We start from the raw sequence: 57,671 nt of genomic DNA, 5'->3' as shown, positions 1-57,671 counted from the left end.
CTGGACTGGGCAAAACCTGTCAAGCCATTGCTACTGTCGTTGCTAAGGATCTTTTCCCATGCCTGATTATATGTCCTTCTTCTTTAAAAATTAACTGGCAAAGAGAGTGGCATATGTGGACGAATAAAAAAGCTTTGATCCTGGATGATAGAATCCGTCATACATGGGATCAGTACTATCATGCTGGCATGGCAGATGTCTTCATTGTGAATTTTGAAAGTCTCAAAAAATTCTTTGTATCCAAAATAGATAAACTGGAAAAAGGGAAAGCACTTCGTATAAACAATATTCATTTCAATAAGAAAAAGGATCTGATTCAATCTCTGGTGGTTGATGAAGCTCATCGTGTGAAGGAAATAAAAACCCAACAAACAAAATTTGTTAAAGGGTTAGCTGTAGGCAAAGAATTGAAATTATTGTTGACTGGAACTCCAATAGTTAATAAGCCGAAGGACCTGATATCATTATTAGGCATATTGGATCAACTTCCAAAATTCGGAGGATATCAGGGATTTATCAAACGCTATTGTGATGGACCAAATCAGGCCAGTAATCTGAGGGAACTTGGTTATAAAATGAAGTTAAACTGCTTCTATCAACGCGCAAAGAAAGAGGTGCTTAATGATCTCCCTGATAAAACCAGACAGGTAGTACTTTGTGATATAACCAATAGTCAGGAGTACGCTGATGCTGAGGCTAATCTCCTGAATTATCTGGTCAGATACAAAGATGCTGATGATGATAAACTTCAGCGCGCCATCCGAGGTGAAATAATGGTGAAAATTGGAATTCTTAAGAATATCTCGGCAAGAGGCAAGCTGAAAGATGTTTTTGATTATGTAGATGATCTAATGGAAACAGGTGAAAAGTTAATCCTTTTTGCACATCTGAAGGAAGTCGTAGCAGCTGTGAAAGAAAAATATCCTGACTGTGTCTCTATTACAGGTAGTGATAATGCTGATGCCAGACAGAAAGCTGTTGATAATTTTCAGAATAATCCGGATGTCAAATTAATAATATGTTCACTTCAGGCTGCAGGAGTAGGTCTGACACTGACAGCTTCTAGTACTGTTGGTTTTATTGAATTTCCCTGGACAGCAGCGTTGTGCGATCAGGCTGAAGACCGGGCGCATCGTATCGGGCAAAAGGACAACGTGAACTGCATCTATTTTCAAGGAAAGAATACCATAGACGAAAAGATCTATGCCATCATCCAGGCTAAACGAAATATTTCTTCTGCAGTAACCGGATCTGATGATCAGATCGAGGAAAGTATTGTGGAGAACATCATGAACCTATTTAACCAGCCCGTACATGAAACAGATTGAAATAAACATCGGAAAGCAAAAAACGAAAAAGAAAAAGGCCTCTCTGGAGTATCGGACATTAGTGGCGGAAGCAGAACTCAAGAAACTCAATAAGGAGAGGGAACGACTGATAACTAACAACAAACGCTATTACCTGCATCGTAGAGCTAAGCATTTCGGACTGCTTGTATTTGCTTCCCGAAGACTGGTACTTATCACGGGTGATCTGACCGGCCAGCAGCAGTATTACTGTTCAAAGCTATTAGCGTTCGGTTACAATATTCAGGAGGCTATTTCCTGATCAGGATTAAAAAACTAAAAACAAATATTATGGCAAAGAGAAAACAACCAGAAGAAATTACACAAACAATGGAGGAGCATATTCCCGAATTCCGGAACGTGCCGTTATATGAAATCGTAGAGGATCCCAATCAACCTCGTAAAACCTTCATAGAAGATGATTTAAGCGAGCTGGCAGATTCAATAAAACAGCAGGGAGTCTTGCAGCCAATATTGTTACGCCCTCACAATAATGGTTATATGATTGTGTGTGGAGAACGTAGATATCGTGCTTCACAACTTGCAGGACTCAATACAATACCTGCGACCATTCGCACCATGACAGATCAGGAAGCTTTGGAGATTCAGATCACGGAAAACCTGCAACGCAAAGATGTAGATCCTTTGGAAGAAGCAGAGTCTTTCCTGGTGATGATCGAAAAAATGGGATATACTATTCCTGATGTAGCCGTCAGGATTGGTAAAGATGAAAAGTTTGTATCCCGCAGATTGAAACTTAACGGGTTAATTCCGGAGTTGAAGCAGTGGATGAGACAGCATATTCTTCCATTAGGTCATGGCGAAAGATTGGCCATATTGGATCAAAGCATTCAAAGCGAATGGTATAATCCAAGAAAGGCATATCCTGATCCTGTCCCGACATTGGCACATCTGAAACAATGGATATCAAGTAATGTCGAGAAGAAACTAAGCAATGCAATATTTGACTTGCATGATAGCCATCTTATTGCCAATGCTCCGGCATGTATTAAATGTAACCACAACAGCTCCGTTTACAGTCTGTTTTCAGAGGAGGAATCAATTTGTTCTAACAGATCTTGCTTTAATGAAAAGACAAGTGCACAAAGTACCATTAATTTAAATAGGGCTTTAGAAGATTCGGAAATCCTGCTGGTTAACGGAGAATGGGGTGATGGAGATGTCGTGAAAAAGATCAAAAAAGATGGTCATTCCGTTATCTCCAGAAATGATTTTACTATAATCAATAAACCTAATCCTCCCCGTAAGCATGAAGTAGATCGAGATGATTATGAGGACGAAGAAGATTATCAGGAAGCCCTGACAGAGGCTGAAGAAGATTATAAACATGAGATGGAGGATTATCAGGAGGATTCTGCGAAATATGTTGATGATCTTAAAAATTCACTTAAAGCATATGATGTTGTCTCGGGGAAAAACTTACATATAAAAATGTATAAATCGGCTTCAACAGACAAAAAAAACGGAGGAGTTGATGCTAAAATTTATGATCTGAAGCAGAAAAAAAGAAGGGGGCTAGAGCTGGATCAGGAAAAGATTATGAAAAAAGTTGTCGAACATATGATTGCTAATATTCCGGAAGGATTGCTATCGAAAGAGGAAATGGATATCATTTATCTGGATTATATCGATCGTATTGGATACGGCAAAAAGTTTGATGATGTCAAAAAGATGTTTGGTTTTACGAAAATGTATATACCAAGTGATGAGATGTTAGAATCATTATTAAAATCGGATCCAAAGGATTTAGGTCAGTTTGTTAGAATTTCATTGCTTGATACATACAAATCATCTTTTCAACATAGTACAAAGAGTAAAACTATTCTTACCTATCTCGCAAAATCCTGGTGTCCGGATGTACTGAAACAGGCTGAATTGGAACAGGAAGAAGTCAAGATCAAAAGAGAAGCCCGTATAGATGTACAGATTAAGGAATTGGAAAAGGAGGTAAAGTAAGATGAATTGGTCTGCATCTGACATAGAGAAGCTAAAGGATCTTTATCCTGAGTATAGCAACCGTGATATTGCGAGAATGACGGGCTGGAATTACACAGCTATTCTTTTCAAGGCTCAAAAAATGAAGTTGAAGAAACTTCCACATGTAAGATCTCATGCTATAGGCAAGATTGAGGTAACACCGGAAATGGAAAACTTTCTTCGTAAGAACTACTCAACGATGACCAATCCGGAATTAGCCAAAGCATTAGGACTAAGACTAACCAAAACAAGGGAGTTTTTGTATGCCCTGGGTCTACAAAGGATGCAGCTTGAATATTGGACTAATGAACAGATTCAGTTTCTCAAGGAAAATTACAAAACGATGGGAGATTCTGAAATAGCTGAAGTATTTAATGCCCGTTGGGAGAAGAAAAAAGGATGGAGCAAGAAGCATATCGAGAAGAAGCGCAAATACCTCCAGCTTTTCAGAACTAAAGAAGATCGAAAACTAATATTAGAGAAGGCTAAAATCAATGGCTTTTATAGCAGAGCTAATAAGAAAATGTGGCAAGTCAGGGGTGTAAATCCGGATGGAACAATCTTATTCTGGAAACATAGTTCCGGTAGAACTCTTCCAGTTATTAAAGTTAATGGATCCTTTGTTCATTACGGAAGATATAGATATCAACAGTTGCATGGAGAAATACCAAAAGGAATGAATGTGATTTATGCTGATGGAGATAGCACTAATTTAACTGATGAAAATTTAAAAATTGTCAGCAATTCAGAACTCGCTTTAATTAATAACCCATCACAGAAACTCACTGACAACTTTGTGGCTGGTATTCTTACCCATGGCCAACCGGATCTAAGACAGGAGATAAAAAAGCATCCGGACCTCATTGAATTAAAAAGACAGCAGCTGCTCTTACAACGAACAATTAACAAAACTAACAATGACAAAAATGCAGATAGAAAATAAGCTATTTCTCATGGTGGGAAAGACTTATATGTATATGAACAAAAATATGAAGGTCCTGAGATATGAAATCTCAGATGAAGAGACCAGAATCATTACGGATGCCAGAGATATCAGATTCTCTAATGATAATGCCAGACTTAAGCTGGATGAGTTCCTGGAAGTAGAAGATGAACCTGCAATGCCGGTTGTATATGAAGATCACTTACCTGGGCAGGTACAGAATGTCGTTCTTCCTGATCTGCTTATTAACAAGCAAGACTCTGACCTCATTCAGCTGGCAAAGCGGAATATTGAACTAATTATGCAGGATGAGGGCGATGAGATAAGAATCAAAAAAGCTGCTGCAGTCAATGACCAGCTGAAGAGCATTATTGATATCTGTAAGATAGAAGTAGAAGGAATGAAAGTAGCTGCTTATGTTCACAAAGTACATAATTAAAGTCGGAGGTAGATATGTTTGATGAAGGACAACGACTGATGCTTATTCCTTTCCGGAACACTAAGAAAGTACTGCAGAACCACCACCATAAAGCTGCATTAAATGAAATTTTTATCGAGAATGTAACATATGTCAGAGAATGCTTTGGGAATGCCTTGATAATAGATTGCAGTGGAAGAAAAAGACTTTGTAGTATGGATGATCTTAAAGCAAGATAAATGGCAAGAATAAGAACCATAAAACCTGAATTCTGGCAAGATGAAAAAATTGCAGAGTTACCTTTTCAGGCGAGACTCCTCTTTATAGGAATCTGGACTCTCGCAGATGACGGTGGTGTTCTCCGTGGTTCTGAAAAATTTATCAAGTCTCAGCTGTTCCCATATGATGATGCACTTAGAGCCAATGAAGTTCGTAAATGGATAGATGCCTTAGTGAATGCCCGGATGCTGATACCTCTTGAATACAAAGGAGAGAGCTATCTATATATCCGCACATTCCGTAGCCATCAAAAGATTAACAGACCTTCTGAAGCCAGGCACATCGACGAGGAAATGCTAATAAAAATGCTTGATAATACAGATTCATCCGATGCTCACGGAGTACTCAGTGAGTATTCACCACAGGAAAAGGAAAGGGAAGGGAAAGGGAATAAGGAAAAGGAAGGGGATACGCGTGGGCGTGAGGTGAAGGTAAAAATTGAATTTCCTTTTGATTCGGAAAACTTCAGGGAAGAATGGGAAAACTGGAAAAAGTATAAATCTGTAGAACACCGATTCACCTACAAAACAGAAAAATCAGAAAGTGCTGCATTGAAACAGTTGAAAGATCTGTCTTCAGGTGATGAATCCACAGCAATAGCAATTATTAAAAAATCAATTTCAAACGGATGGAAAGGTCTGTTCGCTTTAAAACGTGAAGATTATGCAAACATTAAAACAAACCTTAAGCCAGCAGGGGTCGAACCTCGAAGGGAAATCGATTCCTATGGAAACTTATGATCACATAGAGCTCACTGAAGCAGAAAAGTCTGAAGCACTTCGATTAGCACGTAAAGTGAAGGATCAGCGGATCAGGAGCGAGGCCTACATTGAAAAAGTTAAAAGGGATCCCGTATATCCTGTTTTATCCTATCAGGATCTGTCCGGATATCTGAAAAGATATTACAAAGAATCCGGAAAAGAGCTGGTAATTGACCAGGACAATGAGATAGTAATTGAACAGCTGCTTCTATACTTTTCCGGATCCGAAAGATTCGAAACAGAATATGGCATGTCTCTGAAAAAAGGAATAATGCTAATCGGACCTGTCGGCTGCGGTAAAACCACCCTGATGAAAGCCCTATCATACAATTCGTTTAATCCTTTTGTGGTTCGAAGATGTGAAGATCTTACTGGAGAATACCAGAAGTACGGTCATGATGTGATTGTAGCCAATATACAACCCGTCATAGACTATCCACAGCGAAATTTCGGACACGATCTGATCGGTAGCTGCTTTGATGACCTGGGAACCGAAGATATTTCCAAAAACTTTGGTAACAGTGCTAATGTTATGGCCAGCATTATACATGGTCGCTACGATGATTCTAAGTTGAAAGGTAAAACGCACTTTACGGCTAATCTGACAACAGAAGATATTGAAGCCTTCTATGGCTCACGGGTAAGATCTCGTCTGAGAGAAATGTGCAACGTAATCCCATTCTCACCAAAATCTAAAGACAGGAGGATATAATGAAAGCTAAGCAACACAAATGGACAGCTGAGGAATTACAGTTTATCAGAGATCATCTGCAGCGGATGTCTTTGGTCGATCTTGGGAAGCATTTTGATGTGAGTTATAATTCAATCAGGAATAAAATTCGGGATATGGGCCTTAAATACCCAAAACAGACAGCGAAGCTAAAAGTAAATAAAAGAGACCGGGAGATCGGCTTACGGCCAACCAAGTACGATGTCCGGATAAACATGAATAATTTCAAACCGGATAGACCTGTCAAAGATTCCACTGCAGGTAAGATCCCTTTAGTGATCAACAGCAAACTAACAGTTTTCATTAATCCTGATCAGGATCCGGAGAAGATAAGAGCTAAGTATTCCGGCAGAAAGTAAGCATGAAAAAGAGATTATCCATAAAAGAAATCAAAGGATTAGGACTGACAGAGGTGGCACCCAATGTGTTCCGGAAAGTGAAAAGTAATAAAAAGTGTACCGAAGTTTCCCGAAAGCGAGATGAAATTTCTAAAAAGCGGAATAAAGTTGAACGTCATCAGGATAAAAAGGACCTGTTCATCTTATCAGTCCTACAAGAGCTGCATCTGAATGTTACTACGGAGTATATTTTTCATCCGGAAAGATTATGGCGTTTCGATTATGCGATCATCAGTTGTAAGATTGCCATAGAGGTTGAAGGAGGTGTCTGGACGCAGGGACGTCACACCCGGGGCAAAGGATTTATCGCTGATATGGAAAAATACAATGAAGCCGTTGCTTTAGGCTGGCGTCTTATACGTGTCACACCCCAGCAGCTGAATAAAAGATATACACTAAATCAGATAAAGAAAATAATAAACAATTGAATTATGCAATACAGTCCAAAATTAAAGAAAGCGATGCAGGAGATCCGGGATATCCTGTCGCGTGAAGATATTGCCGGTTTTGTGGTAATCCATGAACCAGGCTTCTCAGAGTACCTCTTAAAAATAGATCCTACGTATTCAACCGCTAAAATTAGAGACGGTAAAATAGAGCTAAAGGCTAAACTGGAGCATTTTGAAAATTCGATAGAGCGAAACAGAAAAGTGGCTGATACCATTAATATGTTTCACTGTATAAACAGATGTATGGGACAGACAATGATTCCTCTGTTAGATCTGGAGGAAGATTTAAACAAGAAGTTCAATCCAAATCATTTTGGTGGAAGTCACACAGATAATAGTACTCAAAATAACTAAAGTTATGGCAAAGAAAATAATTTATGAAGACACTGATATTTCGACCAGAATAGAAATCGAGCTAAACAGTGCTAATGAAGTTATGATAAGTTGTTTCGAAGGAAATAATAGAAATACTTTCTTTTTTCAAAAACACAGTGAGTTGTGCGATTTCATCAGAGAGCTCGAGGTACTGGCAGTTAAAATGAAGGAAAATAGTAAGTGATTTATTTTTTTAATAATCAATTCTCATATAAAATTTAATATAACGATTTAGTGAAAAGTTTTGATCATTGATTATAATTACGGTAATCCGTAAATTTATTAATAGTTTAAATGTAATATTGTCCAAGGTTTCTATAAAAACTTATTATAAACATGAAGGTCATCGGAAAAATATTTTACTTTCTAAATATTTTACTTAATTTAAGTATGATATATTTTGGATCAAAGTCCGTGTTTAGAAACTTTAAAATTTCTATTAGCAATGATCATTCTATTAGTAATTACTTAAGCGAGATAAGCGATTTCGTTGTTTTTGTCAACGTTATTATGTTTCTAATAATGTATTGTGTCATTTTAGTGGAACTAATAATTAGGAGTGATGCATTTAAAAATAAAGAATTATCTCAAATTTCTAAGAAGATCATGATTGGATTTTTATCACTTATGATTATATCGGTGATTATTTTTATAATATTGAAATTATTATCCTACATACTTTAATTTTTTGTGGAATTATCTCTTAATATCTCAATGTGTTTACGATGTAATTTTTATAATCTGTCATTATATGTCTTGCCAAAAATAGATTGTAAATTTTAAATGGTTGATTTATAGGTTGTAATTGAGTTTGATAGTAGGTTTTCTACGACAGAATATTTAGGGGTTGATTATTAAAGCTCTTAGCTATGATTGCAAGTGATTACAAGAATATGTATTTTTGAGAAAACCATTATATTAACATGAATGACCTTTTAAAATCAATTAATATTAGGATTAATAATCCTTTTATAATTTCCTTTTGTATATCATGGCTTGTGTGTAATTGGCCTATTGTAATTGGTCTATTATTTTTTAATTCTAAAACAATAAATAGCTTTGGATATAGCAGTTACGAGTCATTAATTAGTGAAAATTCAAATCATTGGAATAATTATTACATTCCGGCACTACTTGCTGTTATCTTCCCTTTGGCAAAATGGGCTTTTAATTCATTTCAGGCATTTGTTGACACATTAGAAGAAAAGTCTGTAAAAGGTATTACTAAGAAAGGCTATGTTCCTATGTCTAAATATTTAAGCTTAACCGATCAATATGAATCAGATGTCTTAAAGATTGCTTCACTAATGGAAAAAGAAAGTGAGTTGACAACCGAAAATAATAAGCTTAAAATTGATCAAATTGAGAAAGAAAAGCTGAATGTAAAACTAAATACTGATTTTCTTTCTTTACAGCAATGGAATGAGAATAGAAGTAAAGGGAGTGAAAAAACGATATTCGATGGAGAGTGGAATTTATTGTTAGAAGACGATATTAAGAATGAAAAAATTGATAGAAAAATCAACATTCTAAATGGAAATATTTATTTTGATAATTCTAAATTAAGTATTATTCAATTATTAAATTATTTTATGAATTTTTCTGATTTAAGAGTCACTTTAAATTTTCTATTTATAACGGAAGTCTTCGGAAGCTACAGAAGATTGCAAATTACAAATTTGAGATGGATGGACGATTCTTATAGAATTTTAGAAACTATTGATAAAAATTCAAATGCTGATATTCCTTATTTTAAATTAACAAGACTTGATTAGGTTGTAAAGTAATTCCCCTTTCTGATAAACCATAATCAAAATAAAATTTTACAATGAACGATCTATTAAAATCAATCAATCTTCGATTGAATAATCCTTTTATTTTATCTTTTTGTATTTCCTGGATTTTCTGGAACTGGCCAATTGTCGTTGGTTTAATCTGGTATAATTCTTCATCGATTGAGAAGTTGGGTTATGAGAACTACACTATGCTTATCAAAGAAAATGCAAATCCTTGGCGAAATTATATTTGGCCAACGGTATTTGCTCTTGCTTATCCTTTTGTCAAATGGTTTTTTAGTTGGGTTCAAACATGGGTTGGTATAAAGGAGGAAAAAACCATAAAGATTGTTTCAGGCAAGGGCTATGTGCCCACCTCTAGATATTTACGAGTAGTTGAGCAATATGAGGCAGATGTTTTGAAACTCTCGAAGATAATTGAAGATGAAGGGATATTAGTCGCAGAGAATATACAACTTAAGACTCAGATTACAGAGAAAGATGCAGAGCTTTCAAAATCTAATGGAGTGATAAAAGGTGCTGATGATAAATTGATTAATATGGAAGAAAAAACAAAAATTAAAATGTTTGATGGAAATTGGGAAATTAAATATAGAGATGAATCTCTAAATTTTGTTTTTGCTCATCAATATCACATACGTGATGGTGAAGGATATAATTATGAAAATTATAACAAATCAGGGGTTTTCAAAACTGAAATAAACATCGCAAGTTATATTATGAACCCTTTCGAAAATAAATTTTCTATAGCCCTCAGATTGAATGGTGGAAGAATATTAATATATCCAAATTGTTATTGGAATGAAGATTACACTCAGTTCGAAGGAGGTAACAGACTACAAGAACAATTAGCGAATGTAATTATGACCAAAATAAACTAATTTTGAATAGATAGCCTTTATTTCGTACTATTTGCACTATGCAGATAGACGAAATAAATATCCAAAGCAAGGTGTTACGCTTGGGGTCTATCCACTGGGACACCTTAAAGTCGATCCGTACTCCCGGATTGAAAGCAATATCTGAAGACGCTTTTATACGTTTAAAAAATTCCATTGTTGAAAATGGATTTGTACAACCTCTCTATATCTGGCAGGATGGTCTTAACCATTACTGTCTGGATGGAGAGTCACGGATTGAAGCGCTGCGGTCCCTAAAGCAAGATGGATCTACGGTTCCTGAAGAACTTCCTGCATTATTTATTCAGTGTAAAGACATACAAGAGGCTGCAAGACTTACTTTAATTTATTCTGCGATCTATTCCAGGCTACAGCAAAAAGGACTATTTGACTTTATTACAGAGTTTGACCTCAACTTTAAAGAACTTAGAGAGACAATAGTGCTGCCGGATTTCTCAGAAGATCGCTTCATTCAAACCTACGATATAGAAGGCATTCTCGATGCTGAAGAAGAGGAGGTCTTTGTTGATGAAGAAAGTGTAATCGTTAGTTCCGGAGATGTTTTTCAATTAGGTGAACACAAGGTGGTGTGTGGAAGCTTTACTGACCCAAATGCTATTGAAGAACTATTTGATCATGGAGCTGTTAAAGGTCGCATATTGTCAACGGATCCGCCATACAATCTTCCAACAAACTTCTTCTCCGGTATACACCATAAAAACTTCGCAATGGGAGCCGGAGAAATGTCCGACGATGAATTTGCCGCTTTCCTTCAGCTGATCATGCAGACCGCTAAGGATAATACAGTAGAGGGAGCTATCCATTTCATCTTTATGGACTTTCGGCACAGCTGGCATATGTGCGAAGCTGCCCGTCGTGTTTACGGCTCACCAGTACCTAAGCAAGTCTGCGTGTGGAATAAAGATCTCATGGCCAATGGTTCCTTCTATCGTGCAAAACATGAACTATGTTTTGCATTTCATTCAGGTCCTGATTCCTATTATTGGGAGAAGGATATGCTCGATCATAAAGGTTTTTATAAAGACAATCATAAGATGGTGTATATCTTCAAATCCGGAGATAAAGCAAAACATCTGTCTCACCTTGAACTCAAAGACCGGATCCGTACTAATGTCTGGAACTATCCGTCTGCTACAAGTATTAAAAATCCTGACAGAAAAGAACTCGAGAATCATCCTACACCTAAACCGGTAATTATGGTTGCTGATTCCATTTTGGATACAACCAGACCTGGAGAGGTGGTTATTGACTTTTTCTTAGGTTCCGGTTCCACCTTAATAGCTTCAGAATCTTCAGGAAGAAAATGTTATGGTATAGAGATAGATCCTGCATATGTTCAATCCATTATAATTCGATATATCAGGTATTGCCAAAAGCGTGGAATTGTTGCTACATTTAAACATCTAAATGGGAATCTGACAATCAACGACTTTAATTATGAGCAACAAGGACAATTTATCAACTCAGGAAAAGCTGCAGATCATGAACGATGTCAAAGAATTAATATTAAACTATCTTTTAGAGCAAATAGACATTAATACTAATGCGCTGAAGGCCTATGAAGTTGACACATTGGATAAGTATGATCCGGAGATTAAAAAAATGCGTGAAACCGAAGCAATAAAGCTGCGGGATCGTATATATGAACTAAACAGACATATCGCAGTCATCAAAAGAATGTAATGAGTGAAAAGACGGAGAAGTCATCAAAGTTTGAAATAGAAAGACGTATCAGAAATGTACAGGAGTGGATACTCGATGATCATACTTATTCTGATATCATGCGTTCTATTGTCAACAAGTGGGGTGTATCCGATCGCCAGGCACAGCGTTATATCAAGTCAGCATACGAAGAGTTCAAAGAAAAGAATGAATTGTCAATGGATATTAAGAAGGCTTTCTACATGAAGAGAAAGATGAAGATTATCCGCGACATGGATCCTAAAGTAAAGACTACTGCTTCCGGAGCCAGAGCGATAAATAAAATACTGGATTCAATGGCCGAACTTGATGGAATTAAAATTAATCGTATACAGTTGACCGGCAAGGATGGGGAGCCATTGCTTTCAGAAGCCAATATACTACCGGCAGTTATTGTTTTACCAGACGACCAAAGAAATTCAAATGATAAAGATTCCGAAGGCACATCAGATCATTAAACCTCAACCTGGATTTCAGACAAAGTTTCTTTCATCTCCTGCAGATATTGTTATAGGAGGAGGTTCTGCTGGTGGAGGTAAGACTTATGCAGAGCTGTTAGAGGGCACGAGACATTTGGTAAATCCTAAATTTTCAGCAATGATGTTTCGGAGGACGATTCCACAGATTAAGAATCCTGGGGGATTATGGGACACATCGGCCGAAGTTTACCCCTTGATTGGAGGAAAACCGAATTCAAATGAAAGTACATGGTATTTCAAAACCGGATCCAAGGTCAAGTTTTCGCACATACAACATGAAAGAAATATATACGACCATCAAGGGGCACAGTATCCATTGATTATCTATGATGAGCTTACACATTTTACTTGGAAAATGTTCAACTATCTTCTTTCCCGTAACCGTTCCGCATGTGGTGTTCGTCCCTACATCCGTGCTACATGTAATCCGGACCCTGATAGTTGGGTTGCAGAATTTATCGAATGGTGGATTGATCAGGAAACAGGATATCCTATTTCGGAACGGTCAGGAGCTATTCGATATATGATCAACATGGGAGAAAATCTAATATGGGGAAATAGTAAAACTGAAGTGATATCAAAAGTAACAGATGACTTGTGGAGCATGATACCGAAAGAAATAAACAGGTTTGATTTAGTAAAGTCGGTCACTTTCATTCCCGGATCTGTCTACGAGAATAAAGCATTACTTATGAAAGATCCGGGTTATTTGGCAAATCTAATGGCTCAGGATGCAGATGAGAGAGCAAAGCTGCTTGACGGCAATTGGAAAATCCGAACCGATGGAACAGCCTTGTTCAACTATGATGCAATCAGATCTGTTTTTACAAACTTTGTTACCGATACGAAGTTCCGCTGCATTACCTGTGATGCAGCCCGGCATGGTCGCGATTTCACTGTAATTTTTGTCTGGGAAGGCTGGAAGGTTGTACGTATCATTGTCATGATGTCAACAGATGAACAGGATATTGTCAATGGTATAGAATCCCAACGAAAGCAATTCGGAATCCCGAAACATAAAGTTCTGATTGATCAGGATGGAGTAGGAGGTGGGGCTGTTGGTGTCGGTGGGTACAAAGGTTTTCAGGGTGGTACAGCTGCTTTAATAGATCCACAGACAGGAATTAAAGAATTTTATCAGAATCTCAAGACACAATGCTATTACCGGGCAGCAGAGTTGGTGAATGTTGGTTTAGTGCAGGTTGTCGCCACGAACGAAACAGTAATCATCGTGGATCGCAGCGGAAGAGAATACCGCTCTATGAAATTTAAGCACAAAGGAAAGGAAGTTACTATCCTCCAATATATTGAACAGGATCTTCGCTCTGTAAAGAAAAAGGACAAAGATTCAGAGGGTAAGAAGCGAATTAATGATAAGGCCGAACAAAAGGCAATCCTCTTTGGAAGATCTCCGGACTTTGGAGATAACTTCTGTATGCGTGCCTGGTTCGATCTTAACTCTATCTCTGATGACTTTGGTGTTAGTCGACGGAATTAACGTTAATGTACTTCTTTACCATATCTACAAATTCTTCATCTATAGTTTGTACCTCTCGGTAAAAAGAGAGTCTCTCTACTTTTTGATAATTATCTACTAACATATTTAATTCTTCCTCTATAATTCTAAATGAAAGCATTTCTGAAATAATGACCTTTTGATCAATTCCTTTTTGTAAAAAATCTCTGACAATTTCAAATTCACGATCTCGGTGTTCCTTTTTGATATAAAATACCGCAAGTTTAGATTGTACTTTTCCTTGATAATTTAAAGCTGCAGAATTAAGTTCTCGAGCCTTTGATATGATAGATTCATCTTTAATCAATAACCTAACTTTAGACAAATGATTTGATAATTCTTTAAACATCTTCATCTCATTTATTACATTGTTAATTTGGTAGATAGGTAACTTATTAAGGTCCCATAGATCAATATCGAAAATTTTAAATATTGACGTGTTGACTATTGCATGATATTCAATTAAAGTTTTCTTTTCTAATTCGAAATTTGATAGCCGTATTGACTTAAAATAGTCTATATCAATCTTGAATTTTTCAAAATCTCTATTAAAAGTTGATTCAACAGATTTAACAATAGTAGTTAATTCTCCTATATCTTCTTTTTGCGCTTGATTTTCAGATTTTTTATTAACATATGATGTCAATGAAATATGAAGTAATTTGCCGATGCTTGCAGTTATAGCAGCCTGAGAGAATATAATGTAAAACCAATTAGAATTATCCATTATTACCAAAGATTAATTTTCCAATTTCTACAACGAGTGAAGCAATTCCCGCAAAGTTATTTACCATACCTAATAGTGCCTGAAAAGCAAACTTTGGCTTTTCTTTACGCACTAAAGACCTTTTAATCTCATCAATACATTCAATCATATCGGCTTTACTTTTTTCAGGAACTTTAGGACTTGCTTGAATCAATTTAGTAAGTTCTTCAATTTTACTGTTAACATTCTCAATATTTGAAATATTTACATTAACCCCAGATGAAGCGTTGACAACGGATATTCCGGAGCTATTGGTTACTGTTGTATGATAATTATTAGTTGTAATTAAAGATTCATTCCGTTTATAAGAATCTCCTTCAACAAAGTCTATTCCGTAAGAAGTTATTCTTGCGAATCCATATCCACCCAAAAAGAATTTTGCCTCAATAAAGGAATCATCTCTTAAACGCTTAAATAATCTTGTTAATTCTTCTGAAGTTAAACTTAATTTTGCACTTCCTGCAATCTCCGAAAAATCATAGTATTGATTATTATAAGGAAACTCATAAAGTACCTTTAGAAGTGTATCCAATTTTTCTGATTGATTCATAAAATAGTTTTTTTGCAAAATACTAAAAAAACTATTTACTTTGAATAGTTGCCAGGGGACGGCATGACAGATTTAAAACTAAAAATTAAAAGTTATGCTATTCAAATGTCCCCTTCCAGCTGCCTTGACAGCTATTCCGGCAACAAACTGCCCTGTAAAATTTGATCAGATCCAAAAAATAGCTTTCGGTCGTAAAACATCTGTAGAACGTTTTGCAGACGATGCAGCTATTGCTCTTCAGGCCTCATGGACAGCGCTATTGACTGCTACCGATGAAAAGAAGATTGTTGTATCCCCATTCTTTACGGGATTTACTATCCCGGTAGGAGAACCCATCAAAACCGGTGGTAACGATAATACAACATTGAACGGTGTGGCTGAACTTCAGGGTGGATCCTCAGTAGTTGTTCCTTTCATCATCAAAAACGTATCGGCAGAAACTGCTAAAGGTCTGCGAGCATTATGTGCAGAGACACAGGTGCAGCCAGGCGAAACTAATCTTGAAGGATACTTCTTTGCCACCAATGACAACATTATCTATGATGGCCGGGATGGCAATGTGCAAGGGTTTGAAATCTTCAACTTGTTTGTACCTGATGTGGCCACTGAGGGATTCAATGCCAACAATACCTACAACTGTTCTTTTGAACTTCGTTTTGGCTGGTCCGAATACTTCAAGATGGTAAAAGCATCATTCAATCCACGTACACTTTAATCCGATATCATGGAAAGACTAACAAAAGTAACGTTGGTCTGCAAAGATCTGGGCGAGCGTCTGTTTACAATTGATCACGCCCAGTCCTTACTGGACCTCGAGAATAGAAAAGGATGGAAGAATTGGGAATTATTACCTAACAAAGGATTCGAACTGCAAGATGGCGTTATCAAGCGAGCAAATAAAGCAACTAATAAAAGCTCCGGCAAACGGACTCAAACTTCATAAAGCGATCTTTCATGAGAAGCGTCTCAGCTTTCATGCTACAATAGCCGATAAAAAGGAAGATGCTAATGGATATTATCCTGTTTTTATAAATTGGGTAAAATCCATCATTACAGCCAGTGATAAGTTTGATCAGTTTCAAAAGCTATTTACCTTTCCTTTAGCTACCAATGACCTTATAGATGAGATAGCAGATGAGTATATCAAAGTATTTGATGCACAAAACAGCTTGTACGATTACACATTCACAGATGCCAAATACAAAGAGCTCTTTGACGATTATTTAATTCTCAAGAATGACGAACACTTCTGGAAAAGAGATGTATTTGGAGCCATCCTCTCTTCCATCAATAGTATAGTTATTGTAGATCTTCCTCAGCAGCAGAGTGGAGATTATCCGGAACCATATTACTATCTTCTACCCATTGAACAGGTTATCGATCTTGATTATGATCCAATTAATAATCGACTCAATTATATCATTTTCAATTCAAAAGGAAATGTTGCAGCTTTTGACGACCAGTTTTACCGGATATTTTATAAAGACGGGCAAGGAAACCTAACGCTTGTCACTGAAAACCCTCATGATCTAGGCTATTGCCCGGCAAACTATATGTGGCGGGACAATATTGACACAAACAACCCATATAGCAAGCAAAGTCCGATATCATCGCAATTATCCCGATTAGATTGGTTCCTGCTTTATTCTACCATGAAGAAAAGCCTGGATTTGTATGCGTCCTATCCTATCTACTGGGCATTTGAAGGCCGATGCAACTATAAGAATGAACAAGGAAGCGAATGTGAAGGAGGATTCACTCACTATACAGACGATGAAGGTATTGTCAAAACTAAAGTCTGTCCATCCTGTGAAGCCAAAAAACTTATTGGTCCCGGATCCCTGATTAATGTGCCGGTGCAACGTCATCCGAACGATCCAGACCTAAGAGATCCTATTGGAGTAGTGACGGTAGACTCCGAATCATTAAAATACAATGTGGATGAGCTGGATCGGCTGGAGAATTTTATCAAACAAAAAAGTACAGGGAAGATAGACTCCAAACTGCTGAATAAGGAAGCAATGAACGAAGATCAGATCAGATCGCAGTTTGAGAGCCAGACCAACATATTAAGATATCTTGCATCTAATCTTGACGCAATTCGCACCTGGACAATGAATACAGTCGGACGCTTAATGTTTGGAGAAGTATTCGTGGCCAGCTCCATTAATCACGGCACAGAATTTTATCTCCAGTCACTGGATGAACTTACTAAGGAGTACCAGTCCGCTAAATCAGCAGGACTTCCATTATATATCCTTTCATCCAAAAGAAAGATGCTAACCGAGCTACAGGCAAAGAACAATCCCTCAGAAAAAGATAATATGGAAGTTCTGCGTTATCTGGAGCCGTATCCGGATCTGACAGTAAATGAATGCAAGAATTTGGGAATTGCTGAAGCGGACCCCGAAGGATATGCCATTAAACTTAACTTCTCCTATCTCATAGACCAATTTGAACTGGAGTATGGAAGTATTGTAGAATTTGGATATGCACTTCCTTTAAAAATCAAAATCGCACGGATAAACGAAAAATTAAAAGAATATGTCAAAGAAAAATCAATCTTCGTCAACTCCCCAGCTGGGAGAGGAGAACAAAAACCAGGAACAACAGCAGCAGGTAAATAATTCAATACCGGATCTGGATTCAAATACTGATCAGGAAAAAGGTACAAGATCCGAAGATCCAGCAGCTGAAGCTAATGTTAATACATCCTCTAATATTCCTGATGATCATTCAAACGAAACAAATCAGGAAGATAGTAAACCTGATGATCAACAAGATCAATCTTCGTCAACTCCCCAGCAGGGAGAGGAGAACAAAAACCAGGAACAACAGCTGCAGGTAATAACGGAAGACGGCAAATATTATGGAAACAAAGATCAGGACAAAGAGTATCCCTTAGATTACAATCCTGAAGGAAGTATTGTCGTCTGTTTTGCAGATGTAGAGACATCCGGAGGAGTTGTATCCGAAGTGAAGCATTCGGCTAAGATACAAATCTTTGATCCGAGCATCTTTGAACATCTGAAAAAGACAGATGCGTTCAAAGGTAAGAGCGTACTGGTGCTCCATGATTAATTTGGCGGACTCAAATAATTTCCCGATTAATTGAATATCATCAATTGACGAAATATAAATATGGCACTAACATTCGACGAGATTAAAGCAGCTCTTGCTGATGAAGGCATCAAGACACAGTTAGTGAATTCTGTACTGACAGATGCACAAAAGGCATTGGAAAACTCCGGAATGGTCATCCGAACAAAAGAACAGGATGAGGCATACCTCAATGCTAAAGTCGAACCTTTGGTCGAAGTGAAGATCAAAGACCAGATTAAAGCCTTGCATGAAAAGTATGATCAGGACCTGTTCGAACTGACCGGAGACCGGAAAAAACCTGAAGAGAAGACTTATGACTTTTTAAAAAGAAAGGTGACTGAAATCAAAGAGGCTGCTAAAGGAGGAAATCCCGTTGATAAAGACCAGTTGAAACAGCTTCAGGAAATGCTTGAAAATGAGAAGAAGAGCAAACAGACCGAGCTCAGTCAGGTGCATGAAACATACTTCAGGAAAGAAGTCGCATTGAATCTTTCTGCTGCAGTAGCTGGTTTCACTATAGCAGTGCCATCTCAATTGACTGACGAACAAAAAACAGATTTCGCAAATAAACAGAAGGAGATGATCGTACAGAATTTCCAGTCTGTTTATACTGCAAAAAAAGACAATGACGGGAATGTTGTCTTCTACAAAGGCGAGGAGCTGCAGGTAAGTACCAAAGACGGGAAACCGCTTTCAGCAGCAGACCTGATCGCCGAAAACTACAAAACCTACTTTGCGGCCAATGGGCGTAAACAGAGCGGAGCAGGTACCGCAGGGGGCAATGAACTTTCCGCAGGCAGTACCAAAGAAGATGTTATCGCCAATCTGAAAGCAAAAGGTATCTCAGAGACATCCAAAGAATTCATGGATCAATACGAAGAAGCCTTAAAAAAGTATGGTATTGTTAAATAAGCCGTTAGGAGAATACGGTAGGAACAATTAATAGAATAAAAATTTTAGACTATCAACAATGTTAGATTTAAATCCTACCAAACAATTAGACGCGATTATTGATGTCAAGAATCGCAAATTCAGAGATTGGGAAACAAGACTTTCCCGTTATGGAGCATTAGCAGCATTCATAGATAATGCAGATCTACTGTTGCCAAAATCATTTGTAGAGAAATCCAGAACCTCACCAGTCCGGCCACAGAAGATTCCTGTGCTGGATAAGATGGCCGTTGATATCATTACCAAAAGAGGTTGTGATATCCCAGGTACAAATGGTGTTTCAAAACTGGTTCCATTATCCTGGGTACACAAAGGTTTTCCTATTGTTATTGCACCTGCAGTCAATGCCGGTAATATGATATCAGCAGAAGAAGACTATGCACATCAGTTGCTCAATGGATTGATTGCTGTATTTGCAGCATTGGATACAGATGCCTTCAATGCTTTAGAGACCAAGAAAGCAACTTCACTGGCTGCTACCGATCTGGCCACTATAGCCGGAGGAGCATATCAGACAACTTTCGATGATATTTATTTTAATATGGAATCCGTTCTGAAGATGAATGACTTGTATGGACCATTTATCGATGTGGCCAATACCGAATCCGAAGCGACTTACAATAAATACTGGAAATCATACGGAGCCGGTAACCAGCAGGATAAAATGGGAGCATCAAAGAAATATCTGCAGTATACATCCAACAGAGTTATTCCGGGAGCCACGAATCGGGAAGTGCATTACTTTGCAGCTGAAGGCTCAATCGGAGTGTTCAACTGGAATCACTGGGAGGCTCAGAATAATGCTGATTTTGGCAATGGTACTACAGTTACTATTAAAGAAGATCCTATTCTGGGACTTAAATGGGCGGTTACCACCAAAACAGAATGTCGTGATTTATCTGCTACTCACGGAGAAGGTTTTGAAGCCACCTGGGTTAAATCGGAGAAATGGGAGGCAGACTTTAGTTTTGTTGCTGCTTACAGCTCAGACAACAAGTCCCCGATTATAAAAACAGTTATTCCAAAGCCAACTACACCTTAGTACTGGTTGTTCATAATTTATATTGGTTTTCCCGGTCGGTTCATACCGGTCGGGTTTTTTGCTAAAGATAATCGAATACAATATATGATAGATCAGAAACGTCTAAGAAATTGCTTCAATGGACAGATCGGCATAAGAAGAGCCCTGGATCTGAATTTACCCGTTCCGGATCAGGTGTATCTGAACCCCCATTCCGGTTTTTTTCTTAACTCTGTGCATTCGCTCATGTCCATAGAGAATATATGGTCAGTGATCAGTGAAGCCGGAATCATTGAACGATCTGAAGGAGTAACAGATAATGTAGTACTGAATAATTATCTGAGCGAACGAATGTCTGATGCCCTTGTAAGACTCTCCAATTCGATCTATACAAATAAACAGCTGAACAATAATGCCAAAACGATCTTTCCGGATACTAAACTATATGACTCTCCTGGATCTGTTCACGACACAATAGAAAAATACAACAGATTTGTAGGGTTCAGATTGAAAGGAAAGACTCAGGACATCTCATTACTGTTAAAGAAGCTGGGAACACAATTTGAAAGCGAGAATCTGGATTTAAAGATCTACCTGTATCAACAGGATCTGTCGCAACCGCTGAAAGTATGGACTATCAGTTCATTCAAGAAGTATCAGCTCCAGTGGCATGATATAAGTGAAAGTGAGCTGACCATGATAGCTAGTGAATCGACCTACTATCTGGGATACTACGAATCAGATCTGAATGGACGAGCCATTAATAAAGCTGTTAGCTTTATAAAGCCACCGTGCAGCTGTGCACCTGTTGAATACAGTTTGTGGAAGAAATGGAACAGATATCTCTATGTTCAGGCCTTCTACATAGACTCGGTTAACCTAAATGAAGACCGGACAATCTGGGATATTGATAATGAAAATTTAGTTGATAGATACAGCTGGGGACTCAATCTTGTAACTGCAGCTACATGCGATCTTACAGCTGTGTTTTGCGCAAATAAACTACTATTGATAGATGCTTTAGCTACGCAAGCCGCTGTGCTGATGATTGAAGAAATGGCACATACCAGTCGGGATAATCAACAGAGTAAAACCTTAAGTCAGAAAGCATTCTATGCTTTGGACAACAAAGAAAATAAAGCTACAGGCCTGTATAAATCCCTTGAGAAGAAAATTGAAGTAGTAAATCTTGATCTCGGATTACTAAACTCGGAATGTCTGCCATGTCAGTCTGCAGGAATTACATTTGGAACTATATATTGATATATTATGAGTTTTGAAGCATTGGACAATTTAGTTAGCAGAGTAAGATCAGGAACTTCAGATGGTTCGCTTGATGATTATGTGTCATCTTCACTTAAGGCTAATCGCAACACTATATCAGATTACAACAGAGAGCAGCTGGAGAGTGGTATGGATTCAGAACTACGGGATCTGGGAATTTATAAAGATTTCAATTATAAAAACAGATGGCGTCCTGTGGATCTGAAACTAACAGGAGATTTTCATAATTCTATCAAACCAAAGTTTGGCAGCAAAGACTTTGAAATCACCTCTAATGATCAAAAGGCAGATATGCTGCAGGATAAATATGGAGACGATATACTTGGATTGACTTTAGAAGATATTCATGAATTGGGAGAAGATATTACAGGACAGGTTCAGAACGGCATCAGAAGCAAAATACTATGAGCTATAATAACCCTAATATAACAACCTCCAATCTTCCTGGAATAGATGCAGCAATTTATTCTCTGCAGACAGCTTTGGCTACTAAGTTCGCGTGGATGAAAGTCTTTCACAGGGCTTATCCATTCCGCGAAAAAAACATGGAAACCGGGCGTAAATCTGAAATTCCAAAAGTATGGATAGGAGGAAATGAGTACATGAACATCCTGCCAAATGATTTTCTTAAAGGGCAGGCATTCTTTGTTTTGACTGGAGAAGAAGATGTGAAAGTTTTTAATCCATCAACCGATATGGATATCGAAGTATCCGTTTCACTGATCATTTGGGTCAATACCTCTCAGATACCTGGGCATGTTCAAGGACCTTCCATTGCCAATCTGAAAGCAGATGTACTGGAATTAATAGGATCTGCCGATAACGTATTGAAGATAACATCCTTTACTGATCAGGATGCGGAAGAAATCTTTGATGGATTTACCATAGATGATATCGATACACAGTACCTGATGTTGCCGTATGCAGGATTAAGAGTTAATATGGTTTTAAAATACAACTATTCGATATGTTAGAATTTACCATACTCCTGGCTCTGATTATCTGCACATTCATGTTCTGTCTCCATAAATGGGGCTGGATTTCTTGGTATGAGCTTTACAAACCTAAATGGCTGTCCTGGTGCCGACCTTGCTACTTTTGTTTTGCTTTCCGGATAGCTTTTATAATCTGTAGTATTATGGTATATCTGCAGCATGACTATTGGTTTCTTGTTGTGCCTTTTGCGAGTGCACCGGTATCATTTCTTACATTCAAACTGATTATATCATGACAACTATTGAATTGCCTTCAGGAACAAAGTTAAAGCTGTATGCTACTATAAAAGAGATGCCAGTTAGCCTGTTCAATCTTATGCAGGGTTATCTTATGCAGGATTCAGGTATAGGTAGCACAATGGAAGATGTGGATAAACATTTTCAGCAGCTGGATGCATTGTTGTCAGCAGGAAAACTGGAAGAAGCTGTGACAGAGCGTGAGAATCTGCATTACAACCTGTATGCAATGTTTGAAGGAATATCATTTCAATCTTTAGCTTTCGGTTGTTTCATCTATAGCATTGATAAAGAAGTGATAGATGATTATTCGGAAGATAATATAAAGCTGTTATTAGATGATTTATCAGGCAAAGGCCTGACTATCGGAATGGTTGAGGAACAGCTTGATCAGTTAAAAAAAAAATTGATGTTGAATTAGAATCTTACTTCCCGAAATGGTTTGCCGGGAGTGATTTTAATTATATCGCCAATATGCTGAAGCTGTTAGAGCTTAAGATAACAATGGAACTGGATGGAGAAGATCACTTACTGGAGGAGATAGAGCGGTTGAATCAATATTTTTTAAACTTTCTAAAGCCGAAAGTATTTTCTCCCGGTCAGGAAAATGCTGTAATCGAACATGAACTGCATTTTGAAGAAATTAAATCTGGAATGGAAGAATCCGGAATAGATACGCGCAGGCTTACTGTATTTGAATTTTACGCGCGAATCCAACATTTTGAAAAACGTAATGCTGAACTGAAAAATGGAAGTAAATAGTAACAATTTTTTGCGCTGGAACAGTGATCCTTCATTCAAGGATCACTCATACCTGCCATGTCCGTATCCGAATGAACAGAGTAATCTGCCTTATATGCCGGTATTGGTTCCGGGAGAGATTACTTCTTTTTACATCAATGTAAAAGGAGGAATCAATTATTCCGGAGGATTTACATTGAATATTATTCGTCCGGACAGAACGATTGCTTTGTCGGACATCGGAGTATTAAACCGGGATAATCTTGGATCAGGTCGCTATAATCTATATTGTGATATGAGCGGGCCGGCAGTACCTCCGGGGATTTATTACCTGCAGATAAAGGATATTGCCAATACAGTCACTTTACGGTCCAATATGGTTAGGGTGATTCATTCCGGATTCCAGGATAAAACGACTATAGTCAGATATAGAAATAATGGCAAGAATCTTTTTCATATCAACTGGCTGGGCATGCCAGATTTCTACCAGCAGTATAGACTTCATATCTTTCGCATCGATCAGCAACCAGATTATAATATTGAGCAGTACCGCTCTTCAACTAGCGGAAAATTACGTAACCTGAATGGTTCAATGGATAGATATGTAAAGTTTCAATCTTACTACTTCGATAAAGAGGCTCATGAAGCTTGTGAGGCAATGCTATTCCACTCAGAAATATGGATCAATGATAAGTTATATAGCTATAAAACAGGTTATGCTTCAGAACCATTGTTAGCCACCAAAAAGAGCAAAGGAGAGTTTGAACTATGGGATGAGAATTTCTCAAGCTTAAATAACTGTTAAATCAATTTATACTATTGTAAAATGGTAATTCTTTGGCATCTTCAATTTCTTTTATTGTTGGAACTTTCACTTCATATATAATTTCAGTCACCCCTTTATGAGTTTTGGTGACTAAAGCAACGGGGTTAGTTATTTGCCAAGATGTTTTAGGGTAGCTTGCCTGAATCACAATAGTCAAACCATTTAGTGATGGTTGATAAGCGTCACCATTATGTTTTGCATATAGATAAATTGTTTGTCCGATTTTAGATTTGTAAGTGTAATCAAACTTATTTGGGGCAGTAAATTTTTTGTCTACAATATTCCCTTTTTCATCTTTATGTTTTATTTGGAAATTTCCATCTAAAGTCGATACATATAAAAATACATCTACTTCGGTATCATTTGGAACAGGAGAATCTTTTTTACATCCTGAGAGTAATATAGGAATTACAACGATAATCAGGAAAAATAGGATCTTTTTCATAATACATTGGCTTTTCTCAAAAATAACAATAAATATCTGATATTTTGCTTAAATTAAACCATTAAGTTTCATTTTTTTCTTCATATATTAGTATATGACACTTTTGGTTTTAATAGGCCTCTCTTTTATTTTCTTCCTGGTGTTAGGTATCTGGTCATTAATTGGCCTTTCTAATGTGGGCAAGGAGAAAACAAATTATTATGACGGTCCCGAAATGACCGCCGACCAAAAGCAAAATCATATGGAATGGGTTGAAGAGCATATTCGCGAATTTCCTAATGGTACCTATGCCCATAACTACCCCAAAATACAATCTAAAATTCTTAATGATCGTAAAGCTGGTGAATTAGCGCTGATATATCGTGATACGGACAGGCAGTATCGCCTGGGGCTTATTTCAAAAGAGCAATATGAAGATGTAATTGACGCAATTTCTAAAGAGCTAGATATATCTCATTTGGATATCCAACAATAACACCATAATTTTGAACATACCATTCTAACGAGGATCAGGAGACGGTCGGTTAGATAGTTTTTGTATAACTATTTAAACACGTCTTTTCATGTCCAAAGGTCCTATTAAGTATTCAGATTTTTTCGATAATGATGTAAAAGCAGGTTTAGCAGAGCTCAATCAGCTTTTTACTTCAATCAAGGCATCCGCATCCTCCATGCGAAATGTTTTTGTGCGTGATTTGAACAAAGCAGCTGCAGAAGTAGTTAAGTTGCAAAAGCAGCTGGAAGAGATGCGCACTAAGCTCAAGCAGACAGATGCCACCACTCAGGGAGCTGCCAAATCTACAGTAAATCTTGCACGGGAAACCGAAAACCTGATTAATAAACACCGGGAATCAAAAACGACAGTCAACGATCTGAATATGATCATTGATGTCCATACTATGGGCCTTAAAGAATGTCGGGATACGATTAAGTCCCTGGAACGGGAATATTCAGAGCTTAATACAGATCTTAAGGAAAATAAAGACCGTCAGGCAGCTTTGTTGGAAAAGATAAAGCAGGTTTCCACGCAATTTAACAGATTAAACGGTGATTTAAGAAATGCAAAGAAATCAGTTGACTATGTAGATGGATCTTACACGCATCTTTCGAAAGAAACAGAATTACTAAAGAAGCAGCTTCAAAATCTTCCAGACGCTTTTGACCGCATTACAGGTGCCATCAATAAAAATAATAAAGAAGCAGTAGATCTGCAAAAGCAAATCAAAGCAAATACCGATGCCCTTAAAGAAATGGATGCCCAAATGAGCATGCATTATCGGAATGTTGGGAATTATTCTTCAGCTCTTTCCAGTCTTGAAGGCGCTGGTGGAAAAATATTAGGTATAGCAGGATCCATACTTGGCTTTTCTTCACTTGAAGATGTAGTAAGAAAGCTTTTTGAAACCACTTTACAATTAGACAATCTGGATACTGTAATGAAATATACCTCGGTAACTTCTAATGAGTTTAAGAGGAATATGGATTTTCTGATCAGAACTTCAGATGATCTGGGCCTGGAATTCTTAACTACGTCTAATGCCTTCAGAATATGGACTGGTGCAGCTAAAGAATCAAATTTAACAAGTACTCAAACACGTTGGATATTCGAATCAGTTGCAAAAGCTGCCTCAACTATGCGTATGTCAGCCGATGATACACAAGGTGTCTTCCTTGCATTATCTCAGATCCTGAGTAAAGGAAAAGTACAGGCCGAGGAATTAAGAGGGCAGTTAGGCGAACGTCTTCCAGGAGCTTTCGCAATGGCAGCAAAAGCAATGGGTGTAACCGAGCAAGAGTTAAACAAAATGCTCGAAAAAGGGGAGGTTGTGGCTTCAGACTTTCTTCCAAAATTTGCAAAACAACTTAATGAAACATTTGGTGAATCTACTTCCGGGAAAGTGGTAAGTCTTCAGGGATCTGTAAACAGATTTGATAATTCCCTTACTAAAATAACATCTAATGCGCAGCTTAAGGAATTTTTAATTGATACAGTTGATGGCGTAACCAGTCTGACGGATGCTTTCGGTGACCTGATAGATACAAAACCAGCTGAAGAGCTTGAAAAGGAGAAAATATCGTTTATGGCATTACGATATGAACTTGAGAGTTCAAATACAACAGTTGAAAGAAGAATAGCCATAATTACCGAGTTAAAGAATACTTACCCTGCATACCTTGCACAAATTAATGCCGAAAAAGTTTCTAATCAGGAGCTCTTACCAATTTTGGATAAAATTAATGAAGCCTATGTAACCAGATTAGCCTATCAACAGAGAGCTGACAGATCAAAAGATATTATGCAAAAGGGGGCCGATTTGGATAATGAACAGTTTGATGAATTCAAAAAAACAAGAGAGAATATAGCTAAGATACAGAATGAATTGGATAAAAAAGGGATTAAAATAACCATAAAAGGAAAGGATGAATTAGAACAGGCAAATTATGTAGTTAAGGATCTGTTTAAAGATTTATCTAAGATCAATTCGGAAATGATAAAATCTACTGGTAAAGGATTTTTTAAAGATGTAGATATGAGTTTTATCAGACGAATGACAGGTCAGGTAAATCGTAACAGACAAAATCTGGAAAACTATTCCGTAGAAATAAAAAAGACGCTTGAAGACCTTTCCATCGCAAACAAAGATCTGAATGAATATGCTTCTAAAAAGAAAATGTTCGATGGTAGCAATAATGATGCTGTCACACAGCAGTATAACCGGACAAATACTTTAGAAACCATTGCAAAGTCTAAAATATCAACTAAAGATAAAAAAGGATATATCACCCGGTTGGAGGCAGCAGGTTATAGTGATGAAGAGCAGTATCAGGTGCTGCAGGAAATTATGCAGAAAGAGCGGGCATCTGCTACTGTGATCAGTGATGAAAAAGGCAAAACAGCTAAACAATTGGCCGCTGAAGCTAAAAAGAGATTTGATGAAGCACTCAAGTTAATAGCCGAACAGGAACAGCTTGAACTGCTAACGCTTCAGAATGCATATGCTCAAAGATCAGAATACAATAATACGATCATAGATTCAGAAGATAAATTCGAGTCCGAACGGTTAAAGATTCGAAGGAAATCGCTTGAGGAACGGCAAAAACTACTGGATACCAGTGAGGATAAATCCCGTATAGCAGAATCCAAACAAATCACTCAACAATTAAAAGCATTAGAAATTGAATATGCAGCATGGAAACTCAAATTTGAAGAGCAGCAACTTCAGAGCAGATACGAAATAGAACTGGCTAGCCTGGATCAGATTTATTACTCCGGTCAGATCTTGGAAACGGAGTATCAGAAGAAGCGTACTGATATTTTGATTGCTGAATTGGAAAGACGGGCTTTACTGGAGAAAGATGCTGTCAAGAAGGCTCAATTACAGACGCAAATAGCACAAACCAGAAAAGAGGGAGCAGAGAAGTATACTTCAGTAAGAGGTGAGGTCGTCTTAAAAACCGATGCTGACAAAGATTTTTCTTTAAAACAGACCGCTATTGAAAAGCGATTTGAGTTGATGCAGGCCCGTCTGAATACTAGGGAAATAAAAGGTGAGGATATTGCAGTTCAAAGGCTCATTCTCGAAGCACAAAAACTACAGGAACTCAGAACCATATACACAGATTATGGAAAAGATGTAACAGATCTTAATCAACAGGTTGCACTCAACATTATTGCTTCAGACAACGAAAAAACAAAACGACAGTTAGAGAACATCGAACGCGTCAAATCTACCATGATGCAATCTGTGGAAGTGATTGCAGACTATCTGGGTGAAGGCTGGGGTAATCTCTTTACAACACTTACAGAGCAAATGTTTGACTTTGTTAAAAAAGGGAAGATCCAATTCAAAGATCTTGGAGAGGCTGTTCAGTTTTATGGTGAAATGGCAAATAGTGTAGGAAATATTCTTTTTCAATCTCAGGTTGATCAATCTCAAAAGAGAATAGAAACTCTGGAGGCGGAAAAGGCCCGTGTGATTGAAATAGAAACAGCAGGTATTGAAAATGAAAAAGAACGAGCAGCTGTAAAGGCGAGAATAGAAGAAGAGTATAATGCAAAGATTAGAGAAGAGAAAAAGAGACAGGCTATTGCCGAACGAAACCACGCCCTTTTCCAAATCGCGATAAATACAGCCGTTGGAGTAACGCAGGCATTTGCCCAGACAGGTATTGGAGGTTTTGTTTTAGGAGGTATTATACTGGCAGCAGGGTTAGCTCAGGCAGCTCTTGTAATGAGTAAGCCGTTAGCCTACTGGACCGGTACCAGAAGTTCTGAAGAAGGTATTGCCGATGTAGCAGAGCGAGGTCCGGAGTTAGTAAAAGATTCCAGTTCCGGTAAAATCAGTTATTATAAAAAGCGTACCCGGATATTCATTCCCAAAGGCTCACAGGTCTTAAATGCTGTTCAAACCGAAAAAGTGATGGAGAAAATAAAACTGGATCAATATGAACAATCCAATCGTGATATCTCCGTTTTGGTGCGTGATCATAAAAGAAGCAACGATATCAACATCATGTCAGAAGCTTTTAAAGCTATAAAGATAGATGAGGAAAAGATAGGTGATGCGGTTGGCCGTCGTATATCAGAACTTCCGTTTACAAATTGGGAGGTTAACGAAAATGGATTCACAAAGAGCATCCGGAGAAAGAATAGTAAAGTAAAATTATTGAACAACAGAAATTCACTGAGATAAGTATGAACTGTACATTTTTTAAACTTCTTTATAAAGATATGATTCATGATTTGGAGGATGAACCAATTGGATGGGATTCTATAGTCTTTTCAGTTAAGCGTGATCCGGATTGGCATGGTTTGAATTATGAATATTCGGATGGAGATATCCAGTTAGAGTTTGACTGTATTGCCGGCGGTGATTTTATAGATAAGATCTATAAAGAAAATGGATTGGATGCTGAAATTATATTACAACAGGGAAGTATTGTCAATAATATGGAGGTGTTAGAATATACAGGCAGACTGGTGCTTTCGACATTCAAAAGACTAAAAGGCCGTGTAGCGTGCTCTGTAGAGCGTAAGTCTTTGCAGGATGTGGTTAAAGCGAGATTTGATACAAAGGTCGATCTGTTTTCTTCAAAGGATCTGGATCAAAATGATCTTTCCAAACCCATGGTCACGAGAATTCTAACTCACGCTAAAACCATCCCTCAAGAGTTAAAAGTGAAGGATGAAAATATACGCACTTCTAACCAGCAAATAACAGTAGCCGGTACTAATATTCTGGTGTATCCCAATACAGATGACAAAACTACAACTATCAAAGGAATATCCAAACGTGATTTTGGTCCAGTTGGTAGGCAAGAGTCTGAACCGTTTTTTATTGCGGAAGTTAATGGAGAATTTACATTTTCCATTGATCTGGATTGGACATTGACAACCGAATTACAAAAGAAGCCAGGTAGTATTATTTCTAACAGGGAGTATAGAAATCTTGAGGTAACAACTTATTTTGAGGTCAGAAAAGAGAATGTTGATAGACCTATCACTCATAAATCAATTACACACTATAGACGTTCTAAACTCGATGGTAAAGATTTTAGTATTGATTGTAGTTTTGTGTTTAATGGAAAAATAGAAATAGAACAAAAGGACAGAGTTTATCTGTTTACGGCCTTTTCTTATACAGCAAGCACTCAACAGAGTATCAGCTTTTCAGCACGGCTTAGAAAAAGTAATCTCTCTGTAACAGGAAATTCATCTACTCCGCCCACTTACATCAAAGGAATGATGCTACATGAAGCCGGCAATCGGATTCTGAATTCAGTGACCGGGAAACAAAATTTATTAAACACAGATTTCTTTGGACGAACGGATGTCGGATATCCTGTTGATGGTTGCGGAGCAGGCAACTGCATAACTAATGGCTTTCAGTTACGCCAGTTTGCCGAAAATAAAGGAATCGAAATATCATTTAAAAACTATCTGGAAAGTCTTTCTTCTATCTATTGTCTGGGCATGGCTTATGAAAATGATCCTGATGGTCATGAAATAGTTCGGGTAGAACGAATAGAACATTTTTACAGAGATTCTGAAATACTTCTTATTGAAGATGCTGCAGACTATGAAGAAGAAAGTGCACAGGAGTTAGTTTTCAGCAATATAGAGATCGGCTATAAAAAATACCCTGAAGAAGGAGAGAAGATGTTGGATGAATTCAATACGGTACATGAATATGTAACACCTATCCGGAGCCATGATAACAAGTTCTCCAAACTTTCGGATCTGATCGCTTCAGGATATGCTATTGAATTAACCAGACGGGAGTTATATTCCAGTGAAGGAGCAAATAAGAACAGTACAAAGTATGATGATGATAAATTCATTATATCGGTGCTTCGTTCAACACCAGCCTACAAACAGTACAATTCTGATCCGTATATTCTTTTTGCAGCTTATGCCAAATACATAGTTATATGGTTGGCGCAGGAGATTCAAATTGTTTCGGGACAAACAATAATGCTAAGCTCACCGATAAGTTCAGCTAACCTCAACATTCAATATACTATAAACAGCTTTTCAGTTTCCAGACAGAATTTAGGAGGTTCAACAGTTAGATGGCTATATTACTTGTATGTAGATGAAACACCAGTAAGTGAAACAATCTATGCTCCGGTACAAATCCGTATTTATGAAAATTCCCTTTACAGTTCAGAAAAGAACGAAAACTTTACAGTGCAGCAAGGTTCATTAATTGATCCTGCTTCTGCATACAATCTTCGGTTATCTCCTAAACGCATGCTGCTCAACTGGGCTAAGTGGCTCAATGGAGGATTGATGTATAAAGACGGTTCAGAATTGATTAAAAACACTTTTGTTAAGCAGAACGGAGAGCTGACTACAATTTCCATACAAAATAGAAATTGCGAAATAGATCATTTCCAGCAAACCATTAAAGAATCGGATCCTGTCGCTCTCGCCGGGTTCAGCGAGCGTGATCGTATTTTTATTCCGGATTGGGTATCATTCAACGCTAGACTACAAAAGACTCAGGTTGAAAAAATAAAGTTAGCAATGTCTAATAATAGCTCAGGATCTGACAACTATGGATATATCTCTGTATTGGATCCGGATGGGAATCGTGTGAGTGGCTGGATTTATGAAATGGAGTGGTCGCCAAACACTGAGAAAGTTTTTTTTAAACTTCTAAAATATAAAGTACTTTTGAATAACACCATCCCACCAGACCAGGAGAATTGTCAGGATTATGCGGATTGGACTTTTGCAGATTTTGAAGCCAGTAATATAGGAGACTGGATCGAAGACTGCAGGTTCGATAACTTTAACTGACAAGTCAAATGGCTATCCAGAAAATAAATTCCTCAGACAAACTCCAGACCGGATTCCGATCCAAATATAATGCGACTGTTGATGAGCTTTGGGTATCAGCTGTTGATCTTGGAAATGGCCTTATTGAGATCACCCGCTTTAATAACACTAAATTTCAGTTTCAGTTAACTACCTCTTTCTACACTAAGCAGGAACTCCAGAGTATAGTTTCCGGAGTAAGTCCGTCAACAGAGCAAACTGCTGGAATCATTCGTATTGCTACTGAAGACGAAGCTGCTAAAGGAACGAATTCATCTACAGCCATAACACCTTATACTTTAGCCTTAATACTCGCAAGCAGTACAGTGAAAAAGAATAGGCTGGACTTAGAAGCTGATATCACCATTGACTGGCAGAATGATATTTATAAAGATGGTAATACCTATGCGACTATTATAGGAAATGATTTTTCCTGGACAGCATTTTATTACGTCAATGGAGTAGAAGCTGATTACAGACCATCATTAATGATTACAAGAGATGATATCAATATTACTCAGGTTCAGATTAAAGACGTAAGCCCAGGCTATATAATTTTTGTTTAAAATGATGAAAGCTTATATTTTTCTTTTTTTAATCCTGATATGCAGCATTTCAGGATTAGCACAGACTCAGTCCAACAAACCCGCAGGGGCAATTCCTTATGGTTCTCTCTGGATAACTCCTGACGGATATGTATGGTCCGGTTCTTCTGTAGTAGGCTATACAAAATTGGCTCCTAAATTAAAGGTAGATAGTCTAATTAATTTGGGATATACAAAAGCCCAGGTTGACGCATTAATCACAGGAGCAAAAAACAGATCTAATCACACCGGTACACAGTCCATCAGTACAATTGAGGGTTTGCAAACCTTTTTAGATAGTAAAATCCCCGCTACTCAAAAAGCAGCTTCAAACGGGGTTGCTACTTTGGATGCAAACGCTAAAATTCCAATGTCCCAGGTTCCTGATGCATTGATTGGATCTGTTAATTATCAGGGTAACTGGAATCCTTCTACCAATACACCCACATTACCGGCTACACCAGGAACTGATACAAAGGGGCATTATTACATTGCCAGTACAACTGGCACATTCAATGGAGTTGAGTATAATAATGGCGATTGGATTATCTCCAACGGTGCTGTATGGGGCAAGGTCGATAACACCAATAAGGTTGTTTCAGTCAATGGGAAGCAGGGAGCGGTTGTGTTAACTTTATCAGACATTGCAGGCACAGCAGATCTTGTTACTCTTAATACAGCTCAGACTATAACTGCTAAAAAGACTTTCAGAACTCCAAACGCAACATCTGGAAATGCTATTGCTCCCATCGAAGTTCAAGGAGGTAATGGCGCACAAGTGATGGGAACATCGGGATTCGCAACAGCTGGAAATGCTGGAGAATTAAAGTTGATGACTGGTTCCGGCGGTTGGTCTAATGGCACTAATCCAAGTGGTACGAATGCCGGAGGTAATGGAGGTGAAATCAGTCTCGTTGCAGGAGATGGTGGTGTAGCAATTGGTGGAGAAACTAATCTACCCGGTAACGGTGGAAATGTAATACTACAGGCAGGGTTAGGATTCGGAAACGGTAAACCTGGTAATGTCCAGATTAAGGCCGGCAATAATGAAACCGGAATGGGAGGAGATATTTTTCTAACAACAGGCTATGGCCAGTCCGGTCCAAACGATGATGCGACTGCAGGGAATGTTTATCTGGCGGTTACAGCTTCAGAAAATTCCCGTGGTCATGTTATTGTTGGTGGTCTTCCTGCTGACAACAATGGGAATAAGTTGCAGGTTTACGGAAAAGCTTCTGTTTCACAGGCACCGACAGCACCAACGGATGTAGTGAGATTATCAGACCTGGGAGTTAAAGCCAATTCAGACGGTTCTAATTCATCAGGCACATGGCCAATTGCTATCAGTGGTAATGCACCATTGTGGGGTGGTCAACAATATTCATCTGATGAAGTACCAATTAACAATTATATACTTGCATACGGCGCAGACGGTAAATGGCATCCTTCTAATAAAGAAAGATTTAATATTTTTCTGGGATCTCCATCAGGTGGTGAGACTCTCCAAAGTGTTGTCAATAGAAACAGTTATAGTTCAACATCTGCTTACTTTGGTGGCGAAAGTAGATTTGGCTATACGCAAGATGCTTGGGTAGATCCTGCACCAGGATTAGGAAGAGGTTTAAAGATTAATCAAGGTATAGGAGTCTCGGGAGCTTCCAATTTTACTGATAATGTCGATTTTGGTTCAAGTATTAGAATATTTGGTACCCCGCAACAACCAAATTCAAGAAGGTGGTTTTTGCAGCCAAACCTTAATGCATGGGGTGATTTAGGAATCTTTTCTCAAGCTAATAACGGCACTGGCGATAGATATGATTTCCTCATTAAAGAAAACGGTAGTGTCGGTATAGGAACATTAACCCCAAGCGCAAAATTAGAGGTAGCAGGTGCTATTAAAACTTCCGATAAAAATGTATCTAACATATTAAGCTATACAGGAAGTAGTGGTGTTGTCGGAACAGAATCAAATCATCCGCTGGATTTTTGGACAAACTCATCTTCAAAAATGACCATTTTATCAAATGGTAATGTTGGTATAGGGACTGTTACTCCCTCAGCAAAATTGGCTGTTAATGGCGATGCCTTAGCGTCTAATTTAATTCTAAACAATGCATCAGGCACATATAGAGAATTACAATTCAGGACAAATGGTGTATTACGATGGGATATGTTCGCTTCACCTACTGCTGAATCAGGCGGTAATATCGGAAGTGATTTTGCGCTTACCAGATATGCAGATGACGGTAGTTATTTAGGACAGCCCTTTAGTATAGCACGAAGTACCGGTAATGCCACATTTGGCAATAACTTAGATGTCAGCGGATCTTTGACAGCGAGTGGTACAATTCGCTCTAATCAAGGTTTCTCTTCCTATGCATCAGTAAATAGCAATGCAAGTTACAGACCGACTGGCATAACATTTAACCCGGCCGCCAATACATATGCCACAATCGATGCGAACACCAGCGGAGGATTAGTAATTCGCACAGCTGATGGATCTGCTACTGCACAGATTCGCATGACTTTCTTAACTCCCAATGGAGCGACCGCGAGATCATTGATGCTTACAGGCCGTGCATATTATGGAGGAGATTATACAGGAGCGTTTGAGTCCAATGATTTAGTGCCAAAAAAGTACGTTGATGATAAGATGCAGCTCATCACATTACGCGCTACCATAACCGGAGGTGTGGCCGTTTTGGATGGCGGTGCAGTTCAATCGGGATTCAGATATATGGTCCAGGGGGCTTGCTTATATAACGGTACAACGCCTGAATTTTTATCGCTTTCAAAACTTGCTATTCAGGCAGGAACATCAGGTAATGTTGCCGTGCAGTATGAAACCACATCTGTGGATAACGGGAAAGATGTAGAAGTGTTAATCCTTAAAATAAAACAATAATGGTAATCAACTTATTAGCTGGCGTGCTTGGGATAGTCCTTTACACGCTCATTAAGGCCCGTGCGTATGTTTTTTCTAAAGAAGTAAAAACGGATTGGGGTAAACTCCTAATGGAAAATGTACCAGCCTGGTTGTGGGCTCTTTTGGTGCTGTTCACGGTTTCTATGATTTTACACTATTCGCCTGAAAGTAATGTATTGGTTGGTCAGGTATTCGGAGGGATGGATTTAACAAAAAGCTTTACAGGTTTTCTTGGTTTAGGCATGTTCCTAAGTTTTGGAGGCAAGGAATTACCTAAGAAAATAGTATGAAGAGAAGAATATTTTTAACAGCCGGGCACCACTTAAAAGATAGTGGTGCTGTCGGAAATGGAAGGAAGGAAAATTCGCTTACAATAGAAATCAGAGATATGATAACTGAACGCTTAAAGGCCTTATCTCCAGATATTGTTGTATGGAACGATAATGATAATGACACTTTAGCGCAAGTTATAGCACAGATTAATAAAATAGCTACTAAAGATGATTTTCTGTTAGAGCTTCATTTTGATTCCTCAATTTCACCAAAGGCATCAGGAGCAACAGCTCTGGTTGCTGAAGGAGCAAGGCAAAACTCAAAGGATTTTGGAAAGGAGTTAGCTGATTTAGGATCTGCTATAATGAGGGTGCCAAATCGTGGTGTTAAATTTGAATCCCAAAGCAATAGGGGACGATTAGGAATACTTCATACTGCAGCATCGAGTGTATTATATGAAGTAGGCTTCATTAGCAATCCTACAGATGTAGTTAATTATGAAAACTGGAAGCATTGGCTTGCCGATGATTTTGCCAGGATAATTATTAAAAGGTTAGAAATGTAATATAATGGAACCCATGACACAGGATGAAAAACATCAAATGAGTAAAATGCAGGAGAAGTTAGATCTGGTGGATGATAAATTAGACGATGTTCTAAATGTCCTTAAAGGTGATGAATTTGGAAATTCAGATGGCCTTGTATCAGAAGTAAAGGATCTGAAGAAGCGTGTCCGGACATTGGAAGATCTCAGAAGTAAGATCTTATGGATTGCTACCGGAGCTGGGCTGGCCGGTGGTATTGTTTTAGATAAAGTTATATCCTTTTTTAAGGCTTTGTTTATTTCTGTTATTATAATCTGTTTGTTCAATTCTTGTGGAATGTTCCGAAAGTCGTCTAGGGTGACCGATATAAAGAAAGGTGTTGAAATTTCAAAGTCGGAACAGAAAATCAATTCAGAAATTAAAGAGTCAATGCAGCAACAGGAAAAGGAGCATGAAACAAGACAATCAGAATCTTCTGGTAGAATAACTGCAGACAAGATAACCGTTCATCCTGATGGCTCCATTGAAGCAGAAGGCAATGCAAAAGCAGACCTATCCAAAACAGACAAGTCAGATAGAAACGCTGATAGGAATAAAACTATTAATACAGAGAGCAATATTAGGGAACAATCCAATGCTGCAAAAGAGATTAAAAACGAAACTATTTACAAATCCTCCGAGAGTAAACCAGATCCGGTAGGAGGCTCTGTTATGTGGATTGCAATTGCAGTATCAGTTATAATAGTTGTGTGGGGGATAAAGAATTTTTTATAAAAAAAATAGCGAGGTTTTAACCTCGCTATTTCATATATATATATATTATGGGGATAATTCGTCGTAATAAATAATAGTAGAGTTATTAGGAGGATTTAACCACAGGAGGGTTTTAATTTTGTGATTAATAAACCAAAATCCTAGGCTATAATCTGTATTTAATTGAACTTCATAAGGTTTAGCGTTAGTGTTTAGACTAACCAATTTTAGATCAATATCCTTCACAACAATAGAGGATAGATTTTCTTTATCAATTATATCCACTATTTTGCTTCTTAGATCAATCAGATTATTAATAATTTTTTCCTTTTTAGCACTATCTGTCTTAATAAAATAGGTGTCTAAAAATACACCTGAAGGTGATCTATTTTCATAAACTTCTTTTATAAAGGTCTTTATAATATCCTTATCAATATCTTGAGCATAAGATAAAGAATGATAACCTAGAAGAAGAACTAAAGAAAGGATTAATGATTTAGTCATAATATAATTAAATTTGTTTTATTCCGTTGACATAATAACTACGAGTAATTATGTCGCCATTTTGATTGAATAATATACTTTCACCATTTTGAATCCCATTTAAATAGATGGCTTTAATAAGTAATTTTCCATTTTCATATATTTCAGACAATCCATCTAATTTATCATTTTTCATTGAATGTTTAAGTTTTATTTTTCCACTAGAATCATATATTGTTACCTGCTTTTCTGAATTGGAATGAAAAATGGTTTCACTCATTAATGATTTACTTTTGTTAAAAACTTTTCTAATCTTACAAATACCTTCATTATAATAACAAATGACAATACCATCCTCCAGTTCCCACTGATATTCTCCAGTGTATTTTATTAAACCTGATTTATTATCTTGTTGATAAGCAATTCCGTTCTTAACAACTAGAGAATCTTCATTATGTTTCTTTTCATCATTCATAGATGGTAAAGTTAGGAATTATTTACAATCGTCCCCACCAAAAATACCATCAAAAAAACCATCGTATTGAGCAACTGAAGTACTTTTAACATCAGGCCTTTTGCCCATATCAACAGAAACTCTTGATCCTGGCAAGTCTACGGAGAGATAATTTAAAAATAATTCAATATAATCACGCTCATAAGTTGTCGATACAGCTGTTTTATACTTCCCTGTTTCACCATAAATAATACCTAGTGTAGACGCTGCTGCGTTCATTGCTTTTGCAGAAAAAGTAGCAGCTTCTCCTGGAGTAACAGTAGCTCCATGATAATATTTTTTCGGAACATCAATAATTAAATCTCTTAAATTAAATGACTTTGATATTCCACCAATTTCACTGAAGGTTGCAGGTCTTATTTTAGTTAATTTTGTTGATAGTTGATTTGAATTGCTTTGAGCGAATTTAAAAGAAGCACATTTAATATCTCCAGGCCATACAGTGTTAATTTTGCGATCCCATTCATTTGGTCCAATTCCAACACCTCCAAAATCACCTGATCCAAAATCAGGAAAATCTACTCCTGGGTCGTTATCTCCATTAGGGGGAGAAGGAACTACCACTTCATCAATAATATATTTAAAGCTTGCTATTGCTAAATCATTAACTGTTTTTATTTTATCAGCATCGTCGTCATATATTACAATTTCGAATTCACTTTCTACAAATTGTATTGATTCTAGAAAATCAAGCTCATCAAAGTTTAAATCCCTGAAAAGATCTGCATCTAGAGTTACTTCTTCAAAAGATTTCCCCTTTGCTTCCGCAATATAATACCTGATTTTGTTTGAAACTGTGAAAAAGCTGTTCGATGCTAGTAATTCATTGAATTGGAGACGTTTAACTTCATCTTTTTCTTTTATTAAGTCATTTGATTTATTGCATGAAGAAATGAGGAAGAAAATTAAAGTTACACTTAAGAATCTTCTTAAATTTTTGCATTTATGTTTCATAATTATTTTATGGTAAAAAACTTCAGTGGCAAATTTTAAAAAAAATACTGAGGTATTAAAATTATTATAACCTGAGGTTATAAGAAAGTTGAAAAATTATTGAGTCAAATATATAAGTTGTGAATTAGCATTTATTATGGTATCCCGTAATTAGAAACTAATTGTTTTTCCTTTCATAGAGCTAGAGTCAACAATCAGCTCTCTTTTATAGGTTTGGAATGATTCATAATCTCTATGACCGGTTAAAGACATGACTTCGGGATCAGTAAAACCTGCACTTAATAAATTAACAACCCTAGTATGTTTCCAGCCGTAAAGAGTATACTTGTCGTCAAGCCCAACTTTATCCTTTATTGGTTTATATAAGTTGGAAAAGTGGTCTTTATAACATTTTTCCTTATTGGACTGTCCTTTTTTTCCAAAAACAAAATATCCTGGTGGAAGTTCAGTTAGTTTCATTAATAAAATCATGTTGTAAAGCTCATCACATATAGGGATAAACCTATCTCCAGTCTTAGCTGTAGGAGCAATCGCTTTGATTTGTCTGCTGACTAAATCAATATGCTGAACTTGTAATAACCTGATCTCTCTTGGTCGCATACAGCTATAGAAGATCCACTTCATATAGTTGAATAGATCCGGAAATTTTTGGCATTCTTTTTTTATTTTCTCTGCGACAGCTGGAGTGTAGTATCTGTTCTTTTCTGCTCGATCTTTCTTTTGTTCCAGATCATCAGGATCGAAAAGATAGGAGATCTCAATGTTTTGTTTTTTTTCGATTTTATATGCTTGTTTGAAGAATGTTTTTAGGAATGTAATATGATTATTATATGTTCTTGCCGACCATTCTTCTTGATCAAAGCTTTCATCTAAAAATTGTATTAAATCTGATGAAGAGAAGTCAGAAATATATTTATTATTCAGATCATAGCTATTCAGCCAGGTTTTTAGGTTGTTGATAAAAGTGTTGTATGTCCGAATCGTGTTAGGGGACAGATTTTTTCTGGTACAATAATTTATATATTCGGTAAAAGCGAACTCAATAGTCCAGGGTTTTACTTTTTGTAAATCTTCTTGCAATTTGATTTCTGTTTCCTCAGCAAATAATTGAGATTGGATTCTAAATTCCGGAAGAAATGGATTGAATCCTTTCTTTAAAGCATGTTCAATGTCTTCTTTCAATTGTTGAACGGCTTTTTCTTTCTCTTCCAGATTACGGACATAATTTATACCATCGCGAACATAAAATTTTTTAAATTTTCCCGGATAGTCGGGTAATTCAAATTCATACCGCACTCTCCAGTCTCCATTCGATGAGCGAATAATATTAATGTTTTTGTATGGTTTGCTTGTCATAAATCGTTTCCGTTTAGCACCAACAAATTTAGGTGCTGTTTTAGGTGCTGCTTTTGGTTGTAAAACAGAAAAACCGCTTTCAAATAAATTTGAAGCGGTTTTAGCTGTACCTAGGGCGGGAATCGAACCCGCACTCCCTTAACGGGAACAGGATTTTAAGTCCTGCGTGTCTACCAGTTCCACCACCTAGGCAGGTGATATTGTGGAGCGAAAGACGAGATTCGAACTCGCGACCCCAACCTTGGCAAGGTTGTGCTCTACCAACTGAGCTACTTTCGCTTGTAACGTTCCGAGCAGTAGCTCTTTCCGTTTTGGTGATGCAAATATAGAGAGAAAAACGGAATTGCAAAATTTATTTATCAAAAATATATTGCTTTTAATACTAATGTGCTCAATCTGTGCGAGATAATTTTTATGTATAAAAGTGCTCTGGGACTTCGCAGACTTTGTTTTCCGGAATATCGCACAGAATATGAAGGACCGGATAGTCTGTAAGAAGTAAAGATTGATGATCTGATAGTTGTTAAAAGCAACTAAATTGCTTTTAATATTGATGATTGTTACTTTTGTATGCTATTTAACGGATGCAGACATGGAGGTAATACAAAAAAATAAAAATGCTGATGGGAAGAACTTCGCTGCAGCACATCAATTGCATAATAACAGTATAGATATATGCGAAGTTTGCGGATCAGTAAAGCATACCGTTTTCCAGAATTTTCTTTCCATTGTACCGCTGGAAATGATTAAATCCTGTCAGCGTAATGCTCCATTTCACAGCACAAGAAAAGGTTTTTACAGCATGATTCTGATTACTAAAGGCAGCGCTACCGAAACAATTGGATATAAAACCTATACTTTTGAAGCAGGAACGTTGTTTTTTATTCCCGAAAACACGCTGCATAAAATACAGCATTGGTCTCCGGATATTGAAGGATATCATTGCAGCTTTGATTCGGAATATTTTTTACTCTGCTTGAAAAATCAGATTAAACTCATGGAATATCCTTTTTTTATTCCCGATAACGATCCTTTTGTCGCTCTTCATGAAACAGAAATGGCGCAACTTGTACCCCTGTTTGATAAGCTGAAACAGGAATACACAAACCGTCAAAATTTTAACGATGATCTGCTTACACGGCTTTATCTTAATGCACTTCTGCTGGAAGTAGGACGCATGTATATACAACAAGCTGCAGAAACAGTGATGTATTCGAGGCAGGAGCAGCTGGTCAGTAAATTCAAGCGGCTTGTACATGCTCATTTTTTAACCTACAGACAGGTATCCGATTATGCAGATCTGCTTTTTGTTCATCCACATTATCTTAATGATATGGTCAGAGCGATCACCGGACAGTCTGCAAGTAATTTTATCTATCAGCATTTACTGGCCGAAGCCAAATCGCATCTCGTACAATCCGATGATACTATTGCACAGATCGCTGCCCGTCTCCGTTTTTCAGATCAGTCTTATTTTGGTCGTTTTTTCAGAAAGCACGCTGGTGTCACTCCGGCACAGTTTCGGCAGCAGCATATACAAGCAACCTAAAATCTGTACTTTGTACCATTTCTTCAGTACTGTGTCTCTTTTAACAACTGGTTGTGATCCTGAACTTTGTATTGTTAAATAAAGAACAATTTTTAAAATAAGGGAATCTGTTATGGAGATACAAGTAAATGAACTTTTCTTTTTGATATTCGCAGCATTAGCATATGTTATTCTGCAATCATTATTTATCCTTGGCGTACGTATAGCTGCAAAAGGAGGGACGGAAGTTCTTCCTGACGGAAGAGATAAAGACAGTGAAATGATCTTATATCCGTTGTTTAAATACCTGACCCGTGTACGAAAAGTAAAGGTATATTACGGTGGTGAACAATGGAATATACTGTTCGGTAAACTGCAACAAAAACTGAAAGACGATACATTGATAAATTCCGGTAATGGTCTGATCTGTGAAAACAGTTCACCGGAGTCAGGGGAGAGGATCAGTCAGGCGTTGAAAGCGATCGACGATAAGATCAGCATAGAAACGGACGATAAGGGACTGATCCGCTGCTACAAAACAGATGAAGAATATGTCGTGAATAAATACCTTCGTAAACCCGTAATCCAATGTCCGATCTGCATGGCATCCTATTGGAGTATATTCGGATACTGGATCCCTATGTTTTACTTTTTCGGATTTCAGATCTGGATTGTATATTTTGGGGTTTTGAATATCTGTGCTGTCTCCTGTGTCAATTGGTTATTGTGGATGCGCGGCAGTGCGCACGAAGCACTGATTATGAAAGGAAAATAGAATAGTAGCATACGGGTAGTGCTCTTCAGGTCTGCTACCCGTTATTATATTTCAGATAGATTTGCTTTACTTTGTCCTGCTCCTCACTTCCTTTGCGGATCATCCGGTCTCTGTAGCCCGGTAAGCCTATCTTCTTTTCCTGTCTCTTGTTTTTCAGGATATTGAGATAAGCTATCTTGCCGAATACTGTATTCCGTAGTCCAAGGAGTTTGCAGGAGTACTTTCCAAGTAAGAAGTTATTGTAGTAAAGATGTATTTCTTTCATCAGCATTCGCCCTAAAGGGGAGGGAGGAAAGAAAGCTTTTACAGGTTCTTCTTTCAGTGCCAGAGCAAGGGATTTTGAATCTTCATCCCCGTCAGCCTGTGTCATCGTCCAATAATAAAGAGCTTCTATGGCTTGCTCTTCCGTATCCGGCAAAAGATGAAGCGGAATGCCGATAAGGTAGCCAATGTACTTCCAGAAGTGAAATAATCCTTTCACTTCCTGTGCTGTGGGCGCATACCCCATCCGGCGTAAGCCAACGATAAAGACCAGCGAAAACCCTAAATTGGTCGCTAATAAATCCCATGTGTTGACAGGCATTCCCCATTTGTCCGCATCCCAGTCAGTAGAATGCAGAATATTGACCCGGGAGAAAGAATGAATAATACGGGTAAGAATGACATTTTGAAAACCTTCTCCGTCAGCTTCAAAAGCGCCTGGTCGGGTAATATTGACCCAGAATGTCACGGTATCTGTCAGTCGCTTTACAGCTCCTTTTTTGAGTGCACCGGTATAGATAAGAGGTTTGTTAATAGCCGAAGATTCATAGCCACCCATAAGGCAGTAATCCCGAAGAACAATCAGCGCACTGATGCCCGGGCGTCTGCTGAGTTCAGCACCAACGCAGAGCAATTCTTCATTCACCCAATCCGGTCGCCGCTCAAAGGAGTCAAAAAATGACTGCAAAGCGGTAGCATCTGTGCCGGAATAATACTGTCTCTCTTTCAGAAAGCGCATCACCTCTTCATTCCCTTTTTTAAATCCTATGTGCTGATGAAGCTGTTGGACAAGATTATCACAGCTATCATCTGTTTCGAAGAGAAGGGGTATATATTGATCAGCATGCTTTAAGGGAGGGGTATATCCCAATTTGTGCAACAGTGCTATTCCGGGACCCTTTGTCCAATAATGTTGGAAGGAAGATGTATTTGTACGATATCGCTGCGGTGCTGCCTGCATGATCAATTATCTAATGTCCAGTTAACATAATTCGCTTCGGCCAGTAGCTGACTGTTATGATAAGTGAATTTCCAGTCTACATAGTCCATAGCGCATGCCTCCGTATCGCTGCAACAAAAGTGACGGTTAATCAGAAACTGCATCCGGAATGATCCTCTATGGCTGTTTTCATCCCATTGGAAGTTTTGTATATGAATCTGCTCCAGTTGGGGGGCACCATCACGATCGGCTAACTGATCCACTATCTCTGCTTTAATCACTTCCCAATTTTCAGGAGGTATATGTGCAATAAATTGTTGTGGTTCCTCCTGAATCTTACGGAGTTCGCTCGTATTAATGGTAATCTGTATCTGTAAATTTTGTTCGCTCATATGCTAATGCTTCTTCTTTTTCCTGCCACCCCGGTAGCAGACGATCCAATTGCTGTTCCTGCTCTTTTTTAGAACTTGTTTGTACTGTCAATAATGCTCTGACCACAATATAAGTAATATAATCTGTCGGCTGGTCCGTAAGTGCTGTGTCAAAAGTCAGATTACAGCTCTGTTTATCTGTGTTATACCAGTTGCTGCGTAACTTACGTATCAGAATCTCACCACTTAATAAATCAAGTTGTTCTTCCCAATGTCCGACCAATTGTATAATCAACTGAAGTAAAAGGGTCTTCTTTAAGCTGTTGATTGACCTGTCATTCCATTGTCTGTCATTGGTGTTGAGATATATACGAAATCCTTTGATATAGGGGTGTGAACAGTTTTCCTGGTGATGCACAAAATGAGGGATACCAAATATAGGTACAGGTTCAATATTCTCCGCGACATTAGATTTCTGGCGTTGTAAAAGTTCTGCGCCATGTGTCTTGATATAACTTTTTACGAATGCTTCATCAGCATGGGCAGGTACCTGCAGTCGTACAAATGAACCATCCTGTTCCAGTACCTTAAAAGTATCATGGACAGAAGGTACCCACTCATACCATATCCCATCGATTTCGATTTTCATATGCAACTAAAATAAAGTATATCCGTGAATATTAGGGAATCCGGCCTGTAAAAAATATAAAATCGTTACCTTTTATTGTATTAAACTTTTATTAAGTTTGTCTCTCAGCGATTTGCAAACGATGTTTGACGGATAGTTGATATAACAATTAAAACAAATTACAGTTGTATGAAAAAGTATGTAGCTATGGCAGTTTTGCTCATGGGAACGGGGAGTACATTTGCACAATCCACAAAAGCAATTAATCCTGATTTTATGGATAAAAGCGTCCGCCCTCAGGATGATTTTTACAGTTATGTAAATGGTAACTGGATGAAAACCGTAAAAATTCCTGCTGATAAAGCAAGATGGGGATCATTTGAGGAATTGCGCGAAAACACAGATGAAGCAACTTTAAAAATTCTGAAAGAATCGCTGACCCAAAAATTTGAAAAAGGTTCAGACGGACAAAAGATTGCAGATCTGTATCGTTCATTTGTAGATTTCGATACCCGTAATGCAAAAGGGATTGAGCCGATCAAACCTTATCTGGCAAAAATCGATGCCATTAAAAATTTCAATGATCTGTATAAATACCTATTAGAGGTTGCGCCCGAAGGTGGTAATCCGTTTTTCGGAGCAAGTGTTTACGCGCATATGAAAAACAGCAGCATGAATGCAATCTATCTGGGAGCTGCAAATCTGGGGCTGGGACGCTCTTATTATCAGAAAGTTGATGAAAAGAATACACAGACTCTGGCAGATTATTCTGACTATATTTCAGCTTTAAACACTGCCGTAGGCCAGCGTACAAAAGACCTTAAAGGACCTAAAGTTGTTGCTTTTGAAAAAGAGATCGCTTCGCGTTTAAAAACTATTGAAGAGTCTCGTGATGCACAAAAACGTTATAATCCTGTTGCCGTAAAAGATCTGAATAAAATGGTGAAGAATATTGATATCGCCAAATATATCTCAGACCTGGGATTCAAAGCCGATACAGTTATCATATCCGAATTGAAATACTATCAGGAACTGGATCAGCTTCTGAAACCTGAAAATCTTGCTCAGATCAAGGAAGTGCTTCGTTTTCATATAATGAATAATGCTGCAGGTTTATTAACAGCAGATCTGGATCAGTTATCGTTCAATTTCTGGGGTAAAAAGTTAAACGGACAGCAGGAACAACGTGCTTTAGACAAAAGAGGACTGGCGTTTGTAAATGCAAGAGTAGGGGACCTGTTAGGAAAAGTATATGTTAAAGATAATTTCCCGCCTCAGGCTAAAACTGCAGCAGAAGAAATGGTACAGTACCTGTTGAAATCATTTGAGGTACATATCAAGAATCTGGTATGGATGTCTCCTGCTACAAAGGAAAAAGCATTAGAAAAACTTTCTAAATTTAATGTGAAAATCGGATATCCAAATAAATGGAAAGATTATTCGAAATTAGCCATTGGTACTTCTTTGTTTGAAAATGCATTGCATGTCAACAAATGGGCTTTTGAAGAGAATCGTGCAAAACAAGGTAAGCCTGTTGATAAGTCGGAGTGGAGTATGACTCCTCAGACGGTCAATGCATACTACAGTCCGCTGTTTAATGAGATTGTATTCCCTGCTGCGATCCTTCAGCCGCCATTTTATGACTACAGAGCTGACGCAGCTATTAACTTTGGCGGAATAGGCGCTGTAATTGGTCATGAGCTGTCACACGGATTTGATGATTCAGGAGCACAATACGACGGTAACGGTAATCTCAATAACTGGTGGACAGCAGAAGACAAAGAGAAGTTTGATGCGTCTGCCGATGCATTGGTTAAGCAATTTGAAGCTTTCGAACCTGTACCCGGAGTATTTGTAAACGGCCGTTTTACATTAGGGGAGAATATCGGAGATCTGGGAGGCGCATCTGTAGCATTTGACGCACTGAAAATGTATCTGAAAGATAAAGGTAATCCGGGATTGATTGATGGTTTTACACAGGAACAACGTTTCTTCCTGTCATGGGCAACAATCTGGAGAACAAAAACTACTGATCAGTATGTGGTTAATCAGGTGAAAACAGATCCGCATTCGCCTGCTCAGTACCGTGCATTTGCACCTATTGTCAATATGGATGGTTTCCATGAGGCTTTTCAGACGAAAGAAGGTGATAAAATGTATGTGCCTCAGCAAAATAGAATTGTGATCTGGTAATCGCCGGTCACCTGCATTTAAGCATGGAATAAAAAAAGGGTTTCTGAAGAGTGTATACTCTGCAGAAACCCTTTTCTCATTTTACCTACATGATTTTTCCATCTACATAATACCATACTTTATTAAATTGCTTAAAAGTTGATTTTTCATGATGTATCTGAATCTCGGATTGCGGGTTCATGTAATGAGCTTTGAACTCTACTGTCTGCGAAGTTACATGAAGAATTTCGAGGTGCATCCACTTGTTTTCCTGAGCCCATTGTCTGATGTCTTTTTTGTTTTGAAAACGTCGGGTGGAAGGATGAAAACTGTCGTAAATAAAATCCACCAATTCCAGGTAAAACGCTGTGTATCTTGCGCGCATCAATTTTTCTGCAGAAGTAGCTTCCTGAAGGTTTTTATGTATATTCTGACAACAATTAGGGTAATCTTCACCACTACCACAGGGACATTTTTGAACCATATTAGCTTTTTAAAAAGCTAATATAAATAGATTCTTTCAGATGACTGCAGATTGGTTTTTGCCGAAGGTGTAAAATGACTGTTTCTGCATGTAATAAAGAAACTAAAATATGCTTACCGTTTTATTTTTACTACCCTAATGTCATGCGATTATCACATCATCTTTTAGTATAAACTATAATGTGTACTTTTACGTTATAGATAAAATTGCTAAATAGAATTAACCCCGTTATGACTTCAATAAAAAATGAACTGGTAGGGAGTTGGAAGCTCCTTTCATATATAGAATTACCCATCGATGGTTCCGATTCCTTATTTCCTGTCGGCAAAAATCCGGAAGGAATACTGATGTATAGTCCGGATGGTTTTATGTCCGTACAGATTATGGCGCAGAATCGTCCTCCTCTTATTTCCGGTGACCGTTTTGCGGCAACACAGGAGGAATCACTGGCTGTTATCAATACGTTTATAGCTTTCAGCGGAGCTTATCAGATTCTGGAAAACAGAGTGGTTTCATATCAGATCAAAACTTCTTTGTTTCCGAATTGGGCAGGACAGACACAGGAGCGAACCTTTGATTTTGAAGGAGATGTGCTGTATCTGAAATCTACAGAACCTATTCTCTCAAATGGTGTGATGGTCAACTCGTATATGACCTGGCAGAAGCACAAAAAAGCTCAGTATAAAGAAGCACAGTTAGAGAGGCAGACAGATTATTAGGTTACAGATACCTCGAATAAAAAAAGGGTTCAAAATTTAAATTTTGAACCCTTTTTTTATATATGATTATACGGTGGCCTTAATTAAACCACGCAAGTACTTCATCTTTTGTAGGCATACTTATTTCCAGTTTCATTTTTTTACGCATTCCGCCAAGATCGTTGAATACCTTGTTCGGATTTGCTTCTTTCAATGCCGGAATAGTCGTAAAACCCATTTTCTGCAATACAGGTACCCAGTCAGCGGGTATACCCAATGCAGTATAATCTTCTGTAGAAGCTACTTTCGTTACTTTTTCAGGGCGCATTTGCGGGAAGAACAGTACATCTTGTATAGAAGCCTGATTTGTCATCAGCATGGCAAGGCGGTCAATACCGATACCGATACCTGCTGTAGGAGGCATACCGTATTCTAATGAACGTACAAAATCGTAATCAATAAACATGGCTTCATCATCACCCCGCTCCATCAACTTAAGCTGATCTTCAAAACGCTCCAGCTGATCAATAGGATCATTCAGCTCTGAATAAGCATTAGCGACCTCTTTACCATTAACCATTAATTCAAAGCGCTCTACCAATCCGGCTTTCTCACGGTGTTTTTTTGTCAATGGAGACATCTCTTTTGGATAGTCTGTAATAAAAGTAGGTTGTATGTAGTTCCCTTCACACTTCTCACCGAAAATCTCATCAATCAGTTTACCTTTACCCATTGCTTCTGTGGTCGGGATATGCAATTGCTTACATACCTCTCTCAGACCCACTTCATCCATCTCACTGACATCAAATCCGGTATATTCTTTAATAGAATCGTAAATAGAGATACGTTTATACGGAGGGGCAAAGTTGATTTGATTTTCTCCTACTTGTACAGATGTAGTTCCGTTAGTGGCTAATGCTACTTTTTCGAGAAGTTTTTCAGTAGTTTCCATCATCCATACGTAGTCTTTGTAGGCTACATAAAACTCCAGCACTGTAAATTCAGGATTATGGGTACGGTCCATACCTTCATTTCTGAAGTTACGGCTGAACTCATATACCCAGTCAAAACCACCAACAATAAGACGTTTCAGGTACAATTCGTTCGCAATACGCAGATATAAAGGAATATCTAAGGCATTGTGATGGGTAATAAATGGCCTTGCTGCAGCACCACCCGGAATAGATTGTAACACCGGAGTATCCACTTCCAGAGCTCCCTGTTCATTCAGGAAATCACGAATAGCCGTTTTTACTTTGGATACTTTTACAAAAGTATCCCTGACCTGCGGATTGACTACCAGATCTACATAGCGCTGACGGTAGCGGAATTCAGGATCAGTTACAGCATCGAAAGTCTTACCATCGGCAGATTTTACAACCGGAAGCGGTTTCAATGATTTAGCCAATACAACAAACTGCTCCACATGAATACAGATGGCATCGGTCTGTGTTGTAAAGACATAGCCTTTGATACCTATGATATCACCGATATCCAGTAGTTTTTTGAAAACGGTGTTATAGAGTGTCTTATCTTCTCCGGTACAGATGTCATCACGTTTGAAATAGGCCTGAATACGACCGGTAGAATCCTGCAATTCGATAAATGAAGCATTCCCCATTACGCGTCTGGTCATCATACGCCCTGCAATACTGACGGTCTTATAGTTTAGCTTGTCGCGGTCATAGTTTTCCAATATATCTGCTGCCGTCACATTGACATCGAATTCCTCGGCAGGATATGGGTCGATTCCCAAATCAATAAGCGCTTGAAGAGCTTGTCTACGTTGTTGTTCCTGTTCGGATAATACAGTACTCATTTATTTTCGATTATTAAGTTGCAAAAGTAGGAATTTTATAGGTAAAATGGATACAGACATTTAAAATAGAAAAATGTAAGGAGGCTGTAGCGAAAGTGGTTTAAAGGCCGTTATATGCTAAAATATGTTTAAATCTTTAGTGCAGACTAAATGACGGTGGATTTCTAATGTATGCAATAATTAATAAATTGATGTTAAATTAGCAAAAAACAATCTCCGCCATTTGTGAAATTACTTCGTAAATACACTGACCAAAAGGAACCCATGAGCCTTCGTAAAGCTCTGGATGACTGTGGTATGGGGCGTGGGGAACGCGGTAAGGCATATGTGTACAAAAAGTATTATGGTTATTTGATGGCCATTGTTATTCGGTACATTAAGCATGAAATGGAATCTGAAGAGGTCGTAAATGAGTGTTTTGTAAAGGCCTTTGCAAAATTAGATTCTTTTAATCTCGATGTGGAGGAGGAACGTTTGGAAAAATCGTTTCGTTCCTGGATAGCACGGATCGCTGTCAATCAATCTATAGACTTTTTGAGAAGTAAGAAGCAAATGTTGATGCTGGATGACGTGTCCGAGTATGAGCTTGTTCCTCATGCTGTACATAATCATTCCTCACTGGAGGTTCAGGATATATTAAAATTGTTGGATGAATTGCCGGAAATTCAACGTACCATATTCAATATGTATGAAGTAGAAGGTTTTTCGCATGATGAGATTGCGTCGCTGTTGAATATTCCGGACAGCACCTCCCGTACGTATCTGACAAGGGCAAAACAGAAGTTAAGAAAATTATATGTAGAGCAGTTTCATACTGCAGATCACAGAAGTTAAGAAATGGCAAAGGATAATAAAAAAGAGTTAATTGATGACATAGCGCATAAGCTACGAGATTACGAATTGCCGTACCGGGAAGGCGCCTGGGAGAAGTTTGCTTCTTTGGATAAAGGAAGGAAACCACGTGTGCTCTGGCCTTACTGGAGTGCAGCTGCAGTGCTTTTAGCTTTAGGTATTTCCTATATGACATACAATACAGGCGATCTGCAGGGAGATAGTACTGGTGTAAGTACAATTGCAAAAAAAGAGAATACAACACAGCATGTGAATCCGGGATCAGAGAAGAATACCCCTTCAGCCGGTATTGAATCTTCAGATGCGAATGTAAATCAGGTTCATCCGAATTTCATAAATTCTTCTTCAAAAGAATTGGATAACCGTCTGGCTTCACTTTCTGACTCTCAACAGCATGCAACAACATATATTGCTGCAGATCAGTCTGCACGTGTAAGTTTGCCTTTCAACGAGTTGCGTACAGCAGCCCTGTCTACAGATCAGATCAGTAGAAAAGGATCTGAATTGCCGGATAAAACCGGAGCGGGGCTTTCCCATTATAAGGGTCTCTCCGGTATAAAAGCGGATGATGAGCCACAACCGGAGTCTAAATTCAGTCTGAGTATCTTAGGAACGGATAATCAGCAACAGACATTAGCCCATCAGCAGATAAACAGACCTAAAGGTATGGGACGTAAATGGGAACTGGGGGCTTTTGTATCTCCGGCCAGTGCCAGTAGTGAGGTGAGTATGGGTGGAGGACTTTCTGTTGCCTATAGTCTGACTAAAAAACTAAGTGTACGATCAGGAGTTGCCCTTCAGAACTATCAGATGGCTATGGCACTTAATCCCGGTAAACCCTCTTCAGCATCTCCGGCATATATGGATTCTCCTGCATCGAATAATGCTTATCTCATAGATATGTCAAGTGCACAGTCCAGGATGAATCCCAATTTTACTGCGGTATCCGGCTCAGTCCTGACACTGGATATACCTGTTGAAATGAAATATGCGGTAACACGCAATCTGTATACCTCAGTTGGTGTGTCGATGGTGTCCGTATTGCAACAGGAGCGCCTGAATCATTATGTGGAAAACATCAACGGTAATACTTTTGCAGGTAAAAATGCAAATGGAGTAGGAGCGGCCGAATCAAATAATATACAGGCGGTAAATAAAACGGTCAAATCTAACGAACAGAATGTAGAGACTAATGGATTTAACGGTTTTATCAATCTTTCGATCGGACGTAAGGTTCCGATCAAAAAGACGTTTTCAATATCTGTTGAACCATTTTACAGAATGCCACTGGGACAATTTAAAAATTCTGACGTTAATTATTCCAATGGAGGGATTAAGGTTATTACGAATTTTTAGTCTGCCCCAAATAAATTTTACAGCTGGTCTATCCTGACCCAGCCCATACCGGCATTGATGGCGCCCTGTACTCCCGGATCACCATCTTCCAGTACAATACATTTTTGAGGATCGACACCCAGGTGTTTTGCTGCCAGTAAAAATGGTGCTGGATCCGGTTTCCCTTTAGGCGTATCTCCTGCACAAACCAATGTTTCGAACCGGCCTTCAACATCTATAACCTTAAGTGTAATCTGTAGGGTAGATCTTGTTCCTCCCGATACGACACCTATTCTCTTAACTCCTTCATTAGCCATCAGATGTGCAAGTACGTAATCTACAGGCTGAGTGTTCTGAATAAAACGCTCAATAAAAATGGCAGATTTTCGCTTTGAGAATACTTCAAAATCAAATGTCGTCTGATAACGCTTTGCAATCTCTTGTGCTACGGCTACAGTGGGCCAGCCGGCAGTTTCATCGATAAGATCAGTATCCAGATCTATTCCATATTCAGCCGCTGCTGCTTTGTAGGAAAGTTTGTGTGCCAGCATATTATCTGCCAAAGTGCCATCTACATCATAAAGTAAAGCTTCATAAGGAGCAGTGATTTCCTGGAGTTTCTGGAGTTTACGTTGGGATTCGGGAGTCATCGTTTGAGGATTGTACTAAATATTATTATGATTAAACAGCTACAGAATGATTACTCTGCTTCTGTAGCTGTTTTTTAGGATTTGAAAAAATAGTGATTCACTATGCTCTTCTGGAAGATTTTCTTCTCTCTTTTTCTTTAATGATCAGAGATAGCTCGCGTCCGGTCTGTCCGCCGACAGAAGTGTTTTCCTGTGCACGGCGAAATAGATAAGGCATAACAGCTTTTACAGGGCCATAAGGCATGTATTTAGCGACATTGTATCCTGCAGCCGCCAGGTTAAAGCTTAGGTTGTCTGACATTCCCAGTAATTGAGCAAAGAAGATGTGCGGGTGTTGATGACTGATGTTACGCTTATTCATTTCTTCAGCCAGTAACTGACTGCTTGCTTCATTATGTGTACCTGCCATTAAACCTATCTGATCAACATTGTCCAGACAGAATAGGATTGCTTCGTTATAATCGATATCCGACGCTTCTTTTGTCGGCTGTATCGGAGAAGGATAGCCCTTTTGAGCTGCACGTTCTCTTTCAATTTCCATATAAGCCCCGCGTACTGTTTTTGCACCGAGATAAAAGCCTTGTGTACGTGCATAAGCAAAATCTGCTTTTAGCGAGGCTAATTTGTCATGTCTGTATAGCTGATAGGTATTATATACAATGGGTTTTTCCTTGTTGTACAATTCCATCATCTCTCTGGCGATATCATCAATTACGTCCTGTATCCAGGAGTGTTCGGCATCTACAAGTACTTTGATATCTGCTTCATAACAGGCTTTGCAGATACGGTTGGTACGATCCCACATTCGCTGGTATTCGACCGTCTCCATATCGGAAAGTTCTTTTTTAGCATTTACTTTTTCAAACAATTCAAATCTTCCCAATCCTGTAGGTTTGAATACTGAAAACGAAATATAAGGATTGTTTTTAGCTGCGGCTACCGTACGAAGAATCTCTTCACATGTATAATCGAAAACTTCTTCCGTATCCTCACCTTCTACAGAGTAGTCCAGTATTGTACCAACACCATTTTCACCTAATTGCTGAATTGCAGGTGAACAGCCCTGTATGGTCTCTCCGCCACAGAATTGCTTGTAAATAGTGTTTCTGATAATACCTTGTATCGGAAGACCAATATTTAACGAAAAATTAGTAATCGGAGTTCCGATTTTGATCAGGGTATTGCTAGCCACCATTTTAAATAACCAGTAGGCGCGGTCCAGATCTTTATCACTCTTACTTTTAAATGCTATTTCCGTATTATCAAAGGATAATTTACCGGGTGCAGCTGTATTTGACATATTGTAGTTTTAATATGGGGACAAAATTAAACATTTGTTACTTAAAAGACCTAAATATTCCTGTTGGAATGCTGTTTTTTTAAATTATTTTTGTCTTATGCAAACGTTCAAATTAGAGGGAGAGTATATCGCTATGATTCAATTGCTGAAAGCAATGAATTGGGTAGAGCACGGTGCGATGGCACAATGGGTTGTAACAGAGGGGTATGTGAAATACAACGGTGAAGTGGATTTTCGTAAACGTCTCAAAGTGAGAGTCGGAGATATTGTTGAATTTGATGGACAGCAGGTAAAAGTAGTATAAAAAACGTATCTTAGCTTACAATAATTATAAACATGCACGTAATAAACAGCTTAGGGTATCAGGTCGTATTCGATGATACTTTAGCCTCCCTGAGAACTTTTCTAGCAGAGCGCGAATATTCAAAAATTCTGGTATTAGTAGACCGCAATACAAACGATCACTGTCTCCCTATTCTTCAAATGGTCCTTAACGATGTAAAGGATTACGATATTATTGAAGTCGATCCGGGTGAAGAAAACAAGAACATTGATTTCTGTATTGGAGTATGGAAAACCATGCTCGATTTTGGTGCAGACCGTAAAAGTCTGATGATAAATCTTGGAGGTGGTGTGGTGACTGATATGGGAGGCTTTGCCGCTTCTACGTTCAAAAGAGGATTAGATTTTATACAGATCCCAACTACGCTGCTGAGTCAGGTAGATGCGTCTGTGGGAGGTAAGACAGGTATCGATCTGGATAACGTGAAAAATATTATCGGAACATTCACACAGCCACAAGCCGTATTTATCAATACTAATTTTCTCCAAACACTGGATAACAGACAGCTAAATTCTGGGTTTGCAGAGGTGATCAAGCACGGGTTGATTTTTGATCGAGATCTATACAATACTATCAAAGGAATAACGGATGTACGTGGTATCAGTACTGATATTATTTTTCGTTCCGTAGAGATCAAAAATGAGGTTATTACTCAGGATCCTACTGAAAAGGGGCTTCGCAAGATTCTGAATTTTGGACACACTATTGGTCATGCTATAGAAGGTTTCTCTTTGTTTAATGATGATCAGCCTCTGTTACACGGAGAAGCTATTGCTATCGGAATGATCTGTGAAGGCTATCTTTCGTACAAATTGACAGATTTAAGCAGGGAAGATCTTGACGATATAATCGCTACATTCAGAAGTCACTATACGGATTACCGTATCTCGATCGAAAACTATGACGAGTTTATTGCGTTGATGAAAAACGATAAGAAAAATGCCGGCTCTAAAATAGGATTTGCTTTATTGACAGGTATAGGATCTTGTACATATGATCATTATGTTGAAGAAGAGTTGATTATCGAAAGTTTAGATTTCTATCGGGAACTAATTACATAATATATGAGGAAAATAATCACACTAATCATTATTGCTTTTGCATGTGTACAACTTGCAACTGCACAAACCGGGGAAAAAAATGTTTTAATTTTTAGTAAGACTGCAGCATTTCGTCACAAGAGTATAGAACATGGCGCTGCGGTACTTAAAGATCTTTTAGCGAAGAATCATATCACTTCTGATCACAGCGAAGACGCAGGTGTTTTTTCTGAAGATCAGTTAGCAAAGTATGATGCGGTATTGTTTTTAAGTACGACAGGAGATATCTTCAACGATAGTCAGAAGGAAGCTTTTCAAAAATTTATCCGCTCCGGAAAGGGATTTGTCGGAATTCATGCTGCCAGCGATACAGAATACCACTGGCCGTGGTATGGTCAGATGGTAGGTGGTTATTTTGTGAGTCATCCGGCTGTTCAGGAGGCATTGATCCATGTGCTTAATCGTAAACATCCGTCAACAAAACATTTGTCCAAAGAATGGAAACATAAGGATGAATGGTATGATTTCAGAGATATTCAGCCGGATAATAAAATCCTGATGAAGGTTGATGAAAATTCATATAAAGGAGGTAAAATGAACGGTAACCATCCGATAGCCTGGTACAAAGAGTTTGAAGGTGGTCGTATATTTTATACCGGACTCGGACATACAGAGGAATCGTACGATGAACCAGACTTTCAGCAACATGTGCTGGGAGGATTGCGCTATGTACTTAAGGTAAAGTAATTATAAGGTCTGTTTCTTGATTGTACTTAGTCAAGAAACAGACCTGTTTTTTTGGCTTTCATCTCTAGCAGCTAGAGATAAATATATGGCTATTTCTGGCGCAAGCGTCCGCTTGTGTCTATCAAGTTTATTGGCTAAAGCACAAGCACCACTACGTTAATGCTTGCGCTAGAGATAATATTAGTATAAACCTCTCTGCCCTGCGGGCATCTCTCCTTGAGAAGGAGAGAAAATATTAGCTGATTCTTAATCACTTTTCTGGTGCAAGTGTCCGCTTGTGTCTATCAAGTTTTATTGGCTAAAGCACAAGCATCGATACGTTAACGCTTATGCTAAAGATAAATATATGGCTATTTCTGGCGCAAGCGTCCGCTTGTGTCTCTATTGTAACAACTTAATCTCTAACAATCCTTTTTCACCTGCATAATCTCTCGCACTACTATAAATATAATCTTCTGCTGAATAAACGAAACCAGAAATTACAGGGTTCTGATGTAAATATTCCAACTTCTGTTCTTTCATATAATTATCCCAAAGCTCTATCGGATGATTGTTTTGCTGCCATAACTGGAAGCCTTTATTATTGCCATTCTTTTTACCAGCACGCTCCATCATCCATAACAACCACTCTTTTCTGCTTTCCTGCGAATTTATCGCTATTTCTTTTCTTAACAATCGGGAGGTATGACTCTTGAAATCTCTTAAGATATCTTCCATTTTATTGTTCGTGGTACCAATAATGAGATGAACATGACTGGTCATGATACACCATGCATAAATTTCTAAACCTTTTTCTTTCTGGCAGTACACAAGGCTGTCTAAAAGTATGGTTCTATATTCATTTCTGATAAACAGGTCTATCCAGTATACTGTTGCAAAACTTACAAAGTACTGTGAGCTTTGGTTTCTAAACTTATATTTTGTACTCATACATAAAAGATAACAATTTCTATTAGCTAAAGCACAAGCTATTTCTGGCGCAAGCGTCC

The 57,671-nt window shown here is 38.1% G+C and carries 60 protein-coding genes and 2 tRNA genes (1 of these 62 running past the window's edge); 45 read left to right on the top strand and 17 right to left on the bottom strand.

Going from position 1 to position 57,671, the window contains the following annotated elements; all coding sequences use genetic code 11:
* From B4B65_RS15375 to B4B65_RS15300, 16 genes are all read left to right on the top strand, one after another.
* Nucleotides 1–1,328, top strand: partial view of a DEAD/DEAH box helicase gene (locus B4B65_RS15375; RefSeq protein ID WP_293916585.1) — the 3' portion only. 331 nt of this gene lie to the left of the window's left edge; only the last 1,328 of its 1,659 coding nucleotides appear in the window; its start codon lies beyond the left edge, outside the window; its stop codon occupies nt 1,326–1,328.
* Nucleotides 1,315–1,608 (top strand): hypothetical protein, encoded by a 294-nt coding sequence (locus B4B65_RS15370; RefSeq protein WP_293916583.1) that lies wholly within the window; start codon nt 1,315–1,317, stop codon nt 1,606–1,608. The genes B4B65_RS15375 and B4B65_RS15370 overlap by 14 nt, the downstream gene beginning before the upstream one ends.
* Nucleotides 1,609–1,637: 29 nt before the next feature.
* Nucleotides 1,638–3,323, top strand: a complete 1,686-nt coding sequence (locus tag B4B65_RS15365) for a ParB/RepB/Spo0J family partition protein (RefSeq protein ID WP_293916581.1) — start codon at nt 1,638–1,640, stop codon at nt 3,321–3,323.
* Nucleotide 3,324: 1 nt separating this feature from the next.
* The gene (locus tag B4B65_RS15360) at nt 3,325–4,287 is read left to right on the top strand and encodes an HNH endonuclease (RefSeq protein WP_293916579.1); all 963 of its coding nucleotides are present in this window, start codon (nt 3,325–3,327) and stop codon (nt 4,285–4,287) included.
* On the top strand, nt 4,262–4,726 hold the full coding sequence (locus B4B65_RS15355; RefSeq protein ID WP_293916778.1) for a hypothetical protein: 465 nt from the start codon (nt 4,262–4,264) through the stop codon (nt 4,724–4,726). The genes B4B65_RS15360 and B4B65_RS15355 overlap by 26 nt, the downstream gene beginning before the upstream one ends.
* Before the next feature lie 218 nt (nt 4,727–4,944).
* Nucleotides 4,945–5,724 (top strand): hypothetical protein, encoded by a 780-nt coding sequence (locus tag B4B65_RS15350; protein WP_293916577.1) that lies wholly within the window; start codon nt 4,945–4,947, stop codon nt 5,722–5,724.
* Complete coding sequence (locus B4B65_RS15345; RefSeq protein ID WP_293916575.1) at nt 5,648–6,457, top strand: AAA family ATPase; 810 nt, start codon at nt 5,648–5,650, stop codon at nt 6,455–6,457. Before B4B65_RS15350 ends, B4B65_RS15345 begins: the two co-directional genes overlap by 77 nt.
* Nucleotides 6,457–6,834, top strand: coding sequence for a hypothetical protein (locus B4B65_RS15340; RefSeq protein ID WP_293916574.1), 378 nt, complete (start codon nt 6,457–6,459; stop codon nt 6,832–6,834). The genes B4B65_RS15345 and B4B65_RS15340 overlap by 1 nt, the downstream gene beginning before the upstream one ends.
* Before the next feature lie 2 nt (nt 6,835–6,836).
* Nucleotides 6,837–7,301 (top strand): hypothetical protein, encoded by a 465-nt coding sequence (locus B4B65_RS15335; RefSeq protein ID WP_293916572.1) that lies wholly within the window; start codon nt 6,837–6,839, stop codon nt 7,299–7,301.
* 3 nt (nt 7,302–7,304) lie between these two features.
* Nucleotides 7,305–7,676, top strand: coding sequence for a hypothetical protein (locus tag B4B65_RS15330; protein WP_293916570.1), 372 nt, complete (start codon nt 7,305–7,307; stop codon nt 7,674–7,676).
* A 944-nt stretch (nt 7,677–8,620) separates the two neighbouring features.
* Entirely contained in the window at nt 8,621–9,472 is an 852-nt protein-coding gene (locus tag B4B65_RS15325) for a hypothetical protein (protein WP_293916568.1), read from the top strand.
* 53 nt (nt 9,473–9,525) lie between these two features.
* Nucleotides 9,526–10,374, top strand: a complete 849-nt coding sequence (locus B4B65_RS15320; RefSeq protein ID WP_293916566.1) for a hypothetical protein — start codon at nt 9,526–9,528, stop codon at nt 10,372–10,374.
* Nucleotides 10,375–10,412: 38 nt separating this feature from the next.
* On the top strand, nt 10,413–11,951 hold the full coding sequence (locus B4B65_RS15315; protein WP_293916564.1) for a DNA modification methylase: 1,539 nt from the start codon (nt 10,413–10,415) through the stop codon (nt 11,949–11,951).
* Complete coding sequence (locus B4B65_RS15310; protein ID WP_293916562.1) at nt 11,896–12,096, top strand: hypothetical protein; 201 nt, start codon at nt 11,896–11,898, stop codon at nt 12,094–12,096. Before B4B65_RS15315 ends, B4B65_RS15310 begins: the two co-directional genes overlap by 56 nt.
* The gene (locus tag B4B65_RS15305; RefSeq protein WP_293916560.1) at nt 12,096–12,572 is read left to right on the top strand and encodes a hypothetical protein; all 477 of its coding nucleotides are present in this window, start codon (nt 12,096–12,098) and stop codon (nt 12,570–12,572) included. Before B4B65_RS15310 ends, B4B65_RS15305 begins: the two co-directional genes overlap by 1 nt.
* Nucleotides 12,538–14,091, top strand: coding sequence for a terminase large subunit domain-containing protein (locus B4B65_RS15300; RefSeq protein WP_293916558.1), 1,554 nt, complete (start codon nt 12,538–12,540; stop codon nt 14,089–14,091). Before B4B65_RS15305 ends, B4B65_RS15300 begins: the two co-directional genes overlap by 35 nt.
* Here the strand turns inward: B4B65_RS15300 and B4B65_RS15295 are convergent.
* Together B4B65_RS15295 and B4B65_RS15290 are read right to left on the bottom strand one after the other, a co-directional pair.
* Entirely contained in the window at nt 14,075–14,836 is a 762-nt protein-coding gene (locus tag B4B65_RS15295) for a hypothetical protein (RefSeq protein ID WP_293916556.1), read from the bottom strand. The genes B4B65_RS15300 and B4B65_RS15295 overlap by 17 nt on opposite strands.
* Nucleotides 14,829–15,425 carry a hypothetical protein gene (locus tag B4B65_RS15290; protein WP_293916554.1) on the bottom strand — a complete coding sequence of 199 codons (597 nt, stop codon included), beginning with the start codon at nt 15,423–15,425 and terminating at the stop codon, nt 14,829–14,831. The genes B4B65_RS15295 and B4B65_RS15290 overlap by 8 nt, the downstream gene beginning before the upstream one ends.
* 94 nt (nt 15,426–15,519) lie before the next feature.
* Here B4B65_RS15290 and B4B65_RS15285 point away from each other — a divergent pair, with 94 nt between their 5' ends.
* From B4B65_RS15285 to B4B65_RS15230, 12 genes are all read left to right on the top strand, one after another.
* Nucleotides 15,520–16,140, top strand: coding sequence for a hypothetical protein (locus tag B4B65_RS15285; RefSeq protein WP_293916553.1), 621 nt, complete (start codon nt 15,520–15,522; stop codon nt 16,138–16,140).
* A 9-nt stretch (nt 16,141–16,149) separates the two neighbouring features.
* The gene (locus B4B65_RS15280; RefSeq protein ID WP_293916551.1) at nt 16,150–16,368 is read left to right on the top strand and encodes a hypothetical protein; all 219 of its coding nucleotides are present in this window, start codon (nt 16,150–16,152) and stop codon (nt 16,366–16,368) included.
* Complete coding sequence (locus B4B65_RS15275) at nt 16,301–18,052, top strand: hypothetical protein (protein WP_293916549.1); 1,752 nt, start codon at nt 16,301–16,303, stop codon at nt 18,050–18,052. The genes B4B65_RS15280 and B4B65_RS15275 overlap by 68 nt, the downstream gene beginning before the upstream one ends.
* Nucleotides 17,970–18,506 carry a hypothetical protein gene (locus tag B4B65_RS15270; RefSeq protein ID WP_293916547.1) on the top strand — a complete coding sequence of 179 codons (537 nt, stop codon included), beginning with the start codon at nt 17,970–17,972 and terminating at the stop codon, nt 18,504–18,506. The genes B4B65_RS15275 and B4B65_RS15270 overlap by 83 nt, the downstream gene beginning before the upstream one ends.
* 60 nt (nt 18,507–18,566) lie before the next feature.
* The gene (locus B4B65_RS15265; RefSeq protein WP_293916545.1) at nt 18,567–19,439 is read left to right on the top strand and encodes a hypothetical protein; all 873 of its coding nucleotides are present in this window, start codon (nt 18,567–18,569) and stop codon (nt 19,437–19,439) included.
* A gap of 58 nt (nt 19,440–19,497) precedes the next feature.
* Complete coding sequence (locus B4B65_RS15260) at nt 19,498–20,520, top strand: hypothetical protein (RefSeq protein WP_293916543.1); 1,023 nt, start codon at nt 19,498–19,500, stop codon at nt 20,518–20,520.
* A gap of 84 nt (nt 20,521–20,604) precedes the next feature.
* A complete protein-coding gene (locus B4B65_RS15255; protein ID WP_293916541.1) occupies nt 20,605–21,762 on the top strand; it encodes a hypothetical protein in 1,158 nt (385 codons plus the stop codon).
* 6 nt (nt 21,763–21,768) lie between these two features.
* The gene (locus tag B4B65_RS15250) at nt 21,769–22,191 is read left to right on the top strand and encodes a hypothetical protein (protein ID WP_293916539.1); all 423 of its coding nucleotides are present in this window, start codon (nt 21,769–21,771) and stop codon (nt 22,189–22,191) included.
* Nucleotides 22,188–22,757: a hypothetical protein gene (locus tag B4B65_RS15245; protein WP_293916537.1), complete on the top strand. Its 570-nt coding sequence runs from the start codon at nt 22,188–22,190 to the stop codon at nt 22,755–22,757. The genes B4B65_RS15250 and B4B65_RS15245 overlap by 4 nt, the downstream gene beginning before the upstream one ends.
* Before the next feature lie 253 nt (nt 22,758–23,010).
* Nucleotides 23,011–23,436 (top strand): hypothetical protein, encoded by a 426-nt coding sequence (locus B4B65_RS15240; RefSeq protein WP_293916535.1) that lies wholly within the window; start codon nt 23,011–23,013, stop codon nt 23,434–23,436.
* Nucleotides 23,437–23,489: 53 nt separating this feature from the next.
* Nucleotides 23,490–23,777 (top strand): hypothetical protein, encoded by a 288-nt coding sequence (locus B4B65_RS15235; RefSeq protein WP_293916533.1) that lies wholly within the window; start codon nt 23,490–23,492, stop codon nt 23,775–23,777.
* Complete coding sequence (locus B4B65_RS15230) at nt 23,764–24,561, top strand: hypothetical protein (protein ID WP_293916531.1); 798 nt, start codon at nt 23,764–23,766, stop codon at nt 24,559–24,561. The genes B4B65_RS15235 and B4B65_RS15230 overlap by 14 nt, the downstream gene beginning before the upstream one ends.
* 1 nt (nt 24,562) lies before the next feature.
* Here B4B65_RS15230 and B4B65_RS15225 read toward each other — a convergent pair whose 3' ends face one another.
* Entirely contained in the window at nt 24,563–25,027 is a 465-nt protein-coding gene (locus B4B65_RS15225; protein ID WP_293916529.1) for a hypothetical protein, read from the bottom strand.
* Between the two features lie 94 nt (nt 25,028–25,121).
* On the opposite strand from B4B65_RS15225, the gene B4B65_RS15220 reads away from it, so the two are divergent.
* The 8 genes from B4B65_RS15220 to B4B65_RS15185 all read left to right on the top strand — a co-directional run bounded on the left by B4B65_RS15220 (nt 25,122) and on the right by B4B65_RS15185 (nt 37,453).
* Nucleotides 25,122–25,502, top strand: a complete 381-nt coding sequence (locus B4B65_RS15220; RefSeq protein ID WP_293916527.1) for a hypothetical protein — start codon at nt 25,122–25,124, stop codon at nt 25,500–25,502.
* Between the two features lie 88 nt (nt 25,503–25,590).
* Nucleotides 25,591–29,721 carry a tape measure protein gene (locus B4B65_RS15215; RefSeq protein WP_293916525.1) on the top strand — a complete coding sequence of 1,377 codons (4,131 nt, stop codon included), beginning with the start codon at nt 25,591–25,593 and terminating at the stop codon, nt 29,719–29,721.
* Nucleotides 29,722–29,723: 2 nt separating this feature from the next.
* Complete coding sequence (locus tag B4B65_RS15210) at nt 29,724–32,333, top strand: hypothetical protein (RefSeq protein WP_293916523.1); 2,610 nt, start codon at nt 29,724–29,726, stop codon at nt 32,331–32,333.
* Nucleotides 32,334–32,341: 8 nt separating this feature from the next.
* Nucleotides 32,342–32,917: a hypothetical protein gene (locus B4B65_RS15205; RefSeq protein ID WP_293916521.1), complete on the top strand. Its 576-nt coding sequence runs from the start codon at nt 32,342–32,344 to the stop codon at nt 32,915–32,917.
* 4 nt (nt 32,918–32,921) lie between these two features.
* Nucleotides 32,922–35,840, top strand: a complete 2,919-nt coding sequence (locus B4B65_RS15200) for a hypothetical protein (RefSeq protein ID WP_293916519.1) — start codon at nt 32,922–32,924, stop codon at nt 35,838–35,840.
* Nucleotides 35,840–36,151 (top strand): hypothetical protein, encoded by a 312-nt coding sequence (locus tag B4B65_RS15195; protein WP_293916517.1) that lies wholly within the window; start codon nt 35,840–35,842, stop codon nt 36,149–36,151. Before B4B65_RS15200 ends, B4B65_RS15195 begins: the two co-directional genes overlap by 1 nt.
* Nucleotides 36,148–36,699 carry an N-acetylmuramoyl-L-alanine amidase gene (locus B4B65_RS15190; protein ID WP_293916515.1) on the top strand — a complete coding sequence of 184 codons (552 nt, stop codon included), beginning with the start codon at nt 36,148–36,150 and terminating at the stop codon, nt 36,697–36,699. Before B4B65_RS15195 ends, B4B65_RS15190 begins: the two co-directional genes overlap by 4 nt.
* Before the next feature lie 4 nt (nt 36,700–36,703).
* Complete coding sequence (locus B4B65_RS15185) at nt 36,704–37,453, top strand: hypothetical protein (RefSeq protein WP_293916513.1); 750 nt, start codon at nt 36,704–36,706, stop codon at nt 37,451–37,453.
* 45 nt (nt 37,454–37,498) lie between these two features.
* Here B4B65_RS15185 and B4B65_RS15180 read toward each other — a convergent pair whose 3' ends face one another.
* From B4B65_RS15180 to B4B65_RS15155, 6 genes are all read right to left on the bottom strand, one after another.
* Nucleotides 37,499–37,936 carry a hypothetical protein gene (locus B4B65_RS15180; protein ID WP_293916511.1) on the bottom strand — a complete coding sequence of 146 codons (438 nt, stop codon included), beginning with the start codon at nt 37,934–37,936 and terminating at the stop codon, nt 37,499–37,501.
* Nucleotides 37,937–37,943: 7 nt separating this feature from the next.
* Nucleotides 37,944–38,390 (bottom strand): toxin-antitoxin system YwqK family antitoxin, encoded by a 447-nt coding sequence (locus tag B4B65_RS15175; protein WP_293916509.1) that lies wholly within the window; start codon nt 38,388–38,390, stop codon nt 37,944–37,946.
* Nucleotides 38,391–38,408: 18 nt separating this feature from the next.
* Nucleotides 38,409–39,383, bottom strand: coding sequence for an acyl carrier protein (locus B4B65_RS15170; RefSeq protein ID WP_293916507.1), 975 nt, complete (start codon nt 39,381–39,383; stop codon nt 38,409–38,411).
* A gap of 150 nt (nt 39,384–39,533) precedes the next feature.
* Complete coding sequence (locus B4B65_RS15165; protein ID WP_293916505.1) at nt 39,534–40,739, bottom strand: tyrosine-type recombinase/integrase; 1,206 nt, start codon at nt 40,737–40,739, stop codon at nt 39,534–39,536.
* Nucleotides 40,740–40,846: 107 nt separating this feature from the next.
* Nucleotides 40,847–40,931, bottom strand: a tRNA-Leu gene (locus tag B4B65_RS15160).
* Nucleotides 40,932–40,942: 11 nt separating this feature from the next.
* Nucleotides 40,943–41,018, bottom strand: a tRNA-Gly gene (locus tag B4B65_RS15155).
* 313 nt (nt 41,019–41,331) lie between these two features.
* On the opposite strand from B4B65_RS15155, the gene B4B65_RS15150 reads away from it, so the two are divergent.
* Nucleotides 41,332–42,288, top strand: a complete 957-nt coding sequence (locus tag B4B65_RS15150) for an AraC family transcriptional regulator (RefSeq protein ID WP_293916503.1) — start codon at nt 41,332–41,334, stop codon at nt 42,286–42,288.
* Nucleotides 42,289–42,400: 112 nt separating this feature from the next.
* Nucleotides 42,401–43,042, top strand: coding sequence for a transposase (locus B4B65_RS15145; RefSeq protein WP_293916501.1), 642 nt, complete (start codon nt 42,401–42,403; stop codon nt 43,040–43,042).
* 34 nt (nt 43,043–43,076) lie between these two features.
* Here B4B65_RS15145 and B4B65_RS15140 read toward each other — a convergent pair whose 3' ends face one another.
* Genes B4B65_RS15140 through B4B65_RS15130 form a run of 3 tightly spaced genes read right to left on the bottom strand, consistent with a single transcriptional unit; the run spans nt 43,077 to nt 45,263 of the window.
* Nucleotides 43,077–44,264: an oxygenase MpaB family protein gene (locus tag B4B65_RS15140; RefSeq protein ID WP_293916499.1), complete on the bottom strand. Its 1,188-nt coding sequence runs from the start codon at nt 44,262–44,264 to the stop codon at nt 43,077–43,079.
* Nucleotides 44,265–44,266: 2 nt separating this feature from the next.
* Complete coding sequence (locus B4B65_RS15135; RefSeq protein WP_293916497.1) at nt 44,267–44,635, bottom strand: hypothetical protein; 369 nt, start codon at nt 44,633–44,635, stop codon at nt 44,267–44,269.
* Nucleotides 44,598–45,263 carry a YgjP-like metallopeptidase domain-containing protein gene (locus B4B65_RS15130; protein WP_293916495.1) on the bottom strand — a complete coding sequence of 222 codons (666 nt, stop codon included), beginning with the start codon at nt 45,261–45,263 and terminating at the stop codon, nt 44,598–44,600. The genes B4B65_RS15135 and B4B65_RS15130 overlap by 38 nt, the downstream gene beginning before the upstream one ends.
* Before the next feature lie 168 nt (nt 45,264–45,431).
* Here B4B65_RS15130 and B4B65_RS15125 point away from each other — a divergent pair, with 168 nt between their 5' ends.
* Entirely contained in the window at nt 45,432–47,435 is a 2,004-nt protein-coding gene (locus tag B4B65_RS15125; RefSeq protein WP_293916493.1) for a M13 family metallopeptidase, read from the top strand.
* 85 nt (nt 47,436–47,520) lie between these two features.
* Here B4B65_RS15125 and B4B65_RS15120 read toward each other — a convergent pair whose 3' ends face one another.
* A complete protein-coding gene (locus B4B65_RS15120; RefSeq protein ID WP_293916491.1) occupies nt 47,521–47,898 on the bottom strand; it encodes a YchJ family protein in 378 nt (125 codons plus the stop codon).
* A 230-nt stretch (nt 47,899–48,128) separates the two neighbouring features.
* Here B4B65_RS15120 and B4B65_RS15115 point away from each other — a divergent pair, with 230 nt between their 5' ends.
* Nucleotides 48,129–48,617 (top strand): lipocalin-like domain-containing protein, encoded by a 489-nt coding sequence (locus B4B65_RS15115; protein WP_201679830.1) that lies wholly within the window; start codon nt 48,129–48,131, stop codon nt 48,615–48,617.
* Between the two features lie 79 nt (nt 48,618–48,696).
* Here the strand turns inward: B4B65_RS15115 and lysS are convergent, their stop codons facing one another.
* Entirely contained in the window at nt 48,697–50,415 is a 1,719-nt protein-coding gene (lysS, locus tag B4B65_RS15110) for a lysine--tRNA ligase (RefSeq protein ID WP_293916488.1), read from the bottom strand.
* 225 nt (nt 50,416–50,640) lie between these two features.
* Between lysS and B4B65_RS15105 the strand changes: the two genes are divergently transcribed.
* Both B4B65_RS15105 and B4B65_RS15100 read left to right on the top strand, forming a co-directional pair.
* Nucleotides 50,641–51,249, top strand: coding sequence for an RNA polymerase sigma factor (locus tag B4B65_RS15105; RefSeq protein ID WP_201679828.1), 609 nt, complete (start codon nt 50,641–50,643; stop codon nt 51,247–51,249).
* A gap of 3 nt (nt 51,250–51,252) precedes the next feature.
* Nucleotides 51,253–52,623, top strand: a complete 1,371-nt coding sequence (locus B4B65_RS15100; protein ID WP_293916485.1) for a hypothetical protein — start codon at nt 51,253–51,255, stop codon at nt 52,621–52,623.
* 17 nt (nt 52,624–52,640) lie between these two features.
* Here the strand turns inward: B4B65_RS15100 and B4B65_RS15095 are convergent, their stop codons facing one another.
* Nucleotides 52,641–53,252 (bottom strand): HAD family hydrolase, encoded by a 612-nt coding sequence (locus tag B4B65_RS15095; RefSeq protein ID WP_293916483.1) that lies wholly within the window; start codon nt 53,250–53,252, stop codon nt 52,641–52,643.
* A gap of 100 nt (nt 53,253–53,352) precedes the next feature.
* Complete coding sequence (locus B4B65_RS15090; RefSeq protein WP_201679825.1) at nt 53,353–54,552, bottom strand: proline dehydrogenase family protein; 1,200 nt, start codon at nt 54,550–54,552, stop codon at nt 53,353–53,355.
* Nucleotides 54,553–54,649: 97 nt separating this feature from the next.
* On the opposite strand from B4B65_RS15090, the gene B4B65_RS15085 reads away from it, so the two are divergent.
* The 3 genes from B4B65_RS15085 to B4B65_RS15075 are packed head-to-tail and all read left to right on the top strand — an operon-like array spanning nt 54,650 to nt 56,682.
* Complete coding sequence (locus B4B65_RS15085; protein WP_002994127.1) at nt 54,650–54,856, top strand: RNA-binding S4 domain-containing protein; 207 nt, start codon at nt 54,650–54,652, stop codon at nt 54,854–54,856.
* 32 nt (nt 54,857–54,888) lie between these two features.
* Nucleotides 54,889–55,956 (top strand): 3-dehydroquinate synthase, encoded by a 1,068-nt coding sequence (gene aroB, locus B4B65_RS15080; RefSeq protein ID WP_293916479.1) that lies wholly within the window; start codon nt 54,889–54,891, stop codon nt 55,954–55,956.
* A 3-nt stretch (nt 55,957–55,959) separates the two neighbouring features.
* A complete protein-coding gene (locus B4B65_RS15075; RefSeq protein WP_293916477.1) occupies nt 55,960–56,682 on the top strand; it encodes a ThuA domain-containing protein in 723 nt (240 codons plus the stop codon).
* A 381-nt stretch (nt 56,683–57,063) separates the two neighbouring features.
* Here the strand turns inward: B4B65_RS15075 and B4B65_RS15070 are convergent.
* Nucleotides 57,064–57,671: REP-associated tyrosine transposase (locus B4B65_RS15070; RefSeq protein ID WP_293916475.1), on the bottom strand; the 608-nt coding region annotated here is incomplete at its 5' end.

Source organism: Sphingobacterium sp. UBA5789 (assembly GCF_002418355.1).
GTDB lineage: Bacteria > Bacteroidota > Bacteroidia > Sphingobacteriales > Sphingobacteriaceae > Sphingobacterium.
Note: the sequence above shows the minus strand (reverse complement) of the source record. Positions and strands in the feature narration are given on the sequence as shown.

What these genes read in the sequence shown, in the direction of transcription:
- B4B65_RS15370 (WP_293916583.1), top strand. Translation starts at nt 1,315, where the DNA reads ATGAAACAGATTGAAATAAACATCGGAAAGCAAAAAACGAAAAAGAAA.
- B4B65_RS15365 (WP_293916581.1), top strand. Translation starts at nt 1,638, where the DNA reads ATGGCAAAGAGAAAACAACCAGAAGAAATTACACAAACAATGGAGGAG.
- B4B65_RS15360 (WP_293916579.1), top strand. Translation starts at nt 3,325, where the DNA reads ATGAATTGGTCTGCATCTGACATAGAGAAGCTAAAGGATCTTTATCCT.
- B4B65_RS15355 (WP_293916778.1), top strand. Translation starts at nt 4,262, where the DNA reads ATGACAAAAATGCAGATAGAAAATAAGCTATTTCTCATGGTGGGAAAG.
- B4B65_RS15350 (WP_293916577.1), top strand. Translation starts at nt 4,945, where the DNA reads ATGGCAAGAATAAGAACCATAAAACCTGAATTCTGGCAAGATGAAAAA.
- B4B65_RS15345 (WP_293916575.1), top strand. Translation starts at nt 5,648, where the DNA reads ATGCAAACATTAAAACAAACCTTAAGCCAGCAGGGGTCGAACCTCGAA.
- B4B65_RS15340 (WP_293916574.1), top strand. Translation starts at nt 6,457, where the DNA reads ATGAAAGCTAAGCAACACAAATGGACAGCTGAGGAATTACAGTTTATC.
- B4B65_RS15335 (WP_293916572.1), top strand. Translation starts at nt 6,837, where the DNA reads ATGAAAAAGAGATTATCCATAAAAGAAATCAAAGGATTAGGACTGACA.
- B4B65_RS15330 (WP_293916570.1), top strand. Translation starts at nt 7,305, where the DNA reads ATGCAATACAGTCCAAAATTAAAGAAAGCGATGCAGGAGATCCGGGAT.
- B4B65_RS15325 (WP_293916568.1), top strand. Translation starts at nt 8,621, where the DNA reads ATGAATGACCTTTTAAAATCAATTAATATTAGGATTAATAATCCTTTT.
- B4B65_RS15320 (WP_293916566.1), top strand. Translation starts at nt 9,526, where the DNA reads ATGAACGATCTATTAAAATCAATCAATCTTCGATTGAATAATCCTTTT.
- B4B65_RS15315 (WP_293916564.1), top strand. Translation starts at nt 10,413, where the DNA reads ATGCAGATAGACGAAATAAATATCCAAAGCAAGGTGTTACGCTTGGGG.
- B4B65_RS15310 (WP_293916562.1), top strand. Translation starts at nt 11,896, where the DNA reads ATGAACGATGTCAAAGAATTAATATTAAACTATCTTTTAGAGCAAATA.
- B4B65_RS15305 (WP_293916560.1), top strand. Translation starts at nt 12,096, where the DNA reads ATGAGTGAAAAGACGGAGAAGTCATCAAAGTTTGAAATAGAAAGACGT.
- B4B65_RS15300 (WP_293916558.1), top strand. Translation starts at nt 12,538, where the DNA reads ATGATAAAGATTCCGAAGGCACATCAGATCATTAAACCTCAACCTGGA.
- B4B65_RS15295 (WP_293916556.1), bottom strand. Translation starts at nt 14,836, where the DNA reads ATGGATAATTCTAATTGGTTTTACATTATATTCTCTCAGGCTGCTATA.
- B4B65_RS15290 (WP_293916554.1), bottom strand. Translation starts at nt 15,425, where the DNA reads ATGAATCAATCAGAAAAATTGGATACACTTCTAAAGGTACTTTATGAG.
- B4B65_RS15285 (WP_293916553.1), top strand. Translation starts at nt 15,520, where the DNA reads ATGCTATTCAAATGTCCCCTTCCAGCTGCCTTGACAGCTATTCCGGCA.
- B4B65_RS15280 (WP_293916551.1), top strand. Translation starts at nt 16,150, where the DNA reads ATGGAAAGACTAACAAAAGTAACGTTGGTCTGCAAAGATCTGGGCGAG.
- B4B65_RS15275 (WP_293916549.1), top strand. Translation starts at nt 16,301, where the DNA reads ATGGCGTTATCAAGCGAGCAAATAAAGCAACTAATAAAAGCTCCGGCA.
- B4B65_RS15270 (WP_293916547.1), top strand. Translation starts at nt 17,970, where the DNA reads ATGTCAAAGAAAAATCAATCTTCGTCAACTCCCCAGCTGGGAGAGGAG.
- B4B65_RS15265 (WP_293916545.1), top strand. Translation starts at nt 18,567, where the DNA reads ATGGCACTAACATTCGACGAGATTAAAGCAGCTCTTGCTGATGAAGGC.
- B4B65_RS15260 (WP_293916543.1), top strand. Translation starts at nt 19,498, where the DNA reads ATGTTAGATTTAAATCCTACCAAACAATTAGACGCGATTATTGATGTC.
- B4B65_RS15255 (WP_293916541.1), top strand. Translation starts at nt 20,605, where the DNA reads ATGATAGATCAGAAACGTCTAAGAAATTGCTTCAATGGACAGATCGGC.
- B4B65_RS15250 (WP_293916539.1), top strand. Translation starts at nt 21,769, where the DNA reads ATGAGTTTTGAAGCATTGGACAATTTAGTTAGCAGAGTAAGATCAGGA.
- B4B65_RS15245 (WP_293916537.1), top strand. Translation starts at nt 22,188, where the DNA reads ATGAGCTATAATAACCCTAATATAACAACCTCCAATCTTCCTGGAATA.
- B4B65_RS15240 (WP_293916535.1), top strand. Translation starts at nt 23,011, where the DNA reads ATGACAACTATTGAATTGCCTTCAGGAACAAAGTTAAAGCTGTATGCT.
- B4B65_RS15235 (WP_293916533.1), top strand. Translation starts at nt 23,490, where the DNA reads ATGCTGAAGCTGTTAGAGCTTAAGATAACAATGGAACTGGATGGAGAA.
- B4B65_RS15230 (WP_293916531.1), top strand. Translation starts at nt 23,764, where the DNA reads ATGGAAGTAAATAGTAACAATTTTTTGCGCTGGAACAGTGATCCTTCA.
- B4B65_RS15225 (WP_293916529.1), bottom strand. Translation starts at nt 25,027, where the DNA reads ATGAAAAAGATCCTATTTTTCCTGATTATCGTTGTAATTCCTATATTA.
- B4B65_RS15220 (WP_293916527.1), top strand. Translation starts at nt 25,122, where the DNA reads ATGACACTTTTGGTTTTAATAGGCCTCTCTTTTATTTTCTTCCTGGTG.
- B4B65_RS15215 (WP_293916525.1), top strand. Translation starts at nt 25,591, where the DNA reads ATGTCCAAAGGTCCTATTAAGTATTCAGATTTTTTCGATAATGATGTA.
- B4B65_RS15210 (WP_293916523.1), top strand. Translation starts at nt 29,724, where the DNA reads ATGAACTGTACATTTTTTAAACTTCTTTATAAAGATATGATTCATGAT.
- B4B65_RS15205 (WP_293916521.1), top strand. Translation starts at nt 32,342, where the DNA reads ATGGCTATCCAGAAAATAAATTCCTCAGACAAACTCCAGACCGGATTC.
- B4B65_RS15200 (WP_293916519.1), top strand. Translation starts at nt 32,922, where the DNA reads ATGAAAGCTTATATTTTTCTTTTTTTAATCCTGATATGCAGCATTTCA.
- B4B65_RS15195 (WP_293916517.1), top strand. Translation starts at nt 35,840, where the DNA reads ATGGTAATCAACTTATTAGCTGGCGTGCTTGGGATAGTCCTTTACACG.
- B4B65_RS15190 (WP_293916515.1), top strand. Translation starts at nt 36,148, where the DNA reads ATGAAGAGAAGAATATTTTTAACAGCCGGGCACCACTTAAAAGATAGT.
- B4B65_RS15185 (WP_293916513.1), top strand. Translation starts at nt 36,704, where the DNA reads ATGGAACCCATGACACAGGATGAAAAACATCAAATGAGTAAAATGCAG.
- B4B65_RS15180 (WP_293916511.1), bottom strand. Translation starts at nt 37,936, where the DNA reads ATGACTAAATCATTAATCCTTTCTTTAGTTCTTCTTCTAGGTTATCAT.
- B4B65_RS15175 (WP_293916509.1), bottom strand. Translation starts at nt 38,390, where the DNA reads ATGAATGATGAAAAGAAACATAATGAAGATTCTCTAGTTGTTAAGAAC.
- B4B65_RS15170 (WP_293916507.1), bottom strand. Translation starts at nt 39,383, where the DNA reads ATGAAACATAAATGCAAAAATTTAAGAAGATTCTTAAGTGTAACTTTA.
- B4B65_RS15165 (WP_293916505.1), bottom strand. Translation starts at nt 40,739, where the DNA reads ATGACAAGCAAACCATACAAAAACATTAATATTATTCGCTCATCGAAT.
- B4B65_RS15150 (WP_293916503.1), top strand. Translation starts at nt 41,332, where the DNA reads ATGGAGGTAATACAAAAAAATAAAAATGCTGATGGGAAGAACTTCGCT.
- B4B65_RS15145 (WP_293916501.1), top strand. Translation starts at nt 42,401, where the DNA reads ATGGAGATACAAGTAAATGAACTTTTCTTTTTGATATTCGCAGCATTA.
- B4B65_RS15140 (WP_293916499.1), bottom strand. Translation starts at nt 44,264, where the DNA reads ATGCAGGCAGCACCGCAGCGATATCGTACAAATACATCTTCCTTCCAA.
- B4B65_RS15135 (WP_293916497.1), bottom strand. Translation starts at nt 44,635, where the DNA reads ATGAGCGAACAAAATTTACAGATACAGATTACCATTAATACGAGCGAA.
- B4B65_RS15130 (WP_293916495.1), bottom strand. Translation starts at nt 45,263, where the DNA reads ATGAAAATCGAAATCGATGGGATATGGTATGAGTGGGTACCTTCTGTC.
- B4B65_RS15125 (WP_293916493.1), top strand. Translation starts at nt 45,432, where the DNA reads ATGAAAAAGTATGTAGCTATGGCAGTTTTGCTCATGGGAACGGGGAGT.
- B4B65_RS15120 (WP_293916491.1), bottom strand. Translation starts at nt 47,898, where the DNA reads ATGGTTCAAAAATGTCCCTGTGGTAGTGGTGAAGATTACCCTAATTGT.
- B4B65_RS15115 (WP_201679830.1), top strand. Translation starts at nt 48,129, where the DNA reads ATGACTTCAATAAAAAATGAACTGGTAGGGAGTTGGAAGCTCCTTTCA.
- lysS (WP_293916488.1), bottom strand. Translation starts at nt 50,415, where the DNA reads ATGAGTACTGTATTATCCGAACAGGAACAACAACGTAGACAAGCTCTT.
- B4B65_RS15100 (WP_293916485.1), top strand. Translation starts at nt 51,253, where the DNA reads ATGGCAAAGGATAATAAAAAAGAGTTAATTGATGACATAGCGCATAAG.
- B4B65_RS15095 (WP_293916483.1), bottom strand. Translation starts at nt 53,252, where the DNA reads ATGACTCCCGAATCCCAACGTAAACTCCAGAAACTCCAGGAAATCACT.
- B4B65_RS15090 (WP_201679825.1), bottom strand. Translation starts at nt 54,552, where the DNA reads ATGTCAAATACAGCTGCACCCGGTAAATTATCCTTTGATAATACGGAA.
- B4B65_RS15085 (WP_002994127.1), top strand. Translation starts at nt 54,650, where the DNA reads ATGCAAACGTTCAAATTAGAGGGAGAGTATATCGCTATGATTCAATTG.
- aroB (WP_293916479.1), top strand. Translation starts at nt 54,889, where the DNA reads ATGCACGTAATAAACAGCTTAGGGTATCAGGTCGTATTCGATGATACT.
- B4B65_RS15075 (WP_293916477.1), top strand. Translation starts at nt 55,960, where the DNA reads ATGAGGAAAATAATCACACTAATCATTATTGCTTTTGCATGTGTACAA.